The organism is Nonomuraea maheshkhaliensis (assembly GCF_039529435.1).
Lineage (GTDB): Bacteria > Actinomycetota > Actinomycetes > Streptosporangiales > Streptosporangiaceae > Nonomuraea > Nonomuraea maheshkhaliensis.
In genome coordinates this window covers 5,165-54,211 of sequence record NZ_BAAAMU010000032.1, presented here as the reverse complement: position 1 = coordinate 54,211, position 49,047 = coordinate 5,165, and the positions used below count along the sequence as shown (strand labels likewise).

The window sequence follows — 49,047 nt, the reverse complement described above, 5'->3', positions numbered from 1 at the left end:
CCCAGGCCGCGCCCGGCCCCCCCGCGGGGGGGGGCGCCGCCCGTCCGTGAGAAGCCTGGAGCGCCCGCAGCGCAAGTCAGGTCAGGCTGCGGCGGTCAGGCCGCGGCGCGGATCAGGATGCGGCGCGAAGTCACGCCGCGGTGGGTGTCAGAGGCCGGCGGCGGTGCGCAGGGCCTCGGCGCGGTCGGTGGACTCCCAGGAGAAGCCCTCGCGGCCGAAGTGACCGTAGGCGGCGGTCTCCGAGTAGATCGGCCGCAGCAGGTCGAGGTCGCGGATGATCGCGGCCGGACGCAGGTCGAACACCTGCAGCACCGCGGCCTGGATCTTCTCCACGTCGATCTTCTCGGTGCCGAAGCACTCGACGAACAGGCCCACCGGCTGAGCCTTGCCGATCGCGTACGCCACCTGCACCTCGCACCGGTCGGCGAGCCCGGCCGCGACGACGTTCTTGGCGACCCAGCGCATGGCGTAGGCGGCCGAGCGGTCGACCTTGGACGGGTCCTTGCCGGAGAAGGCGCCGCCACCGTGGCGGGCCATGCCGCCGTAGGTGTCGATGATGATCTTGCGGCCGGTGAGGCCGGCGTCGCCCATCGGCCCGCCGATCTCGAAGCGCCCGGTCGGGTTGACCAGCAGCCGGTAGCCCTCGGTGTCGATCTCGACGTCCTTGAGCACGGGGTCGACCACGTGCTCCTTGATGTCGGGCGTCAGCATCTCCTTGAGGTCGATCTCGGCGGCGTGCTGCGTGGAGACGACCACGGTGTCGAGCCGGACCGGCGTGTCGCCGTCGTACTCGATGGTGACCTGGGTCTTGCCGTCGGGACGCAGGTAGGGGACCGTGCCGGACTTGCGCACCGCGGACAGGCGCTGGGCCAGCCGGTGGGCGAGCGTGATCGGCAGCGGCATCAGCTCGGGGGTCTCGCGGCAGGCGTAGCCGAACATGAGGCCCTGGTCGCCGGCGCCCTGGCGGTCGAGCTCGTCGCCGTCGCCGCCCACGCGGTGCTCGTAGGCGTCGTCGACGCCCTGGGCGATGTCGGGCGACTGCGCGCCGATGGACACCGACACACCACAGGAGGCGCCGTCGAAGCCCTTGTGCGAGGCGTCGTAGCCGATCTCGAGGATCTTCTCCCTGATGACGCCGGGGATGTCGACGTAGGTCTCGGTCGTGACCTCGCCTGCGACGTGGACCTGGCCGGTAGTGATCAGAGTCTCGACGGCGACACGGCTCTTGGGGTCGTCCTTCAGCATGGTGTCGAGAATCGCGTCACTGATCTGGTCAGCGATCTTGTCCGGGTGGCCCTCGGTGACCGACTCGGAGGTGAACAGGCGACGTGACAACTCAGTGGCTCCTCATGCAGCGGCTGCTGACGTATGTAAGGCCCGGGGCGCATGAGCATGCCTGGGCCTCGCCGAAGTCTAGCCCTACCCGGCGCCAGGTCGCGAAACCGTCCACCATCTGACCGCCGTCACAGTTCGGGCAGCGGATCGGGCGGGAGGGTCTCCGGCGCGAACATCTCCGCGTCTGCGGCCGACACCACGGCGGCGTACTCCTCGTCGAACTCGAACACCATCGACCCCAGCTCGATCACGTGGCCGGGCAGGATGGGCCCGAGCCTGGTGTCGCGCGGGAACTCCGCGAACACCGACACGGGCCGATCGGAGCGCAGCGTCCTGGTGGCCAGGACACTGATGGTGGAACCGGTGACCACGATGAGGAAATTCCCCGTTCCCTCCGCGCCTGAACAGAAGGCAGGGAAGACGTAGTGAATCTCCCCTTGGTCTCCGAGCAGCGTCCTACAACGATCCCTGACAGCGGAACCAACCGGCATTCCATCCCCCTTCGACCTAAGTATCCGCAGGCGTCCGGGGGTGTTGCAACAGGTGATCGAGTAATTGGTTATGAACGCTTTGTACGACAGATGGGCGTCGTGTCCAGTATGCGGCATTTGGGGGCGTTTCAGGGGAGGCGGACGGCCACGAGGTCCCAGACCACGTCGGCCAGGTCCTCCTTGGGCCCGAACGGCACCTCGACCGCCTCGCCGCCCGCCACCAGCACGGTGGCCGCGTTGCCCGCGGTGCCGAAGGCCAGCCCCTCCCCCACCTGGTTGACGACCAGGAGGTCGCATCCCTTGCGGGCGAGCTTGGCCTGCCCGTTGGCGAGCACGTCGTGCGTCTCGGCCGCGAACCCGACGATGACCCGCGGCAGCACCGCGCCCGGGCGCTCGGACCCGTTGCCGGCCGCCGGCGCGGCGCGGCGGCGCTCGCCGAGCTCGGCGAGGATGTCGGGGTTCTTGACCAGCCGGATCGCCTCGGGCTCGCCATCGGTCTTCTTGATCTTGGCGTCGTGACGCGTCTCGGGACGGAAGTCGGCGACCGCGGCGGCCATGACCACCACGTCGGCGTCGGCGGAGGCGGCCAGCACGGCCTCGCGCAACTGCGCCGTGGACTCGACCCGCACGATCGCGGCCCCCGCGGGGTCGGGGAGCGCGACGTTGGCCGCGACCAGCGTCACCTCGGCACCTCTGGCGGCGGCCGTCTTGGCGAGGGCGTAACCCTGCAGCCCGGTGGAGCGGTTGCCGATGAAGCGGACGGGGTCGATGGCCTCGCGGGTGCCGCCCGCGGAGACGACGACCTTGCGCCCGGCCAGGTCACGGGGCCGGCCGCGGAGCACGCGCAGGCACGCCTGGAAGATCTCGGCCGGGTCGGGCAGCCGCCCTGGCCCGGTGTCGGCGCCGGTGAGCCGGCCGACCGCCGGGTCGATCACGACGGCCCCGCGCGAGCGGAGCGTCGCGACGTTGGCGCGGGTGGCGGCGTGCTGCCACATCTCGGTGTGCATCGCGGGCGCGAAGACGACCGGGCACGTGGCCGTGAGCAGCGTGTTGGTCAGCAGGTCGCCGGCCAGCCCGTGGGCGGCCCTGGCCAGCACGTCGGCCGTCGCGGGCGCCACCACGACGAGGTCGGCCCCCTTGCCGATCCGCACGTGGGGCACCTCGTGGACGTCGTCCCACACCTCCGCCGACACGGGGTTGCCCGACAGGGCGGCCCAGGTGGGCGCGCCCACGAACTTCAGGGCCTCGCGGGTCGGGACGACCCGCACCTCGTGGCCGGACTCGGTGAACAGGCGCAGCAGCTCACACGCCTTGTACGCGGCGATGCCGCCGCTGACGCCCAGGACGACCTTCATCGAAGGGGTCAGACCGCGCCTTCGATGGGCTCGGCGTTGAGCAGGCCCTCGGAGACCTCGCGCAGCGCGATGGACAGCGGCTTCTCCTGAGCGTGCGTCTCGACCAGCGGCCCGACGTATTCGAGCAGGCCCTCGCCGAGCTGGGAGTAGTAGGCGTTGATCTGGCGGGCGCGCTTGGCACCCATGATCACCAGGGAGTATTTGCTGTCGACGATGTCGAGCAGCGCGTCGATCGGCGGGTTGGTGATGCCCTCCGCGGCCGGGGTGGTGCCTGCCACGATGTCAGACCTCTCGGTTGGTGGTTGTCGTGACCCCCTGAGGGTCAGTCATCAAGGCTATCAGGCGATGACACACGTCTTGGACGCTCGTGTTGACCAAGGTGAGGTCGAACTCGTTCTCGGCCGCCATCTCGACCCGCCCGGCCTCCAGCCGGCGCGCGATGACGTCTTCGGGCTCGGTGCCGCGTCCGCGCAGCCGCTTCTCCAGCTCTTCCCAGCTGGGCGGGGCCAGGAAGACCAGCAGCGCCTCCGGCATGCTGGCCCGCACCTGGCGGGCGCCTTCGAGGTCGATCTCCAGCAGGGTCGGTACGCCGCCGGCGAGCTTCTTCAGCACCGGCTCGCGCGGCGTGCCGTAGCGGTTGCCGGCGAACTCCGCCCACTCCAGCAGTTCGCCGCTCTCGACCAGCCGGTCGAACTCCTCGCCGTCGACGAAGAAGTAGTGGACCCCGTTGACCTCGCCGGGCCGGGGTCTCCTGGTGGTCACCGAGACCGACAGCCACACCTCGGGGTGTGCCCGCCGGAGCTCGGCGACTACCGTGGACTTACCGACGCCCGACGGTCCGGACAGGACCGTCAGGCGCTTGTCTCTCAGGGGTGGGAAGCCGACCTCCGTTCCGGGTCCGACCGCCTCGTGGGCACTGACATCGCCGGACCAGGACCTGTCGGTCACTTCCTACCCCCCGTTGAACCCGCGCTTTCCTGTGGAACAGAGATTAGCTCTCGTTGCCACCGAACTCGCGCTCGAGGGAGGCCCTCTGGTTCGCACCGAGACCCCGCACGCGGCGGGACTCGGCGATGGCGAGCCGCTCCATGAGCTGCTTGGCGCGGACCTTGCCCACGCCGGGGAGCGATTCCAACAAAGCCGACACCTTCATCTTGCCGATGACGTCGTCGGTCTGCCCATCCTTGAGCACCTCAGCCAGAGAAACCGCGCCATGCTTGAGCCGGTTCTTGACCTCGGCACGCTCTTTACGGGCCTTGGCAGCCTTCTCCAGGGCTGCGGCGCGCTGCTCAGGGGTCAGGGGAGGAAGAGCCACGCCGGGTCACCTCGAATTTCTGTCGATGTACTCGGACGGGAAGGGAAACTAGCTGGTCATCGCCCCCTAAGCAACGTCAAGAGCGGTTTCTCTCCCCACAAAATCCACTTCATCACTCTCCGTAAGCGTAAAATCACCTTCTGCTGATCAAATCGCCCTCACATCCGCCTTCACGCGTCGGCTCGCGCCGATGTCGCGAAACGCAACGATGATCACCTTTCCGGCACCGGCCGATGTCCGAAACCCGGCCCGCACCAGGGCCGAAACCAGATCGTCCAAGGGTGCGCGGCGGCCCGCACGGATGCATTATGATCTTGTGAGCGGCGCGTCGCGAGCGTGTCGCACGCGGCGCCGCGTCACGGTCTCCGCGCGCGACCGGACGCCACCACCCCGTGTCGCGGCGTTCACCGTGCGTCCGGCCACCCGCCTCGTCGCACCGGGACGTTCACCGCACGGCCGGCCGCTCGCCACGCCCCCCTCGTGGCGACGCGCACCGGAGCCGGCGGGTCGCCAGGAGACGCCGCGTCGGAAGCCGCGGCGTCAGACAGGCGGCGTGTCAGGAGCGACGTGTCAGGAGGCGCGGCGCAGGGAGGCGGCGATGGGGGCGGCGGCCGCGCCCGGATCGGGCGAGCCCGTGATCGGCCGTCCGATGACGAGCAGGTCCGCCCCGTCGGCCAGGGCCTGCTCCGGCGTGGCCACGCGCATCTGGTCCTGCGTGGCGGCCCCGACGGGGCGCACGCCGGGCGTGATGAGCGTGATCCCGTCGCCGACCTCCGACCGTACGGCGGAGACCTCGTTGGGCGAGCACACCAGGGCCGTCGCGCCCGCCTCGACCGACAGCGCTGCCAATCGGCGTACGGCGTCCTCGGCGGGGCCGGCCAGCCCGATGCGCTCCAGGTCGCCCTCCGTCAGCGAGGTCAGGATGGTCACGGCGGCGATCTGGGTGTGCGGGGCGGACTCGACGGCGGCCCTGATCATGGCGGGCCCGCCGGCGGCGTGCACGGTGAGGATCGCGGGCCGCAGCCGGGCCACGGCACGCGCGGCGCCGGCGACGGTGTTGGGGATGTCGTGCAGCTTGAGGTCGAGGAACACGCGCACGCCGCTGGCCCCCCGCACGGAGGCGATCACGTCGGGGCCGTAGCGCAGGTAGAGCTCCAGGCCCACCTTGACCGTGCTGACGTGGGGGGTGACCAGGGAGGCCCAGCGGGCGGCGGTCTCCAGGTCGGGGGCGTCGAGAGCGACGGCGATGGGTGCGGTGGTCAAGACGTGCTCTCCTGGCGTTCGGTGGTCAATGCGTGCTCCCTGATGACAGGCCCCGGCGTGCGGGGGTCAAGGCGTGCTCTCCTCGGTGTCGACCAGCAGGTGCCGGGGCGCGCTGCCCGGCGGGCGGTGCGCCAGGCCGACGGCGTCGGCCAGCCGCTGGAAGCCGCGGGCCCGCAGCAGGTCCTCAAGCTCGCGCTCGATGCGCAGGCAGGCGTAGGGGTCGTGGAACAGCGCCGTGCCGACTCCGACCGCGCAGGCCCCGGCCAGGACCAGCTGGAAGGCGTCCCTGCCGCTCATCACGCCGCCGATGCCGATCAGCGGCACTCCGGGCAGGGCGGCGTGGACCTGCCACACGCACCGTACGGCCAGCGGCAGGATGGCCGGCCCGGACAGCCCGCCGGTGACGGCGGCGAGCGAGGGCCGCAGCGCCTCGGTGTCGATGGCCATGCCGAGCGGGTTGTTGATCATGGACAGGGCGTCGGCCCCCGCGTCCACGCAGGCGCGGGCCACGGAGACGATGTCGGCCACGTCGGGCGCGAGCTTGGCGACGACGGGCACGTCGTAGCGCATGATGGAGCGTACGGAGGCGATGACCTCGGCGGCGGCGCTGCCCTCGCGGGCGAAGACGCGCCCCCGGTCCTCCATGTTGGGGCAGGAGAGGTTGACCTCCAGCGCGGTCACCCCGGGCGCGTCGGCGAGCCTGCGGGCCAGCTCGGAGTATTCGGCGACGGTGCCGCCGCCGATGGAGACGATGGTCTTGATGCCGCGCTGGGCCAGCCAGGGCAGCTCGCGCTCCAGGAACGCGTCGATGCCCGGCCCCTGGAGGCCGACGGCGTTGAGCATGCCGGAGGGCGTCTCGGCCATGCGCGGCGTGGGCCGGCCCGCGCGCGGCGCCATGGTGATCGAGCGGGTGGTCAGGGCGCCGAGCCGGTGCAGGTCGAAGAACTGGGCCAGCTCGCGCCCCGACGAGGCGCAGCCGGCGGCGGTGGTGATGGGGTTCGCCAGCTCCACGTGCGCCAGAAAAGTCCGCATATCAACTGACATGTCGTGCACCGCCTCCGGGGGCGCCGAGCGCGTCGAACGGGATCGTTCCCACGTCCTCGAAGCGCACCCGCTCCCCCCGGAACACCGGCCCCTCCGCGCACGCCCTGACCATCCTGGTCGCCCCGTCGTCCCCGATGACGGGCAGCACGCACGTCATGCACACCCCGATACCGCAGGCCATCGACTCCTCGACGGCCACCTGCACCGGGATGTCGAACTCCATCGCCACCGCCGTCACCGCCCGCAGCGTCGCCATGGGCGCGCACGCGTAGACGGCGTCGGCCCGCGTGTCGGCGATCACCGCGGGCAGCGCGTCGGTGACCGTGCCGCGCAGCCCCAGTGAGCCGTCCTCGGTGGTCAGCGTGGTCGTCTCGGCCATCCTTCTCGCCCGCATCGCCCCGAACACCCGTTCGGCCCCGCTGCCGCCGAGCACGAAGTCGACCCGGCAGCCCCGCTCCAGCAGCGCGTCGGCCAGCGGGAAGAGCACGGCGGAGCCGTACTCGGCGCCGACCAGCACGCAGTGGACGGGGTCGCGCGGCAGCGGGAAGGGACGCCCGAGCGGCCCGACCAGGTCGAGCGTGTCACGGGCGCGCCGGTCGGCCAGCCAGGCCGTGCCGGGGCCGCGGGTGGTGAAGACGAGTTCGACCGTGCCGCCGTAGTCGGCCTTCACGTCGTGGATGGACAGCGCGCGGCGCGTCACCATCGACGTGTGGGCCCCTCCGACGGCCACGGAGACGAAGTGGCCGGGACGGTAACGCTCGGCGATGCCGGGCGCCACCACCGTCAGCGCATGGTAGGCGTCGACCCGGCGCGTCGTCAGCACCGTGCCCGTCACCTGCACCGGTGTGCCGGCCAGTCGTCTTCACCTCCCGTGCGGGGTCAGCCCCGGAGTGCCTGAGCGTGCTCTTGCAGGGACCGCACGCCGATGTCGCCGCGCACGATCGCCTGGATGCCGGCCGCGGCGGCGGCGAGCCCCGAGACCGTGGTGATGCACGGGATGCCCCGCAGCACCGCGGCCGTGCGGATGTCGTAGCCGTCGAGCCGCGGCCCCGACTGGCCAGGGCTGCCGAAGGGCGTGTTGACGATCAGGTCGACCTCGCCGTCCAGAATGGCCTGCACGCTCGTCGGCTCACCTCCTGGACCCGTCCCCTCGCTGTGCTTTCGCACGATCTTGGCATGGACGCCGTTGCGGCGCAGCACCTCGGCGGTGCCCTCGGTGGCGAGGATCTCGAACCCGAGGTCCGCCAGTGCCTTCACAGGGAAGATCATCGCACGCTTGTCCCTGTTGGCCACGGATACGAACGCGCGTCCCTTGATCGGAAGCCGGCCGTAGGCGGCCGCCTGGGACTTGGCGAACGCGATCCCGAAGAACTCGTCGATGCCCATGACCTCGCCGGTCGAGCGCATCTCGGGCCCGAGCACGGTGTCGACGCCGCGGAACCGGTTGAACGGCAGCACGGCCTCCTTGACCGCGATGGAGGCGTCGAGCGGCAGCGTGCCGCCGTCGCCGGAGGCGGGCAGCATGCCCTCCTCGCGCAGCGAGGCGATCGACGCGCCGAGCATCACCCTGGCCGCCGCCTTGGCCAGCGGCACCGCCGTGGCCTTGGACACGAACGGCACCGTACGGCTGGCGCGCGGGTTGGCCTCCAGGACGTACAGGACGCCGGCCGACATGGCGTACTGGACGTTGAGCAGCCCGCGCACGCCCACCCCTGAGGCGATGGCCTCGGTGGCGGCGCGGATGGCCTTGATGTCGGCGCTGCCGAGCGTGATGGGCGGCAGGGCGCAGGCGGAGTCGCCGGAGTGGATGCCGGCCTCCTCGATGTGCTCCATGACGCCGCCCAGGTAGAGCTCGGTGCCGTCGTAGAGGGCGTCCACGTCGATCTCGATGGCCTCGTCGAGGAACTTGTCGACCAGCACCGGGTGGCCGCCCTCCTGGGCCGCCATGTAGGTGGTGAGCGTCTCCTCGTCGTACACGATGGCCATGCCGGCCCCGCCGAGCACGTAGGAGGGGCGGACGAGCACGGGGTAGCCGATCTCGGCGGCGATCTCGTGGGCCTCGCCGACGGTCACGGCGGTGCCGTGCTTGGGCGCGGGCAGGCCCGCCTCGGCCAGCACCCGCCCGAACGCGCCGCGCTCCTCTGCCAGGTGGATCGACTCGGGCGAGGTGCCGACGACGGGCACGCCCGCGTCCTTCAGCGCCTGCGCCAGGCCCAGCGGCGTCTGCCCGCCGAGCTGAACGATCACGCCGGCGACCGGCCCGGTCTGCTGCTCGGCGTGCACGACCTCCAGGACGTCCTCCAGCGTGAGCGGCTCGAAGTAGAGCCGGTCGGAGGTGTCGTAGTCGGTGGAGACGGTCTCGGGGTTGCAGTTGACCATGACGGTCTCGAACCCGGCCCGCGACAGCTCGAACGAGGCGTGCACGCAGGCGTAGTCGAACTCGATGCCCTGCCCGATGCGGTTGGGCCCGGAGCCGAGGATGATGACCTTCTGCCGGTCGCCGCCGGGGACCTCGTTCTCCTCGTCGTAGGTGGAGTAGAGGTAGGGCGTCCTGGCGGCGAACTCGGCCGCGCACGTGTCGACGGTGTTGTAGACGGGACGCAGCCCGAGCGCGTGCCGCAGGTCGCGCACCCTGGCCTCGTCGATGCCGCGCAGCTCGCCGATCTGCACGTCGCTGAACCCGAGGTGCTTGGCCCGCTCCAGCACCTCGGCGGTCAGCTCGTCGGCCGCTGCCACGGCCCCGGCCTCCTCGTCGAGCAGGAAGAGCTGGTCGATGAACCACGGGTCGACGCTGGTGGCCGCGAACAGCTCGTCGGGCGTGGCGCCGGCCCTGATGGCCTGCTGCATCGTGCGCAGCCGCCCGTCGTGCGGGGTCCTGCACGCCTCCAGCAAGTCGTCCTTGGCCGCCACGTCGCCGGCCCAGGAGAAGGAGGAGTCCTTCTTCTCCAGCGAGCGCAGCGCCTTCTGCAGCGCCTCGGGGAAGGAGCGGCCGATGGCCATGGCCTCGCCGACGGACTTCATGTGCGTGGTGAGCGTCTGGTCGGCGCCCCTGAACTTCTCGAACGCGAAGCGCGGCACCTTCACCACGATGTAGTCGAGCGTCGGCTCGAAGGAGGCCGGCGTCTCCTTGGTGATGTCGTTGGGGATCTCGTCGAGGGTGTAGCCGATGGCCAGCTTGGCCGCGATCTTCGCGATCGGGAAGCCGGTGGCCTTGGAGGCCAGCGCGGAGGATCGCGACACGCGCGGGTTCATCTCGATGACGATCATGCGGCCGGTGCGCGGGTCCACCGCGAACTGGATGTTGCAGCCGCCGGTGTCGACGCCGACCTCGCGGATGACCGCGATGGCGACGTCGCGCATGTTCTGGTATTCGCGGTCGGTCAGGGTCAGCGCGGGCGCGACGGTGACGCTGTCGCCGGTGTGGACGCCCATCGGGTCGATGTTCTCGATGGAGCAGACGATGACGACGTTGTCGGCCTTGTCGCGCATGACCTCCAGCTCGTATTCCTTCCAGCCGAGGATCGACTCCTCCAGGAGCACCTCGGTGGTCGGGGAGGCGTCGAGCCCGGCGCCCGCGATGCGCCGCAGGCCCTCCTCGTCGTAGGCGAAGCCGGAGCCGGCCCCGCCCATGGTGAACGAGGGCCGCACGACCACGGGGTAGCCCAGCTCGGCCGCGCCGGCCAGGCACTCGTCCATGGTGTGGCAGATGACGGACTTGGCCGACTCGGCGTTGAGCCCGTGCTCGCGGGCGACCTTGGCGACGATCTCCTTGAACAGCTCGCGGTTCTCGCCCGCCTGGATGGCGTCGAAGTCGGCGCCGATGAGCTCGACCTCGTACTTGTCGAGCACGCCCGACTCGTGCAGGGCCACGGCGGTGTTGAGCGCGGTCTGGCCGCCCAGCGTGGGCAGCAGCGCGTCGGGGCGCTCCTTGGCGATGATCTTCTCGACGAACTCGGGGGTGATCGGCTCGACGTACGTGGCGTCGGCGAACTCGGGGTCCGTCATGATCGTCGCCGGGTTGCTGTTGACCAGGACGACGCGGAAGCCCTCGTCCCGCAGCACGCGGCACGCCTGGGTGCCGGAGTAGTCGAACTCGCACGCCTGTCCGATCACGATCGGCCCCGAGCCGATGACCAGGACGGACCTGATGTCCTCACGCTTGGGCACGGCTCAAGACCTCACAGAAGTGGTCGGGTTCGGATGCTGCGCGGCCTCGCCGCGCGCGGCCGCCATCACCGCGCAGAACTCGTCGAAGAGGTAGGCGGCGTCGTGGGGGCCCGCGGCGGCCTCAGGGTGGTACTGGACGCTGAAGGCCCGCCCGCTGAGCAGGCGCAGCCCCTCCACGCAGCGGTCGTTGAGGTTGACGTGGCTGACCTCGGCCGGCCCGTAGGGGGTCTCGAACGGCCCGTCGAGCGGCGCCTCCACGGCGAACCCGTGGTTGTGCGCCGAGATCTCCACCTTGCCGGTCCGCACGTCCTGGACAGGCTGGTTGACGCCCCGGTGGCCGTAACGCAGCTTGTACGTCGAGAGCCCGAGCGCCCGCCCGAACAGCTGGTTGCCGAAGCAGATGCCGAAGAACGGCACCCCGGCCTCCAGCACCTTCCGCAGCGCGGTGACGTCGGCCGTGGCCGGGTCGCCCGGCCCGTTGGACAGGAACACGCCGTCGGGCGAGACGGCCATGATCTGCTCGAAGGTGGCGCCGGCGGGCAGCACGTGCACCTCGCAGCCGCGCTCGGCCATCCGATGCGGCGTCATGCCCTTGATGCCCAGGTCCACGGCGGCGACGGTGAACCGCCTGTCGCCGATGGCGGGGACCACGTAGGTCTCCTCGGTGGCGACCTCGCCGGCCAGGTCGGCGCCCTCCATGCGGGGCGACTCGCGGACCAGCTCGACCAGCTCCTCGACCGGCGCCGAGGGCGCGCTGAAGATGCCGGCCCGCATGGCGCCGCGCTCGCGCAGGTGGCGGGTGAGCGCTCGGGTGCCGGGGATCGCGATGCCGACGACGCCCTGCTCCTTGAGGTAGTCGTCGAGCGAGCGGTTGGCGCGCCAGTTGGAGACGACGCGGGACGGCTCGCGCACGACGTAGCCGGCCACCCAGACGCGGCCCGACTCGGGGTCCTCGTCGTTGACGCCGGTGTTGCCGATGTGTGGCGCCGTCATGGCGACGATCTGCCGGTGGTAGGAGGGGTCGGTCAGGGTCTCCTGGTAGCCGGTCATGCCGGTGTTGAAGACCATCTCGCCGAACGTCTCGCCTTCGGCTCCGTACGGGGTTCCGTGGAAGACGCGGCCGTCTTCCAGGACGAGCAGCGCTGTGTTCAAACCAGCTTCCCTTCGAGAACGGTCGGCCTGCCGCGCAGGAACGTGGCCACCACCCGGCCGGGCAGCGTCATCCCCTCGTAGGGGGTGTTCCTGCTCTTGGAGGCGAAGGCGGCGGGGTCGACCTTCGTGCGTACGGACGGGTCGTAGAGGGTGAGGTTGGCGGGCGCGCCCACCTCGATCGGGCGGCCGTGGCCGCTGAGCCGGCCGATGCGGGCGGGGGCCGCGGACATGCGGTCGGCGACGCCCGCCCAGTCGAGCAGGCCCGTCTCGACCATGGCCTCCTGGACCACGCTGAGCGCGGTCTCCAGGCCGACCATGCCCATGGCCGCGGCCGACCACTCGGTCTCCTTGTCCTCGACCGGGTGGGGCGCGTGGTCGGTGGCCACGACGTCGATCGTGCCGTCGGCCAGCGCGGCGCGCAGCGCCTCGACGTCGGCGCGGGTGCGCAGCGGCGGGTTGACCTTGTAGATCGGGTTGTAGGCGCCCACCGGCGACTCCTCGACGAGGTCGTCGGTGAGCAGCAGGTGGTGCGGGGTGACCTCGGCCGTGACGTTCCAGCCCTTGGACTTGGCCCAGCGCAGGATCTCGACGGAGCCGGCCGTGGAGACGTGGCAGACGTGCAGCCGGGAGCCGACGTGGGCGGCCAGGAGGCAGTCTCGGGCGATGATCGCCTCTTCGGCGACGGCGGGCCAGCCGGTCAGGCCGAGCCGGCCGGACACGACGCCCTCGTTCATCTGGGCGCCGGAGGTGAGCCTGGGCTCCTGGGCGTGCTGGGCGATGACGCCGTCGAACGCCTTGACGTATTCGAGGGCGCGGCGCATGAGCACGGCGTCGTCCACGCACTTGCCGTCGTCGGAGAAGACGCGCACGCGGGCGGCGGAGTCGGCCATCGCACCCAGCTCGGCCAGCTGCCTGCCCTCCAGGCCGACGGTGACGGCGCCGACCGGGTGCACGTCGCAGTGGGCGAACTCGCGGCCGAGCCGCCACACCTGCTCGACCACGCCGGCGGTGTCGGCGACGGGCGAGGTGTTGGCCATGGCGTGCACGGCGGTGTAGCCGCCGCGGGCGGCGGACTGGGTGCCGGTCTGGACGGTCTCGGCGTCCTCGCGGCCGGGCTCGCGCAGGTGGGTGTGCAGGTCCACGAGCCCGGGCAGCACGATCGCGCCCTGGGCGTCCACGACGTCGCCGGCCGTTCCGGCCGTGCCCGGCCCGATCTCGGCGATGACGCCGCCGTCGATCCGGATGTCGACGGGCTCCCCGCCGAGGATCCTGACATTCGCTATGTTCACGCGTTCTCTCCCCCGAGCAGCAGGTACAGGACGGCCATGCGGATGGTCACGCCGTTGGCGACCTGCTCGACGATCGTGGACCGGGCCGAGTCGGCCACCTCGGCCGCGATCTCCATGCCCCGGTTCATCGGCCCGGGGTGCATGACGATCGCGTCGTCGGGCATCTTGGCGAACCGGTCGCGGTCGAGGCCGTAGCGGCGGGAGTATTCGCGGGCGCTGGGGAAGTACGCGGCGTTCATCCGCTCCTTCTGCACCCGCAGCATCATCACCACGTCGGACTTGGGCAGCACGGCGTCGAAGTCGTAGGAGACCTCGCACGGCCAGGTGCCGATCGAGACCGGCAGCAGCGTGGGCGGCGCGACGAGGGTGACCTGGGCTCCGAGTGTGTGCAGCAGCAGCACGTTGGAGCGGGCGACACGGCTGTGCAGCACGTCGCCGACGATGGTGACGCTGCGCCCTTCCAGGTTGCCCAGGCGCCGGCGCATGGAGAAGGCGTCGAGCAGCGCCTGGGTGGGGTGCTCGTGGGTGCCGTCGCCGGCGTTGACGACGCTGCCGTGCACCCAGTTGGCCAGGCGGTGCGGCGCGCCGGAGGCGCTGTGGCGGATGACGACCGCGTCGGCGCCCATGGCCTCCAGGGTGAGAGCGGTGTCCTTGAGCGACTCGCCCTTGGAGACGCTCGACCCCTTGGCGGAGAAGTTGATCACGTCGGCGGACATCCGCTTGGCCGCCGCCTCGAACGAGATCCTGGTGCGGGTGGAGTCCTCGAAGAACAGGTTGACCACCGTGCGCCCGCGCAGCGTCGGCAGTTTCTTGATGGAACGTTCCGAGACCCTGGCCAGCTCCTCGGCGGTGTCGAGGATGAGCAGGGCGTCGTCCTTGGCCAGGTCACCGGCCGAGATGAGGTGCCGCTTCACTTGGTGTCCCCCTTCATGAGCAGGACGGCGTCGCGGCCGTCGATCTCGTTCAGGTAGACCTTGACCTTCTCGCTCTTGGCGGTGGGGAGGTTCTTCCCGACGTAGTCGGCGCGGATGGGCAGCTCGCGGTGGCCGCGGTCGACCAGGGTGGCGAGCTGCACGGCGGTGGGGCGGCCGAGGTCGTTGAGCGCGTCGAGCGCGGCCCGCACGGTGCGGCCGGAGTAGAGGACGTCGTCGACGAGCACGACGACCCTGCCGTCGATGCCGTCGGGCGGCAGCTCGGTGGGGCCTAGCGGGCGGACGGGGCCGCGCCGCAGGTCGTCGCGGTACATGGTGATGTCGATCGAACCGATGGGGATCTTGCGGCCTTCGAACTGCTCGATGCGGTCGCCGAGCCGGCGGGCCAGCGTCGCGCCGCGCGTGGGGATGCCGAGCAGGACCACGTCGTCGGCGCCCTTGGTGCGTTCGAGGATCTCGTGCGCGATCCGGGTCAGCGCCCGATGGATGTCGGGTGCCTCCAGCACGGCCCTGGAGTCGTGCCCGGGCTGTGGTGCGGAGGACGGCCCCCGGGAATCGGGGCCTCTGGAATCGGACATGGCGAATCTCACCACCTTTCCCGCCTCACGGGACGGGTCTTAAAAGGGTGTCGGTCGGGACACACAGTACCAGGGGCTACCAGCCACGATGCGTGACCCCCGCCGCGACCGCACGGGGAGCGACCGTCCGGTCGCCGGTTCAGCCGATGGCCTCGATCAGGTAATTTCCCGGGCCGCCACGCTGCCGTCGTGGTGTCGGCGCGGCGCCGGCGGGGCAGGTCAGACGCGCGCGAGGCGGGGGCTGGCGCGTGATTTACGCCCTTTTGAGGGGGATAGAGCAGGGATGACCTTCCATGTCGAGTCCGAGGTCGGACGGCTGCGCCAGGTCCTGGTGCACAAGCCCGACCTCGCGCTGAAACGACTGACCCCCACCAGCAAGGACGCCTTCCTCTTCGACGACGTGCTCTGGGTGCAGCGGGCGGTCGAGGAGCACGAGGAGTTCCAGCAGGTGCTCACCGACCGGGGCGTGGTCGTCCACGAGCTGGCCGACCTGCTCAGGGAGACGGTGGAGATCCCCGAGGCCCGCAAGCACATCCTGGACGCGGTCATCGACGAGCGCTGGCTGGGCCCCGTCGCCATCGACGACATCCGCAACACCCTCGACGGGCTCGACTCCGCCACCCTCCAGCTCTACCTGACCGGCGGCATCACCAAGCGCGAGCTGGTCGCGATGGGCTGCGAGCCCAAGGCGGTGACCTTCCACGCCACGGGCGACGACGACTTCATCCTGCCGCCGCTGCCCAACCACCTGTTCACCCGCGACACGTCCTGCTGGATCTACGACGGCGTGTCGATCAACGCGATGAAGAAGAAGGCCCGCATGCGCGAGACGGTCAACATGGAGGCCGTCTACATGTATCACCCGACGTTCGCCGGCGGCTTCAACCGGCCCGGCCAGGGCGGCTACCACTGCTGGATGCCCGGCCAGTCGGTGGGCCCCGCCACCATGGAGGGCGGCGACGTGCTGGTCATCGGGCGCGGCGCGGTGCTGATCGGGATGAGCGAGCGCACCCAGCCGCAGGCGGTCGAGATGCTGGCGCAGCGGCTGTTCAGGGCCGGCTCCGCGCACACGATCGTGGCGCTCGACATGCCGAAGGCGCGCGCGTTCATGCATCTCGACACCGTGATGACGATGCTGGACGTGGGGGTGTTCACCAAGTACGCGGGCCTCGGCATGCTGCCCGCGTACACCATCGAGCCCGGCGACACCCCCAAGGAGCTGAAGGTCACCGACCACCCGCCGCAGGACATGCACAAGGCCATCGCGCACGCGCTCGACCTGCCGGACATCACGGTCCTGACACCCACCCAGGACGTGTACGCGGCCGAGCGGGAGCAGTGGGACGACGGCTGCAACGGCCTCGCGGTCGAACCCGGCGTGGTCGTGGCCTACGAGCGCAACACCACCACCAACAACCATCTGCGTGACAACGGCATCGAGGTGATCACGATCAGGGGCAGCGAGCTCGGCCGGGGCCGCGGGGGGCCGCGGTGCATGAGCTGCCCGCTCGAACGTGACGCCGTCTAGGGGGATCTGGTCCAGATGAGCACCGCCCAGATGAGCACAGCCCGGGTGAGCGCGGCACGATGACGGCCGTCGACCTGCGCGAGCGCAGTTTCCTGAAAGAGCTCGACTTCACGCCGGACGAGCTCGGCTTCCTGCTGCGCCTGTCGTCCGAGCTGAAGGCGGCCAGGCACGCCGGCGCCGAGCGGCCGCGGCTGCGCGGCAGGAACATCGCGCTGATCTTCGAGAAGACCTCCACGCGCACCCGCTGCGCCTTCGAGGTGGCCGCCCACGACCAGGGGGCGCACACGACCTACCTCGATCCGGCCGGCACCCAGCTCGGGCACAAGGAGTCGGTGGCCGACACCGCGCGGGTGCTGGGCCGCATGTACGACGGCATCGAGTACCGCGGCAGCAGGCAGGCCCACGCCGAGGAGCTGGCGGCGCTGTCGGGGGTGCCGGTGTGGAACGGGCTGACCGACGAGTGGCATCCCACACAGACGCTGGCCGACATGCTCACCATGCGCGAGCACGCCGGCCGGCCGCTGCGCGAGGTGTCCTTCGCCTACCTGGGCGACGCGCGCAACAACATGGGGCACTCGCTGCTGGTGACGGGCGCCATGTTCGGCATGGACACCCGCGTCGTGGCTCCCAGGGCGCTGTGGCCCGATCCGGAGTCCGTGCTCGGGCCGGCCGAGCGGGTGGCGGCCGGCACCGGCGCCACGATCACCGTGACCGACGACGTGAACAAGGGCGTCAAAGGGGTCGACTTCCTCTACACCGACGTGTGGGTGTCGATGGGCGAGCCCGCCGAGGTGTGGGACGAGCGGATCAAGCTGCTGCTGCCGTACCAGGTGAACGAGGCCGTGGTGAAGGCCACAGGCAACCCCTCGGTGAAGTTCATGCACTGCCTGCCCGCCTTCCACGACCGCGGCACCGAGGTCGGGCGGGAGATCTACGACAGGACCGGGCTCGACGCGCTGGAGGTGACGGACGAGGTGTTCGAGTCGCCGCGTTCGATCGTCTTCGACCAGGCCGCGAACCGGCTGCACACCATCAAGGCCATCATGGTCGCGACCTTGGGAGACTGAATGCGGGTCATCGTGGCTCTGGGCGGCAACGCCGTCCTGCGGCGCGGCCAGCGGCCGGACGCCGACACGCAGGTCGCCAACGTGCGCACGGCCGTCAGGACGCTCGCCCGGCTCGCGGCCGAGCACGAGCTGGTCATCACCCACGGCAACGGCCCCCAGGTCGGCATGCTGGCCGCGCAGTCGGCCGCCGACCCCGGCCTGACCAGGCCCTACCCGTTCGACGCGCTGGGCGCGCAGACGCAGGGCCTGCTCGGCTACTGGATCCAGCAGGCCCTGCAGAACGCGCTGCCGGGACGCCAGGTGCTGGCCATGGTCACGCAGACGCTCGTCTCGGCCGTCGACCCGGCGTTCGAGCGGCCGGCCAAGTTCGTCGGCCAGGTCTACGAGCGGGAGGAGGCCGAGAAGCTGGCCGCAGAGCGCGGCTGGACGGTCGCCCAGGACGGCCGCCACTGGCGCCGCGTCGTCCCCTCCCCCGCCCCGCAGCGCGTGGTCGAGACCCGGCTGATCCGCCGGATGACGGGCGATGGCGTGATCGTGGTCTGCGCGGGCGGCGGCGGCATCCCCGTCGTGCGCGACGAGCGCGGGCGGCTGACGGGCGTGGAGGCCGTGATCGACAAGGACCTCACCACCTCGATGCTGGCCGAGGCGCTCGACTGCGACGCGTTCCTGAGCCTGACCGACGTGCCGCGCGTCATGCGCGGCTTCGGCACGCCCGAGCAGAGCGAGATCGGCCACACCACCCCGCACGAGCTGCGGGCGCTCGACTTCCCCGCCGGGTCGATGGGGCCGAAGGTGGAGGCGGTCTGCCGGTTCGTCGAGACGACCGGCGACATGGCGGCCATCGGGCGGCTGGACGAGGCCGAGCGCATACTCGACGGCTCCGCGGGAACCATCGTCACACCCAACGGCAGGTGGCCGCTGACGAGCACGCTGTAGGGGGCGTCCATGACACTGGCCGGGCGTCTCTTGCGCACCAAGCCGACCGAGCGCATCGTGGCCGAGGGCGGTCACGGCGAGGGCGGCGAGCTGCGGCGCACGATGACGTTGTGGCAGCTGACGCTGTTCAGCGTCGGCGCCACGCTGGGCACGGGCATCTTCGTGATCCTCGGGCAGGCGGTGCCCAAGGCGGGTCCGGCGGTGGTGCTGGCGTTCGTGCTGGCGGCGATCACGGCGCTGTTCTCGGCGCTGTCGTACGCGGAGCTGGCCGGCACGATCCCGGTGTCCGGCTCGTCCTACTCGTACGCGTACGCGACGCTGGGCGAGCTCGTGGCCTGGATCTGCGGCTGGTGCCTGATGCTGGAGTACGCCGTCTCCGTGGCGGCCGTGGCCGTCGGCTGGGGCGAATACCTCAACTCCTTCCTGCACGCCCTGTTCGGCTTCGAGCTGCCGGACGCGATCACCCGCTCCCCCGGCCAGGACGGCGGCGTGGTCAACGTCACCGCGATCGTCATCGTGCTGCTGGCCACCTGGCTGCTGCTGTACGGGGCCTCCGAGAGCGCGAAGGCCAACGCGTTCTTCGTGCTCATCAAGATCGCGGTGCTGCTGTTCTTCTGCGCGGTGACGTTCACCGCCTTCCGGTCCGGCAACCTCACGCCCTTCGCGCCCATGGGCGTGGCCGGCGTCACCGCCGCCGCCTCCCAGGTGTTCTTCTCCTACATCGGCTTCGACGCCGCCTCCACCGCCGGTGAGGAGGCCAAGAACCCCAGGCGTGACCTGCCGCTGGCGATCATCCTGTCGCTGGTCATCGTGACCGTCGTCTACGTGCTGGTCGCCCTGGCCGCGGTCGGGGCGATGCCGTGGACCGAGTTCGACGAGGAGGGCACAGAGGCGAGCCTGTCGTACGTCGCCGACCTCGCCGTGGGCGCCACCTGGCCCGGCCTGATCGTCTCCTTCGGCGCGGTCATCGCCATCGCCAGCGTCGTGCTCACCGTCATCTACGGCCAGACCCGCATCCTGTTCGCGATGTCGCGCGACGGGCTCATCCCCCGGATCTTCCAGCGGGTCGACCCGCGCCGGCAGGTGCCGGTCGCCAACACGCTCATCGTGGCCGCGTTCATCTCCGTGCTGGCCGGGCTGGTGCCGCTCGGTCAGCTCGCCGAGGCGACCAGCATCGGCACGCTGTTCGCCTTCGCCATCGTCAACGTCGGCGTGCTCGTCCTGCGTTACCGCAGCCCCGAGCTGCCGCGCGGCTTCCGCACGCCGCTGTTCCCGGCCACGCCGGCGCTGGGCGCGATCCTGTGCGTCGTGGTCATGGCGGGGCTGGCCGGGGTCACCTGGCTGGCGTTCGCGCTGTGGATGCTCGCGGGCCTGATCTGCTACTTCCTGTACGGCTATCGCCATTCACGGCTGAACGCCGAGGTGGGCTCATGAAGCTGGACAACGTACTGGCCGGATACGTGGCGGGCCCGCGGGGGCGCGACGGGCTGGCCCTGGCCGTGCTGCTCAGGGACCAGGCGCGGGCGCGGCTGACGGTGGCGAACGTGCTGCCGCCCGCCACCTCCGCGCCGGGGCCCGCCAGGGCCGAGGAGAGCGCGTGGCGGGCCTACCTGCACGAGCAGGCCGCCGCCACCCTCGCCCAGGCCCGCGAGCTGGCCGGCGACGACGCCGAGTACATCACGCACACCCATCGGGGCAGCGGGCGCGGGCTGGTGGAGCTGGCGCGCAGGCGCGGCGCGGACGTCGTGGTGATCGGCTCGGCGCCGGGGCGCGGCAGGGGGCTCATCTCGGTGGGCAGCACCGCCGACCAGCTCCTGCACAGCTCCTCCGTTCCCGTCCTGCTCGCACCGCGCGGCTACGGCGACGAGCCGCCGGCCGCCTTCGACCGTCTCACCGTGGCCTACCGGCGCGGCCCCGGCTGCGACGTGGCGGTCAAGGACGCGGCCAGGGCGGCCGCGGCGCTCGACGTGCCGCTGCGGCTGATCACGCTGGTGGTCAGCAGCGGCAGGCGGGTGAGGATCGAGGAAGAGATGCTCGCCCGTCTGCGCGACCAGGCCGCGGCCGACCTGCGCGCCGCGGCCAGGGGGCAGCGGCGCTCGCCCGTGGAGGTCGAAGTGCTGGAGGGCCGCAACGTGGCCCAGGCACTCGCCGCGACCTCGTGGCTGCCCGGCGAGATGATCATATGCGCTTCCAGCGACACCGGGCCACTCAGGCGGGTGTTCCTCGGGGACACCTCGATCAAGATCGTCAGGGCCTCGACCTGCCCTGTCATGGTGCTCATCCGGCAGCCTTGACCGCCGCGAAAATGTCGTCAAACCCTGACGAAGCAGCGTTACCAGTGGGGCATGAGGGGCGTTTGCGGCGTTCCCTACCGGACCGGATTCGGCATCTTTTTTCCAATCAGCTTGACCTTCGGCGTCCACCCCTTTACCGTCACTGTGCGTAACCACACCGCGCGGCGTTCTGGGGTAAACCCAGGGCCATGGCTACCGATGGTGCCGAGCCTGGCATCAGACCCCCCGGTGGCCGGGGCATACGCCGCAAGGGAGCACAATCTACTGAGAGCGATACATACGAGAGCCGGGGGGCCACACGATGCCGTCTGAGTACGCAAAGTCGCTGGGTGCACGACTCCGCGCCATCCGCACCCAGCAGGGGCTGTCCCTGCATGGAGTCGAGGAGAAGTCGCGTGGCAGGTGGAAAGCCGTAGTCGTTGGCTCTTATGAGCGCGGCGACCGAGCGGTGACCGTGCAGAAGCTTGCCGAGCTTGCCGACTTCTACGGGGTGCCCGTCTCCGAGCTGCTGCCGGGCGGAGCCGCCCCCAGCCCGCTCGGGCCGACACCCAAGCTTGTGATCGACCTGGAGCGCCTGGCGACCCTGCCCAAGGAGAAGGCCGGCGCCCTTGCCCGTTACGCCGCGACGATCCAGAGCCAGCGCGGCGACTACAACGGCAAGGTGTTGTCGATCCGCCAGGAGGACCTGCGCTCCCTGGCCGTGATCTACGACAAGTCGCCGAGCGAGCTGACCGAGGAGCTGATCAGCTGGGGCGTCCTCGACGCCGAGGCCCGCCGGGCCGTGGAGTCCTTCTGAGACGTCCTTGAGGTCGTCCGGCCTCGGGCCCGCTGGTCCTCCAGCCCGAGGTCTGCCACTTTGAGACAGTCAGCTTGAGGCCCCCGGCGGTTCCGTTCCACGCCGGGGCCGCCAGTTCAGACCCTCGGTCCACGGACGCCCGTCCGAAAGCCACCCGCTTCACCCTGGGGCCCGCCGCACACCGGCGGGCCCTTCGGCATCCCCTGCCGAGCCGGGCACGGCGTCGCGCGCTCACGGGCGTGCGGGCCCGGGCGTTGTGCCGCTCCGCGCCTCAGGAAGCCATCCCGCAGGCAAGCAGCCCAGCCGGCGGGCCACGATGGCGGTTGCCGCTCGTGGTCCTGGTGGAGGCGCCGGACCGGCGCGCTCGGCAGCGCGCAGGCGCGTCGGCCAGGCGCGAGTGTGCCGGAGGCCGCCCCGCTCGGAACGGGCCGCGCCCGGAAGGCATCGCACCCGAAAGCAGCCCAGGCGTCGAGGGCCGCCGGTGATCGCCTTGGTGGCGGTGCCGGCCGGGCGCGCTCGGCGCAGCGGCACCGAAAAGCGCGCGAAGGGCGCGAGCCGGGCTGTGGATGCGGCAGGAGGCGACCCGGTCCAGACGGGTCGCGGCCGGGGGGACACCCCGCCGAAAGGAGTCCTGGCCGGAGGCGGGGTGCGTCCGGGGGACACACCTCCGCAGGGGCGGCCCGGCCGGGGCAGGGCACGCCCGGGGGACATCTCGCCGGAAGGGGGCCCGATCGGAGGGAACGCGTCCGCGCGAAGCCAGCCCGTCGGCCGCACAGCCGCCGGGGGATGCCGCCACCGGCCGGGACGGCCACCGGGCGTCAGGGCGAGCGCCGGGCCTCTTGCCGGGGCATAGGGGAAGACGCCGGTCAGCCGGCCAGTGGGACGTTCACCGGGAGCTGGGGCTGCCCTGGAACGCCCAGGAGGTCTTCGACCGCCGAGACGAAGGTCTCGGCCTCGGCCAGGATCTCGTCCGCGTCGGCGGCGCTGATGCGGCGCACCATGCCCGCCTCCGCCGCCGCGCGCTTGTCGGCGGTGGTGGCGAAGTAGGCGGCCCACTCGGCCAGGTGCGGCTCCGCCTCCGGCAGCAGCTCCCACGCGCTGCGCAGGCGGCGCCGGCGCCCCTCCATGGGGCGGGGCCGGGCGGCCAGGATCGCCGCCGCCGCTCGGAGAGCCGCCAGGTGGGCGGCCACATATCGGGATGCCGGGGTGCGAGCGCCGGTCGCATCCGCCAGGCAGGAACGTGAATCGGTCAGGTGTGCCCGAACCGCAGCCGACAACCGGGGCCCGGGCGTTTCTCTAGGCCGTGGTGCCATCTTGCGCGCCTCCTTGGAGTCGTGGGCGGCGTCCGGCGTCTCCGCCGGTGGTGCCAACAATCGCAGACGCCACCGACATTTCCGCCGGGCTGGCCGGACGAGGAGCTTCCCCTCACCCCGTCCGGCCAGGACACGCCCGCTCGTCTCCGCCGACGACGAGGACGCGCCCTTCGCCCGTGGAGCCTGGCCGCGGGGATCGCTTGGGGAAGCGAACGGCCCGCGACCAGGTCCTGGTGACGTTGAGCCGCGAGCCTCACCGTCACTAGGTCGAACATAATTTCGATCACGCTCGGTGTCAACCGATTCCACGAACACAGGTTCGATGACCATGAAGAAAAAGTGCCCACCAGTGACCGCTGACCGCCGCGTTCGCGCCGCCGTACGGGCATTCGCGCCGCCGTACGGGCATGAGAGAGCCGCCGTCGCGGGACAGGGCGCGGCGGCGGCGGATGGGCGTCAGGAGGGCGTCAAGGGGACGCCGGCCCTCACTCGACCGAGATGGCCCCGGACGGGCACAGGGTCACGGCACGGCGTACGGCGTCCTCCAGATCCCGCGGCGGCGCCTCCTGCAGGAGCACGACCGTGCCCTCCTCCTCACTCTGATCGAACACCGCCGGCACCGTCAGCGCGCACATGCCCGCCCCGATGCACACCGATTCGTCTGCCTTGATCTTCATCTTGACCTACCAAGTGACAGGGAGGCGGTGCACTCCGTAGATGGACATGTCCGAGCGCATCGGCACCTCCTCGGGTGTTACCGCCAAGCGTAGGCCAGGCAGGCGGCGCAGCAGCGCGGGGAAGGCGATGCGCATCTCGGCGCGGGCGAGCTGCTGGCCGAGGCACTGGTGGATGCCGTGGCCGAAGGTGAGGTGCCCACCGGCGGGGCGGGCGAGGTCGAGCTCGTCGCCGCCGGCGAAGCGGGAGGGGTCGCGGTTGGCGGTGGGCAGGTGGAGGGTGACCGTCTGCCCGGCCTCGATCGTGACGCCCTCGATCTCCACGTCCCGCAGCGCCGTACGGATCGGGCCGAGGTGGATGATCGTGAGGTAACGCATCAGCTCCTCCACGCCGTTGTCCACCGCCGCCGGGTCGTCGCGCATCGCGGCGAGCTGGTCGGGGTTCGTGAGCAGCGCGTACGTCCCCAGCCCGAGCATGTTGGCGGTCGTCTCGTGCCCGGCGATCAGCAGCAGGAGCGCGACGCCGGTGAGCTCCTCGTCGTTCAGCTCGCCGGTCTCGATGAGCCCGCTGATGAGGTCGTCGGCCGGCTGGGCGCGCTTGCGCTGGATCAGCCCGTACATGAACGCGGAGATCCGCCCCAGGGCCGCCAGGGCGTCGTCGGCCTCGGTCTCCAGGCTGGCCAGGAGCTTGGTGTCCTGCTGGAAGCTCGAGCGGTCCTCGTACGGCACCCCGAGCAGTTCGCAGATCACCAGCGACGGGATCGGCAGCGCGAACTCCTGCACGAGATCCACCGGGCCGCCCGCGGCGACCATCGCGTCGAGGCGCGCGTCGACGATCTCCGCGATGCGCGGTTCGAGGAGTTTCATCCGGCGCACCGTGAACTGCCCGGTCAGCAGCTTGCGGAAGCGCGTGTGCTCGGGCTCGTCCATGCGCAGGAAGAACCCGGGCGGCAGCTTGGCCTTGCCCTTGTCCGACAGGTTCATCCTGGCGGCCTTGATCGGCGGATGCTGCTTCTCGGTCAGGTTGCTGAAGTGGGGGCTCGCCAGCACCGCGCGGGCGGCCGCGTAGCCGGTCACCAGCCAGCCCTGGTGGCCGTCGGCGTACGTCATGCGGTGCAGGGCGCCGTGTTGTCGCAGCTCCGTGAGCTTTTCCGGCGGGTCGAGCGGGCGCCGGCGGGTGGTGGGCATGGTCAGTTCGGACATGATCGGGCTCCTTTCCTGTCTCCCTTCCTAGAAAACCTCAACGGATGCAAAATTTCAATGGATGCAACACCTCAATCCATGCAGTACAGTTCCGGCATGGCGGGTCTGAGGGAGCGCAAGAAGCAGCGCACGCGGCAGGCGCTGATCGAGGCGGCGTTCCGGCTGTTCGACGAGAAGGGCTTCGAGGAGACGACCCTCGCGGAGATCGCGGCCCAGGCCGAAGTCTCGACGCGCACGTTCTTCAGCTACTTCGCCAGCAAGGACGACCTGATCTTCCATGACAGCGACCAGCGCCTGGAGCTGGCCGTCGGCGTCATCGCCGGGCGGGCGCCGGGAGAGTCGCTGGTCGGCGTGCTGCACCGGCTCGTCGACACCAGCGTCGAGAACACGCTGAACCAGACGCTCGGCAAGAAGGAGGCGGCGGTGCGCACGCGCCTCATCCTGACCGAGCCGTCGCTGCAGGCCCGGGGGCTGCACCTGCTGTTCGACACCCAGCTGCGGCTGGCCAGGGCGCTGCACGAGTCCTTCGCCGGGGAGCTGACCATGGTGGAGGCCGCCGCGGCGATCGGGGCGCTGATCGGGGCGGTGAAACTGGCCGTCGTGGCCGATCTCCGGCCTGACCGCACGTTCGACGAGATCCTGGACACCGCCCGGCGGGCGGCGGAGATCGCGGTCTCCGGCCTGGGCTCCCTCTCCTGATCCCCGTTCCCGCTCGGCGCTCCTCTCCTCTCGGCAGGCGGCCGGGCCGGTGGTGGCGGGTCGCTCGGATCAAGGTCTTTTGAGAGGCTGTCCCCTGAGCCGAGCGGAGAGGAGCGCCGATGGCGGGCAGCGGCCGGGGGCGGGTGGTCGGTCTCGTTCTGCTGGCCATGGGGCCGGTCCTGGTCGCGGCGTACGCGGGCGCGGGACACGTGGCCGTCCGGGCGGGGGTGCGGGCACAGGTGACGGGCCCTGGGTGGCAGGGCGGCCGGATCGACGCCGCCGGCATGACCTCGCTCGGGGTGGACGCCTGGCGGCTGACCTGGTGGACCGCCGCGTTCGCCGGTCTGCTGGCGCTGGCGTACGTGGTCATCGGAGCGCTGCTGCGGCGCGGGCGCAGGGGCCGCACCCCCTTACTGGTGCTGTCGGGGCTGCTGATCCTCCCCTACGCCCTGAGCTTCGTCGTGGCGCTGGTCAACCCTGTCGCGCTGCTGGCCCGGCCGTACCAGTCGCCCGACTTCGCCGCCGGCCTGCCCCCGTGGCAGCCGGCCACCGCCTACCTCCTGCTCGCCGCGGGCCTCGCGCAGGGCGCGGGGCTGGCGCTGGCGGCCGTCGAGGGCAGGCGCACCGCCCTCAGCCGGCCGCGGCCTCAGCGCTGAGCCCCACAGCGGCCTGGTTCACGGCCGCCGCGATCAGGTCGCGAACGGGGCGCGGCGACTCCACGAACGCCGGCAGGTCGCTCCTCTTGGCCTCCAGCAGCCCGGCCACCGCGTTGGCGTACATGGAGATCGAGTGTCCCGCCTGGTACGGCTCCATCCCCGCCAGCGCCGGCCGCGCCGCCCCCGGCGGCACCGCCGCGTACGTCACCGGCCGTCCCAGCGCCTCGGCGATGATCGCGGCCAGGTCGTGCCCGCCGACCGCGCTCAGCCCCTCCAGCTCGTACGTACGCCCGGCGTGCCGCCGCTCCCCGCCCGCGACCACGTCGTGCCACGCCTCGGCCGCCACCCGCACCGCCACGACGGCCAGGTCCACCCTGGCCACCACCGACACCCGGCCCGCGCCGAGCGGCGCCGCGAACACCCCGCCGTCCACCGCGCCAGGCAGGCCCGCGAGCGCCAGGCTCGCCGCGATCTCGGCGTACAGGCCATTGCGCAGCACGGTGACGTCGAACGGCGCCCCGGCCAGCCGTGCCTCGGTCCACCGGTGCGCCAGGGCGATCGTGAGCCGCTCGCTCGACCCGGCCAGGCTGGTGTAGATCACGTGCTCGACGCCCGCGCCCGCGGCCGCCCCGACCACCGCGCCGTGCCGGGCGAGCACGACGTCGTCCTCGGCGTACCCGGCCGACACGAACACCAGCACCTTCGCCCCCGTGAACGCCTCCTCCAGCGTCCGCGGACGGTCGAAGTCGGCGTGGCGCACCGCCTCCCCGTCGCCGGAGCTGCTGGCCCCGATCACCGCCATGCCCTCCACGGCCCGCAGGCCGGTCAGGATCGAACCGCCCAGCGCGCCGGACACACCCGTAACGACGATCATGAAACTCCCCTAATGTGGTCATCGCAGGTCAACGACCTAAAGGATGGGGCGTTCCGGCGCTCGCCGTAAGGAGGCACTCTCATGTCGGTCGCGCACACCGGGGTAACCCTCCAGCCCACGGGCCCGTGCGGAGACGACGACTGCGGGATCAGGGACGTCCTCGACCGCATCGGCGACAAGTGGACGGTGCTGGTGCTCGTGGAGCTGGCCAAAGGGGTGCGCCGGTTCAGGGAGCTGGAGCGGGCGGTGCCGGGGATCTCGCAGCGCATGCTGACGCTGACGACACGGCGGCTGTGCCGTGACGGGCTGGTCGAGCGCACGGCGTACGCGACGATCCCGCCGCAGGTCGAATACCGGCTGACGCCGATGGGCGCCAGTCTGGCGGAGGCCGTGGCGCGGCTGGCCGACTGGTCGCGCGAGCACAAGGACGCCATGGAGGACGCCCGCGGGCGCTGGGACGCCGCGCACGCGGACGAGCCCTGACCACCGCCGGCGAGAAACCCAGGCGCGAGGGCCGCCGGCCGGGCTCAGGCGCGCCTGAAGCGGCCCTTGACGTGCACCGGCACGCCCTTGCCGAGCAGCCCCGGCAGGACCTGGGCCACGTTCATCGGCATGCGCACGCACCCGTGGGAGGCCGGGTAGAGCGGCACCGACAGCGCCCCGTGGAAGGCGATGCCGCCGTTGAAGAAGATCGGGTTGTAGAGCTGGCCGAGGTAGGACTTGTGCCAGCCGCTGGCGCGCCACGTCGTGCGGTAGTCGCCGGTCGGGGTGGTGGCCGAGCCGCAGAAGCGCTGCTTCCTGCCCTGCCAGGTGGCGGTCTCGCAGTAGGGGACGCCGCTGCCCGAGGAGACGTGGGTGATCAGCTTCGCCTCGCCGCCGACGTACAGGACCATGATCTGCTTGGTCAGGTTGACCTCGGCGCGGGTCGGCTTGCCGTCGGGGACCAGGACCTTCGGCGCCTTGGGCGCCTCAAGGGCCTCCCACGTGCGCCGGGCGACGGTGCTGCTCGGCCTGATGCCGTTGACCTTCTGGAACGCCCACACGGCCGCCAGCGTGGTGCCACCGTACCGGCCGTCGGCCTTGCCCGGCCGGTAGCCGAGCCCGGTCAGGCGCTTCTGCAGCCAGGTGACGGACTTGCCCTTGGCGCCCAGTTTGAGGGTCTTGCGCGGGGCGGTGACGGCCGGCGTCGCCGGGGCCGCGCCGGCGGCCTGGGCGTTCGGCACGGCGGCGGCCGCCAGGGCGGAGGCGCCGGGTGAGAGGACCGGCCGATCGCCTTCCGCTCCCGTCGCGCAACCCGTGAGGACGACCGCACCGGCGGTCAGGAGAGCAGCCACCCCGGGCAGCCGACGAGCCACCACCGTCACCACCTCATCATCGGTCAAGAACGGATCAGAGGACCCTACACCACCCACCATGAATGGGTAATCAGGGCGCCAACCTGTTTAGAGTGTCGTCATGTCTGAGAAGTTGCCCGCGAACGCCCTCATCGTCGAGTCCGCCCTGCGCGAAAGAGGAGCCGGCGGCGAGATCGTGGTCCTGCCCGAGAAGGCCCCCACGGCCGCGACCGCCGCCGCGCAGGTCGGCTGTGAGGTCGGCGCCATCGCCAACAGCCTGATCTTCGACGCCGACGGCGCGCCGCTGCTCGTCCTGACCAGCGGCGCGCACCGGGTGGACGTCGAGCTGATCGCGCGTACGGCGGGCGTGGCGAAGGTGCGCAGGGCGACGCCCGAGTTCGTCAGGGAGGCCACGGGCCAGCCGATCGGCGGCGTGGCCCCGGTCGGGCATCCGGCGCCCGTGCGCACGCTGGTGGACACCTGGCTGAGCAAGCACGAGGTGGTCTGGGCCGCGGGCGGGCATCCGCACACGGTGTTCCCGACGACGTTCGACGAGCTCGTGCGCATCACCGGGGGTACGCCGGTGGACGTCGAGTAGTGTGCGACGGGTGATCGAGTTTCGCGGAGCCGGTCCGGCCGAGTTCACCGAGCGGCTGGAGACAGTGATCGACATTTACGCGGCCGCGATGAAGCCGCCGGTGGACCAGATAGCCGGCCGCAAGACCATCATGCGAAACCACGGGACATATCCCCATTTTCAGTGTTATTTCGCTGAATTGCGTGATTCATCCCCCGATGGGGCGGCTGCTGAACCCAGAATCGTCGGTTTCGCGTACGGATTCCGCGGCGCCCCCGGCCAGTGGTGGCACGACGTCGTCTGGCGCGGCCTGGCCGACCGGCTGGGCCAGGAGGCGGCCGACGCCTGGATGGGGTACGCGTTCGAGCTGGCCGAGATCCACGTGCACCCCGAGTGGCACAACAAGGGCATCGGCCGTGCCATGATCACCACGCTGTGCGCGGGCCGCCGCGAGCGCTCGGCCATCCTGTCCACCCACGACCAGCCGACGGCCGCCCGCCACCTCTACGCCAGCATGGGCTTCACCGACCTGCTGACCCGCTTCGTCTTCCCCGGCGGGCACGAGGAGTACGCGATCGCCGGCCGCCCGCTCCCGCTCACCTGAGTTCGCTTACGTGACCCGTGGTTTACCAGGCATGACGTGGGGCAGAAACTAGTCACGGAAAGTGATCGACCCTTTACCGATTGTCCAGTGTCCCCTGCCCGTCACCCGCCCGGTCCCCCTGCGGGCGGGTGGCGGGCCCGCTCCGGCGGCCGCGGTGACACCCGGGCCGCACCTCCGCCGGCCGCGGTGACATCCGGGTCCGCGTGTCGGTGCTGATCCCTATCATGCTGCCCCAGAGATCGTCCGCATCGATGGGGGTCCCACCGTGGAGCGTCTGTCCGTGAAGATCGTCGAGGGCCCGTTCGCCGGCCTCGACGCGGAGCTCGTCGCCGTGGACGGCCCGAGGCTGACCGCCCGCCTCTCGATCCTGGATCGCGAGACGACGATCGAGCTCCACCGCGACCAGGTCGAACGTCCTGAGGACCTGCCCGGGCCGTGGCACGAGGAGGAGGACGACGAGCGGGTCCGCGCCGAGCTGCGCGAGCGGACGGTGGCGCAGTACGACGACCTCGCCCACATCGAGAAGTTCGGCTTCTTCCTCGAACGCGCCGATCTCCCCGGGCAGGACCCGGCCCAGGAGTGGGACGCCTACCTCGCGCTGTGCCCCGAGGTCGACGCCGGGGTGCGGCGGCGGAAGGCGGCGGCGCTGGCGGCGTTCGATCAGGAGATCGCTCCCCTGCCGGCCGCCGAGGCGCGCCGGCGGGTGGCGGCCGACCCTGTCCGCTGGCTTCCCGCCGAGGCCGCCATGAAAGAGCGCCGGTCCCGCTGTCCGGGCCTCGACGGACCCACGCCCGAAGAACGACTGCGGGCGGCGATCTTCGGCGGACCCGATCCGGCGCCGTCTGTGTGGGAACGGGCCCATCATCGGCGGGCCACCGCACGTTCCGCCGCCGAGCTGCGCGACTACGCGGCATGGAAGGCGGCGAACCGGTCGCCGGACGAGCACGAGCGGCTGAGGTCGGCCGCAGCGGCCCAGGCCGAGCGCGAACGCGCCGCGATCGAGGCCCGCGTCACCCGCGACTGGGGATTCCGGCTTCCTGACTCGATCTTCCGGTTCCGGACCTTCCTGCTGTCCCTGTGCCCGGCCGGCAAGCAGGCTCTTTACGACCTCGAACTGTCCCCGTTCGGGATCATGGACCTCTTCGGCGATCCGCACCGCCGCTGCCGCGACGGCATCGACGTGCGCGTGCACGGCCGCTACTACCGCGACCCGCCCGAGTTCCTCACGTTCATGCACGGCGGCACCGACGGGCTGCACTTCGGGCTCTGGTACGACGACGGCCGCACCTGCACCGGCGTCGCCTCGTACTACAACAACGACGGCGGTGGCGTGGGCCTGCCCTCGGGCACCCCTCTTGAGGCCGTCCGCGACAGGCTCGAATGGCGATGGCGCGACCTCTCGTCCGAGGACGGCGACCCGGCCGATCCCCTGGATCCCGACGTGGTCGTACCACGGCACCGGCTGCGGCTGCTGCGCGAGGTCCTGACGACCTTCGAGACCGGCGACCGCGACGAACACGGCGAGGACTACCACGACGCCCGCGGCCACTCCCCCGAGCTGCTGGAGCACGGAGACCCCGACCGGCTGCAGACCCTGGACGGCGGCGGCGCACTCGCCGGAGGCAGCACCCTGATCGAGGGCGACACAGCGATCACAGGCGACACGACGATCGAGCGCGGCCGGCAGCGACCGTGGGACGACTACGACTTCTGCACGACCCTGCGCAAGGAGCTGACCGGCGACCCGGCCGCCCGCGCGGCCCGGGTCGCCGAGGCGCTGCGCCGCTGCGCCGCCGGATCCCCCGCCGACGCGCTCGCCCTCGGCCGCGACCTGCACTGGATCAGCGCGGGCGACCCGGCACGCGAAGCCCAGGCGAACGAGCTGCTCACCACGGCCTCCCGCGCCCTGGGCCGCGACAACCTCGCGGCGATCGCCGAGGCCCATCACCGCCACCGCGATCTGCCCCAGGTGCACGTCCTGGAAGGGACCTGACACGCGCACACCAGCGCCCAGCGGCCCGGGCTCAAGCGGCCGGGCTCAAGCGGCCGGGCTCAAGCGGCCGGGCTCAAGCGGCCTGGCCCCCGCGGCCGGGCTCAAGCGGCCGGGCGCGCGCGACCGTGCGCAGGCGACCGCTCCGGAGCAGCCGCGCCCGGGCCGGCGGCCCTGCTCAGACGGCCCTGCTCAGACGGCCCGCGCAGACGGACGCGCGCAGACGGACGCGCTCAGGCCGCGACGCGCAGGCGGCTGCGCGCAGGCGGCCGGGATCAGGCGGACAGCGGGATGCGCTCCAGCCGCTGGAACACCTCGCGCGACGCACTCGACCGGTTGAACGTGATGAAGTGGATCCCCGGCGCGCCCTCGTCGAGCAGCCGCTGGCACAGCTCCGCCCCGTGGTCGATGCCGAGCCGCCGCACCGCCGCCGGGTCGTCCTTGACCGCCTCGAACCTGGCCGCCACGTCCGGCGGGAACGGCGCCCCCGACAGCTGCTCGGAGCGGGCGATCGTGCTCATCTGGGTGACCGGCATGATGCACGGGATGATCGGCGTGTCACAGCCCCTGGCCGCCACCCGGTCACGCAGCCGCAGGTAGTCGTCGGCCTGGAAGAACATCTGCGTGATCGCGTAGTCGGCCCCGGCCCGGCACTTGCGTACGAAGTACTCGGTGTCGGACTCGATGGAGGGCGAACGCGGATGCTTGTAGGGGAAGGCGGCCACGCCGACGCAGAAGTCGCCCGCCTGGCGGATCAGGCGGACGAGCTCCTCGGCGTAGAGCACGCCCTCGGGGTGCTGCACCCACTCGGCCGTCGGGTCGCCGGGGGGATCGCCGCGGACCGCCAGGATGTTGCGCACGCCGGCGTCGGCGAAGCGCCCCACGAGGTGGCGCAGCTCGCGGACGGAGTGGTCGACCGCGGTGAAGTGGGCGACAGGAGTGAGCGTGGTGTCATGGGCGATCCGCTCGACGATGTCGACCGTGCGGTCACGGGTGGAGCCGCCGGCGCCGTACGTCACGGAGACGAACGTGGGCCGCAGCGACTCCAGCTCCCTGATCGCCCGCCACAACTGTTTGGCGCCCTCGTCGGTCTTCGGCGGGAAGAACTCGAAGGAGAACGACCGGCCGCCGGCGGCGAGCATGTCGCGGACGGTGGGAACACGATCGGGCCTTACAGAGGGTCGACCAAGAGCCATGCCCACAAGATTAGCGCCACATCTCGCAGACCTGCCGGTCAGACAGACACCCTGGAGATCCGCACCCTCGCTCCCGGCCACTAGTCTCATGGGCATGACCACTGACGCGGCCGGCCTGGAGATCCTGCGCGCGCAGGTCGAGCGCGCCCTCGGAGAGTTCGTCGGACGGCAGCTGCCCGACGGCGGCGACCCCGAGTTCGCGCCGCTGCGCGAGGCGGCCGACAAACTGCTGTCCGGCGGCAAGCGACTGCGGCCGGCGTTCTGCTACTGGGGGTGGCGCGGCGCCGGCGGCACCGACGTGCCCGGCATCTTCACCGCCGCCGCCTCGCTGGAGCTGCTGCAGGCCAGCGCGCTGGTGCACGACGACGTGATGGACAAGAGCGATCTGCGCAGGGGCATGCCGTCCGCGCACCGCCGTTTCCAGGCGATGCACGAGAAGTCGGGCTGGCACGGCTCGGCGGAGCAGTTCGGCGAGGGCGCGGCGATCCTGCTGGGCAACCTGCTGCTGATCTGGTCGGGCGAGATGTGGCGGGCCAGCGGGCTGCCGCGCGAGTCGCTGGAGGCGGCCCAGCCCGTCCACGACCACATGCGCACCGAGCTGATGTGCGGCCAGTATCTCGACCTGCTGGAGCAGGCGCACGGGGAGAACTCGTTCGAGTCGGCGCTGCGGGTGGCGCTGTACAAGAGCGGCAAATACTCGGTGGAGCAGCCGCTCAGGCTGGGGCTGGCGCTGGCCGGGCGGGAGCTGGCGCCGTGGATGGACGAGCTGTGCGCCGGGTTCGGGCGGCAGGTCGGGATCGCGTTCCAGTTGCGCGACGACATCCTCGGGGTCTTCGGCGACCCGGCGCAGACGGGCAAGCCCGCCGGCGACGACCTGCGGGAGGGCAAGCGGACGATGCTGGTGGCCCGCACCCTGGCCGCGGCCTCGCCCGCCGAGGCCGGCACCGTGCGCCGGCTGCTCGGTGATCCCGCGCTGGACGAGGGCGGGATCGAGACGCTGCGGCAGATCATCGACGACACCGGAGCGCTGCGGGAGTGCGAGGACCTGATCGGCGACTACCTGGGCGAGGCGCTGGGGGCGCTCGGCGCGGTCGTGGTCACGCCGCAGTCGCGCGCCGCGCTGACCGACCTGGCCATCGCCGCCACCAGCCGCAAGACCTGACCCCCCGCCGGCTCGCCGACCGGCCCGCCGTCCGACCGCTCACCCGCCGCACGGCCGACGGCCGACCGGCGGTTCAGCCGGTCGGCGGTGTTCGGCGGTTCAGCCGGCCGGCAGGCGTTTGGCGAACTCGGCGGCGCCCGCGCCCGGGTCGTCGGCGTCGGTGATCGCGCGGACGACCACCACCCGGCTCACCCCGTACGACATCACCTCGTCCAGGTTGGCGAGGTCGATGCCGCCGATCCCGAACCACGGCCGCGAGGTGCCCAGCGACGCCGCGTGCCGCAGCAGCGACGGGCCGGGAGCCGGGCGGCCGGGCTTGGTCGGTGTGGGCCAGACGGGCCCGCAGCAGAAGTAGTCGACGCCCTCCTCCACGGCCGCGGCGGAAGCCTCGGCGGCGGAGTGGGTGGACCGTCCGATGACGATGTCGTCGCCGAGTATCTCTCGCGCGACCGTCACAGGAAGGTCGTCCTGCCCCAGATGGAGCACGTCGGGGCGGGCGGCGTACGCGATGTCCGCCCGGTCGTTGACAGCCAGAAGCTTGCCGTGCCGGTCGCAGGCGTCGCGGAAGACCTCGAGGAGCGCGAGTTCTTCGCGTGCCTCAAGACCCTTCTCCCGCAGCTGGATGATGTCCACGCCGCCGGCCAGCACCGCGTCGAGGAACTCCGCCAGATCGCCGCGGTCGCGGCGGCCGTCTGTGCAGAGATAGAGGCGCGCGTCAGAAAGCGAGGGCTTGGGCACGCCGCTTGACCTCGGTATGACGGCCGGCCCTGATCGCCTCGACGGGCGATCCTGGCAGCGACTCGTCGGGGGTGAAGAGCCAGCGCAGCGACTCCACGTCGTCGTAGCCGGCATCCTGCAACACCGTCAGGGTGCCGGGCAGGCCCTTCATCACGTCCTTCCCATCGAGGAACACCGCGGGCACCTGTGGCCCGCCGCCGCCCCGGCGCACGCCGAGGAGCTTGTGGTCCTTCAGGAGCTGCTTGGCCCGGCCGATCGAAAGGTCGAGGCGCCTGGCCACTTCGGGGAGCGTGAGCCACTCGTCGATGAGCTGCTCGGTCTCCCGGTCGATCTGTGCAACAGAAAGCGTCACGAAACCACAACTACCACATGCCGTGCTTGCTCAAACAACACAATCCCGTAGAGAGACTTGTGGATCTACCAGGCGTTCCGTGTCCAGACGGTGACCGGCGTCGATGATCCGCCGCCCCTGTACGAGGTCGCGCGGCCGGTCCACGGCCAGTACGGCGGCCAGAGTGTCGTCCTCGGTGAGCCAGACGGCCGACCATTTGCCCTCGGGCTCGCCCCGGTAGACGAGCCGCTCGCCGGCCGGATGGTGTCCGGCGTACTGGATCATGTGGCCGAACTGCTCGGACCAGAAGTAGGGCACCGGGTCGTAGACCGCCTCCTCCCCCAGCAGCGTCGCGGCGGCGACCTCGGGGGCGTTGAGCGCGGTGTCCCAGTGTTCGACCCTGAGCCTGGTGCCCCAGCGGCGCGACCACCAGGCGGCGCAGTCGCCCACGGCGACGGTGCCGGGCAGCGAGGCGCGCAGGTGCTCGTCGGTGACGACGCCGTTGTGCAGGTCGATGTCGGCCTCGGCCAGCCACCCGACGGCGGGCCGTACGCCGATGCCGGTGACGACCACGTGGGCCTCGATGAACTCGCCGCCCACCAGCCGCACGCCGCCCTCGTCCACGGAGTCGACCATGGCCCCGAGGCGCAGGTCGATGCCGTCGTACCAGGGCACGGTGCGCGCGCCGATCTCGGCGCCGACGGCGGTGCTCAGCGGGGCCCGCGCGCTCTCGACGACCGTCACCTCGCAGCCGGCGCGGCGGGCCGCGGTGGCCACCTCGGCGCCGATCCAGCCGGCGCCGATGATCGCCACGCGGGCGCCGGGGACGAGCACGGCGCGCAGCTCGTGGGCGTCGTCGAGGGTGCGCAGCACGTGCTGGAGGCCGTCGCCCGGCAGCCTGATCGGCTCGGCGCCGGTGGCGATGACCAGGCCGTCGTAGCCGATCTCGCCCTCGGTGGTCTCCACGACGCCGGCGCGCAGCGACTTGGCGCTGACGCCCGGCCAGAAGTCGACCTCCAGGGCGTCGAGGTCGGTGTCGACGAAGCTCGTGTCGGCCTCGCCCTTCAGCACGGCCTTCGACAGGGGCGGCCGGTCGTAGGGCCGATGGCGCTCCTCGCCCATCAGCGTGATCCGGCCGGTGAATCCGCGCCCTCGCAGGGCCTCGACCGTACGCAGTCCGGCCAGGCCCGCTCCCACCACCACGACATGGTTCACGTTCAAGACCATAACGGGGGCGGTGCACGGCCGCCGCACCGAGGCCGTAGGCTGTGGAGGTAAGACGCGCGGGAGTCCGGCCGTTTCACCGGGCTGAGAGGAAGGCTGTGACGGGCCTTCGACCGCAAGACACCTGATCCGGATCATGCCGGCGAAGGGAGCGCAGGTGGATGTGATCGTGGGCGGCGGGGTCGTCGGCCTCTCCGTGGCGTGGCGGCTGGCCCGTGAGGGGCGCGAGGTCACCGTGGTCGATCCGGCGCCGGGGCGGGGCGCCTCCTATGCCGCGGCGGGGATGCTGGCCCCGGTCAGCGAGGTGACCTACACCGAGGCGCCGCTGCTGCGGCTCGGGGTGGCGTCGCTGCGCCGCTGGCCCGCCTTCGCCGCCGAACTCACCGAGGACGCCGGGCTCGCGAGCCCGCGTACGGACGTCGGCGCGGGGCCGGGCGCGACTGCCGGGCTCACCGGCCCGAGGCTGCGCGCGGGTGCCGGGCTCGCCGGTGACGGCGCGGACGGAGGAGATGCGCTCGCGCTGGATCTGCGGTCCGACGGGACGCTGGACGTCGCGTTCGGGGCCGACGACCTGGCGGCGCTGGACGAGCTGGCGGCGTTCATGGACAAGCTCGGGCTGCCGGTCGAGCGGCTCACCGGGCGCGAATGCCGCCGCCTGGAGCCCATGCTGGCCCCGTCCGTGCGTGGCGGGCTGCTGGCGCCCGGCGACGCCTGGGTGGATCCGCGCCGGGTGACCGCGGCCCTGCTGGCCGTGCTGGAGCGGCTCGGGGCCGAGGTGGTCCGCGCCCGCGTCACCGAGCTGCTGCGCGAAGACGGCCGGGTCACGGGGGTACGCCTCGCGACGCCGGAGCCGTACGGGATCGGGCCTGGCGGCGGGCACGGTGAAGTCGGACCGGGCGCCAAAGCGGAGACCCGAGCGGGCACCAGGACAGGCACTGGGACGGCGACCAGCGCGGAGACCCGGGCCGAGATCAGGGCCGAGCGGGTCGTCCTGACCGCCGGCGCGTGGAGCGGCGAGCTGGCCGAGGTGCCGGTGCGGCCGGTCAAGGGGCAGATCATGCGGCTGCGCTCGCCACAGCCGCTGCTGACCCGGTGCGTACGCGGCACCGTGCACGGCTCGTCGGTCTACCTGGTCCCCCGGGGCGACGGCGAGCTGGTGGTCGGCGCCACCCAGGAGGAGCTGGGCTTCGACACCAGGGTGACCGCCGGCGGGCTCTACGAGCTGCTGCGCGACGCCAGGGAGCTGGTTCCCGGCGTCACCGAGCTGGAGGTCGCCGACGTGGTGGCGGGGCTGCGGCCGGGCACGCCGGACAACCTGCCGGTCATCGGCCCCAGCGGGACGCCTGGGCTGACGTTCGCGACCGGGCACCACCGGGGCGGCGTGCTGCTGGCCCCGCTCACGACGGCCATCCTGCTGGGCGAGGAGGGCGAGCTGGCGGCGCTGTGCTCGCCGGAGAGATTTCAGGGAATTTCATGATTGTTACCATCAACGGGTCCGCGCACGAGGTGGCCGACGGCATGACCGTGGCGCAGGCCGTACAGACATTGACCACGGCCACCACCGGAGTGGCCGTGGCCGTGAACGACGAGGTGGTCACCCGCAGCGCCTGGGAGACGACGGCGCTCGGCGACAGTGACCGCGTGGAGGTCCTGACGGCGGTGCAAGGTGGATGATCTGATCATCGCCGGGGAGAAGTTCTCCTCCCGGCTCATCATGGGAACCGGCGGCGCGCCCTCGCTGGAGGTGCTGGACCAGGCGCTCGCGGCGTCGGGCACCGAGCTGACCACGGTGGCGATGCGGCGGCTCGACCCGGGTTCGCGCGGCTCCGTGCTCGACGTGCTGCGCCGGCGCGACATCAAGGTGCTGCCCAACACGGCGGGCTGCTTCACCGCGGGCGAGGCCGTGCTGACGGCCCGGCTGGCCAGGGAGGCCCTGGGTACGAACTGGGTCAAGCTGGAGGTCATCGCCGACGAGCGGACCCTGCTGCCCGATCCGATCGAGACGTTCGACGCGGCCGAGCGGCTGGTGGGCGACGGGTTCGTGGTGCTGCCGTACATCGGGGACGATCCGGCGCTGGCGCGGCGGCTTGAGCAGGCCGGGTGCGCGGCGGTGATGCCGCTGGGCGCGCCGATCGGCTCGGGGCTGGGCATCCGCAACCCGCACAGCATCGAGCTGATCGTGGAGGCCGCGTCCGTGCCGGTGATCCTCGACGCGGGCATCGGCACGGCCAGTGACGCCGCGCTGGCGATGGAGCTGGGCTGCGACGCGGTGCTCCTGGCCACGGCCGTGACCAGGGCGCAGCGGCCCGACCTCATGGCGGCGGCCATGAAGGGCGCCTTCGCGGCCGAGCGGCTGGCCCGCCAGGCGGGCCGCATCCCGCGCCGCCGCTACGCCGAGGCATCCTCCCCGACATCCCCGTAACCCGACCGGCCCGCCCGGCCGTGACCCGACGGCCCGGCCGGCCCGCCCGATCCCCTCCCTCCCGTACGCCACGCGCCTGGCCGGATCCGCGTCCACGACCCGCCCGGCCAGGACCGCGACACGCCGGAGGCGCCGTCGCGGGATGTCACGGAGGGTGCCGGGACGGGCACCGGGAGAGCCGCGTTTCAGGGGTGTGAGGGGGCCGGGACGGGTTCGGCGGGGCGTCGTGACGAGAACGTCTCCGCATCGGTTTCGGGCGGTGGGGCCCTGCCAGTGGCAAAACGCCCGTAAACTCAGCGGGGTGGATACGACGACTGCGGACCCCCTGGTCGGGCGGCTCCTCGATGGGCGCTACCGCATCGAGAGCCGAATCGCCCGGGGCGGTATGGCGACCGTCTACCTCGCGCTGGACATCCGGCTCGACCGGACGGTGGCGCTGAAGGTCATGCACCGCTCGCTCGCCGAGGACCCGGCGTTCGTCAGAAGGTTCATCGGCGAGGCGAAGTCGGTCGCCAGCCTCTCCCATCCCAATGTGGTGCACGTCTTCGACCAGGGCACCGACAACGACGTCGTCTACCTGTCGATGGAATACGTCCCCGGCCGCACGCTGCGCGACATCCTGCGCGATCGCGGCAGGCTGCCCGCCCGCGAGGCGCTGGAGCTGATGATCCCGGTGCTGGCCGCGCTCGGCGCCGCCCACCGGGCCGGGCTCGTGCACCGCGACGTCAAGCCGGAAAACGTCCTCATGACCGACGACGGCCGGGTGAAGGTCGTCGACTTCGGCCTGGCCAGGGCGATCGAGGCGACCAACCAGACCCGTACCGGCGTGATGATCGGCACGATCGGCTACATGGCCCCCGAGCAGGTCACCACGGGCGCCGCCGACGTGCGCAGCGACGTCTACGCCGCGGGCATCATGCTGTTCGAGCTGGTCACAGGGCAGCAGCCGTACGACGGCGAGACGCCGATGTCGGTGGCCTACCGGCACGTGCACGACACGGTGCCCACGCCGTCCTCGGTGGCGCCCGAGGTGCCGCCGCTGGTCGACACGCTGGTGGCGCACGCGACCGCGCGCGAGCCGCAAGACCGCCCCGCCGACGCGACGGCCATGCTGGTCGCCGCGGTGGACGCGCACCGGATGTTGCCGCGCACGACGACCCCGCCGGGCACCGGCCCGATGCTGCCGGGCACCAACCCGACGACGGTGTACGCCCATCCGGCGGGCGGCCCGGTCTCGGGCGCGCGCTCGATGCCGCAGCCCGCGCCGGCGCACACGATGATCCAGCCGCGGACGCCGGCCGAGGAGCCGCGGCGGCGCGGGTTCCGGCCCAATGGGTTCCTGGTGGCGCTGGCCGCCGTGATGGTGGTGGCGGTCGGGCTGACGGGCTGGTATTTCGCCCAGCCCGAGCTCGTCACCGTGCCCGACCTGATCGGCAAGAACGTGGCGGAGGCCGAGAAGACCATCGCCGGCCGCGGGCTGCTGATGCGCCAGGCCGACGGCAAGCACGACGAGAAGGTCGCCGAGGGCCTGGTGCTCAGCAGCGACCCGGCGGCCGACGCCGAGCTGGAGAAGGGCTCGACGGTCACGCTGGTGCTCTCGCTCGGCCCCGAGCGGATCGTCGTGCCCGACGTGTCGGGCCGCTCGAGCAACGAGGCCAGGGCCGCCATCGCCAAGGCGGGGCTGACCGTCGGCGCCGTCAAGCGCCTGCCCAACCAGCAGGTCGAGCGCGACAAGGTGATCCGCACCTCGCCACAGGTGGGCGAGAAGGTCAGGAAGAGCGCCAAGATCAACATCTTCGTCAGCGCCGGGCTCGTCATGCCCGACGTCGGCGGCATGCCGAAGGACGAGGCGGCCGGCTTCCTCGGCGGGCAGGGCTTCCAGGTGCAGGTCAACGAGGTCGACGACGACGCCGAGCCGTGCACCGTCATCGCCCAGTCGCCCAAGGCCAAGTCCGAGGTCGACAAGGGCGTACCGGTGATGATCACGGTGGCGCGGTGCCAGACAGACTGGTGGCAGTGGTTCCGCGGCGACAACGAGGCCCGCGACGACCAGCAGTTCAGCGTCGTGCCCGGCGTGATCGGCAAGAACATCAACGACGCCAAGCCCGAGCTGGAGGCGCTGGGGTTCAAGGTGCGGGTCAACCGGTTGAGCAACGGCGGCGTGGTGCAGTTCCAGCGGCCGCTGCCCAACAGCGAGCGGCCGCCGGGCAGCGTGGTCTTCCTCTGGCAGTGACCTCCTGCCCCTGAAACAGGGACAGGAGCCGGGCTCAGGTGAGGCGGCCGTGCAGGCGGACCCGGGCCAGGCCGCCGTCCGGGTAGATGTCCACCCGTACGCCGGTCACCGGCTCCCGGTGGTCCAGCCGGAAGCGGTGCGATGTGTCGGGCCGCAGCGGGGTCCTGGCCAGCAGCGGCACCTCGCGCTCCCCGTCCAGCCCCGTCAGCGAGACCGCGGCGGGCGCGTTGAACAGCAGGTTGGTGGTGTCGATCTCGGCCAGCCTGACGAGCCCGCGCCCGGCCAGCCGGATGACGATCCAGTCGTTGCCGTCGTCGCGCCGCCTGGCGGTCTCCCAGCCCTCCGCCTGGTGCCGGGCCAGGCCGGGGGCGATGACGTTGTTCGGGGAGGAGTAGAAGTCGTCGGAGCAGGCGGTGACCAGGCCGCCGTTGACGAGCGCGGCCAGGTCGAGCCCGAGGCCCTCGTAGACGGACAGGTCGGGGCGGACCTCGCCGTGCACGCGCAGCCTGGACACGCCGCCGTCGGGGTGGATGTTGAGCCGCACGTGGGTGTAGCGGTGCTCGTCGGCGACCTCGAAGTGGTGCTCGGCGTCGCCCTTGAGCTCCGATCGGGGCACGATCTCCGTCCACGGGGCCCGCGCCAGGTCGTCCGGCGACGGGTAGCCCTCGACGGCCGCCGCCTCCACGGACGCGTACGGCGGATAGTTGCCCTTGAACCAGGCCGTGTCGATCACCACGCCCCTGATCACGCCGGGCACGCCGAGCCGCACCAGGGCCCAGTCGTGCCCGGGCGAGCGGCGCCGGCGGGTCTCCCAGCCGTCGTACACCTGCCCCTTGCCGCCGAACGTCTCCGGGCTGAACGCCGGACGCCCCGGCCTGATCAGGCTCTCCTTCTCGGCGAACGACTCGTCGCTGGCCGCCACGACCGAGCCGCCGAGCGTGCGCAGGGCGAGGTCGGGCAGGCGGGTGAACGGGGTCATCGGCGTGCTCCCATCAGCAGTCGTCCGTGCGGCTCGCCGTCCACCGGCCGGCCGCGCAGCCAGGTGGTCAGGACGGCGCCCTTGAGCGTGCGGCCGTGGTAGGGGGTGACGGGATTCTTGTGGTGCAGCCGGGCGGCGTCCACCAGCAGGTCGGCGGCGGGGTCGAAGGCGACCAGGTCGGCATCGTTGCCCACCTTTATCCCGCCTTTCCCAGGCATACCGGCCAGCGCGGCGGGGTTGGCGGACATCCAGCGGACCACGTCCCCGAGCCCGTGCCCTCGGCGCGCGGCCTCCGTCCAGATCGCCGGCAGCCCGATCTGCAGCGAGGCGATGCCGCCCCAGGCGGCGGCGAAGTCGGGCACCTTGAGGTCGGCCGTCGAGGGCGAGTGGTCCGACACCACGCAGCTCAGCACGCCGCGCGCCAGCCCGTCCCACAGCAGGTCGCGGTTGGCCTCTGAGCGGATCGGCGGGCAGCACTTGTACGTGGTCCCGCCCTCCGGCACCTGCTCGGCCGTCAGCGTCAGGTAGTGGGGGCAGGTCTCGGCCGACACCGCCACTCCCCTGGCCCGGGCCGCCTCCAGGACCTCCAGGCAGTCGGCGCTGGAGACGTGCAGGATGTGCACCCGGGCTCCGCATTCCTCCGCCACCCGGACGACCTGCTCGACGGCGCTGCGCTCGGAGGCCCCCGGCCGTGAGTCCAGGAACTCCCGGTAGCCCGGCCCGCCCGGCTCGGCCAGCAGCGCCGGGTCCTCGGCGTGCACCACGGTCAGCCCGCCGAACCCGGCCACCTCCTCCAGGACCAGCCGCAGCTCGGCGACCGTCAGGTGCGGGAACTCCTCGACCCCCGAGGGCGACAGGAAGCACTTGAACCCGTACACGCCGCGCCGGTGCAGCGGCGCGAGGTCCTTGACGTTGCCCGGCACGGCCCCGCCCCAGAAGCCGACGTCCACGTGGCACCGCCCGCCGGCGGCGCGCAGCTTGGCGTCGAGGGCAGGCTCGTCGATCGTGGGCGGCAGGGAGTTGAGCGGCATGTCCACGATCGTGGTGACGCCTCCGGCGGCGGCGGCCCTGGTCGCGGAGTCGAACCCCTCCCAGTGGGTCCGCCCGGGCTCGTTGACGTGCACGTGCGTGTCCACCAGGCCGGGCAGCAGGGCCACGTCGCGCAGGTCCACGTCCTCGGGGGCGTCGAGCGGCTTGGCGTAGTCGTACAGGGCGACGATCTTCTCGTCCCGTACGGCGACCGCCGCCGCCCGCTCACCCTCGGGCGTGACGGTCCTGCGGGATCTGACGACGAGGTCGAACGAGGTCATCCATCACCTTCCGAGGCGGTCTGCGGTGATCCGGGCGGCGAGGCGTTCGAGCAGCGGGCCCGCCTCGGCCATGCAGCGAGCCACGTCGGGCTCCAGGTCCGTCAGGGCGTAGGCCGCCTCGATGCCCGCGGCCTTCAGCTCCTCGTCACTGAGCGTACGGCGGCCGCAGACGGCCACCACGGGCACCCCGGCCTCCGCGGCGGCGCGTGCCACGCCGACCGGCGCCTTGCCGCGCAGCGACTGCTCGTCCAGCGAGCCCTCACCGGTGACGACCAGCCGGGCGCCGCGCACCACCTCGCCGAACCCGAGCAGGTCGATCAGGTAGCCGAGGTCGGGCCGCAGCTCGGCGGGCAGGAACGCCATCGCCGCGAACCCGACGCCGCAGGCCGCGCCCGCGCCCGGCGCGCCCGCCACGCCCATGGCGCGCGGGGGGCCGTCGTGCTCGACCGCGCCCATGAGCCCGTGGGTGGCGGTGGCGATGGCCGCCAGGCGCGACAGCGCCGACTCCAGCGTCCTGACGTCGTCCGGGGTGGCGCCCTTCTGGGGGCCGTAGACGGCGGCGGCGCCGTGCGGGCCGAGCAGCGGGTTGTCCACGTCGCTCGCCACCACGAACTCCACGCCCGCGAGGTCGAGGAAGCCGGACAGGTCGATGCGGGCCAGGTCCTTCAGCGCGGCCCCGCCGCGCGGCAGGTCGCGGCCCTCGCCGTCGAGCAGGCGGGCGCCCAGGGCCTGGGCCATGCCCGCGCCGCCGTCGGTGCAGGCGCTGCCGCCCAGGCCGAGTACCACCCGCTTGGCACCGCGGCGCACGGCGTCGGCGATCAGCTCGCCCGTGCCGTAGCTGGTGGCGGTCAGCGGCTGGTGCCCCCCGGGCAGGCGGCGCAGCCCGGACGCCTCCGCCAGCTCGACCACGGCGGTGCCGGTGGGCTGCCAGGCGTACGAGGCGGGGATCCGCTCCCCGGTCGGCCCCGTGACCTCGATCGTGATCCGGCCGAAGCCGCCCGCGACGGCGGCGTCCACCGTCCCGTCACCACCGTCGGCGACGGGCAGCTCCACCGTGGGCACGCCGAGACCCGCCGACACCCGGGAGGCCACTTCGGCCGCCGTCAGCGTCCCCTTGAACTTGTCGGGGGCGACCAGTACGTGCTGAACCACTACGAACTCCCACCTGATGATGAACAATGTCCTGACACGCCTTCCTGCCCGGTGCGAGCGGGCAGGAAGGCGTGACTCATCATCCTGACACTGGGGTCCCACCGGATTCCATGCCGGTCCCCCGTCGCGATCAGCTCTACCGCGCGATGCTCCAGGCGCCGTCCGCCTCGACGGTGGCGTAGCGCGTACCGGCGGGGAGGAGCACGCGGCCCCGGTAGTCGCCGACCCTGTTGGCGAGCAGTTTCGTGGTACGGCCCCGGTTGTCGAGAGCCCACACGATGAAGTTGGACTCGCCCTGGTGGCGCAGGGTGATCCGCCGGGCGGCCCTGAGCGGCGCGGTCAGGCGGATCACGTCGGGGCCGGCGCCCTTCGCCTTGATCGGCCAGTACCGGGCATTCGTGATGGGCAGCACCTGGAGGGTCCACGCGCCGTCGGCGGTGACCTCCAGAGCGCGCACCTTGCGCGGGAAGACCGTGTTGAACGCCCTGACGCCCTTGTACTCGCCCACCTCGTTGGCCACCAGATCCACCTGCTTGCCGCCGGCGACGGCCCAGACGATGAAGTTGGACTCCCCGCTGTGGGTGCCCTTCACGATGGCCGGCCCCGCCATGACGGGAACGCGGACGACATCGTCCCCTTCGCCCCGGTAGGTGGCCGCCGCACTGACGTCGTGCGCGACCTGAGCACCGGCTGGGGACCCGAGCGGCAAGGACGCGGTCAGGGCGACGAGGACGGCGAGAGCGCGTGAGCGGAGACGCATGTGGGACTCCTGAGCGTAGAGGGAGGGACGGGATGGAGACGCTCCGAAGTACACGTGGGTGTACATCCTGTCGCGGACTGTCACGATGTGTCAGGCGGAGCCGTCGCTTTTCGTCCGCGCCCTCGGATGAGGGCGTGGCCCTCCCGGTGGTCAGCGGGGTCGACTAGGCTCGGCGCGGGTCGAGGGGGTTTTGTGAGGGTTTCTACGCGGGAGCGGCGGGCGCGGCTGGCCTTGCGGCATCGGCTGGCTGTCAAAGTGGGTACGCCCGAGGAGGCGGCGGACGCGGTGGTGGCGTTGCACGGCACCGATCCGGCCACCGTGTTCCTGTCGGCCGGCGCCCGGCTGCTGGCGCCCGGGCCCGAGCCGGTCGAGCGGGCTCTGTACGCCGAGCACACGCTGGTGCGGATGACCGGGATGCGGCGCACGGTGTTCGTGGTGCCGGCGGAGCTGGTGCCGGTCGTCCACCACTCCTCGATGCCGGCGATCGCCCGCAGAGAGCGGGCCTCGTTCATGAAGGCGTTCGGGCCGGGCGGCTGGGACGAGGCCTGGTTCAAGGACGTCGAGGCGTCCGTGCTGCGGATCCTGGCCGAGGCGGGCGACCGGACGGCGGCCGAGCTGGGCGTGCTGGAGCCGCGGCTGCGGGAGCAGGTCAAGGTGGCGGCGGGCAAGCCGTACGAGGCCGTGATCAGCGTGGGCTCGCGGCTCCTGCCCCTGATGGCGATGGACGGCGTGCTGGTACGCCGGGCGCGGGTGTCCGGCACCTGGGTCAGCGGCACGCACTTCTGGGCCCTGGCCCCCGAGATGGCGGAGCAGGCCGCGGACGAGGCGCGGGCGGCGCTGGTGGCGCGCTGGCTGGCCGCGTTCGGCCCCGGCACCGAGGCTGACCTCAAGTGGTGGACCGGGTGGACGCTGAAGGACGTGCGCGGGGCGCTGGCCGCCGTCGGGGCGGTGACGGCCGAGTTGGAGGGTGGCGGCACCGGCTACCTGCTGCCCGATGACGATCTGACCGGCGCGGAGCCGGAGCCGTGGGCGGCGCTGCTGCCGGCGCTCGACCCGACGCCGATGGGCTGGCAGGAACGCGACTGGTACCTGCCGGGCGAGCACCGCGCCGAGCTGTTCGACCGCAGCGGGAACGTGGGCCCGACCGTGTGGTGGGACGGCCGGGTGGTGGGCGGCTGGGCGCAGCGCAAGGACGGCGAGATCGTGTGGCGGCTGCTGGAGGACGTGGGCGCGGACGCGAAGGCGGCGATCGCGGCGGAGGCCGAGGTGCTGGCGTCCTGGGTCGGCGAGGTCAGGGTGACGCCCCGGTTCAGGACCCCGCTGGAGCGCACCCTGTCCGCCTCCTGAGCCCCCGCATGCCCGGTACGGCCTCCTGGTCCCCCACGAGCCGTCCGGCCCCTGATCCGCCATGAGCGCGGACGGGGATCCCGCACGGCGTGATGCCGCGCGAGCGGGTCAGGACATGGTGCGGACGAACTCCTCGAAGGAGTAGCGGCCGTCCTGGTCGGAGTCGGCCTCCTGGCTCATCGCCCCGAGCGCCTCCGCCGGGAGGTCGGGGAAGTGCCGCTTCAGCTCGGTCTCGCTGATGTAGCCGTCGCCGTCGGTGTCGATCGCGGCGAAGGTGCTCTTGAGCTGCGCCAGCCGCTCGTCGGGGAGTTGCTCCGACACGGGACCGCCTTTCCTCCACGTTTAGGACATTTCCCACCCTACTGGGCACCCTCCGCCAGCTTGGCCAGCCGCCCGCGGGCCTCGGCGCCGGCCCGGCCGGCCGCGTCCTGGGCCACGGTCCTCAGCTCGCCGCCGGCCACCACCGTCCTGCCGCCGACCAGCAGCAGATCCAGCGGCGGCGGAGGCCCGAAGACCAGCGCGCACACCGGGTCGGCGACGGCGGCGGTGAACGGCCCGTCCACCCGCCACAGCGCGATGTCGGCCAGCTTGCCGGGCTCCAGCGTGCCCAGCTCGTCCTGGCGTCCCAGGTTGCGGGCGCCGCCCAGCGTGGCCAGTTCCAGGGCCTGCCTGGCGGTCAGGGCCCGCGGCCCGTACCTCGCCCGCTGGATGAGCAGCGCCTGCCGCATCTCGCCCACGAGCGGGGTCAGCTCGGAGGAGGCGGCGCCGTCGACGCCCAGGCCCACGTTCGCGCCGCGCCGCAGCAGCTCGGACACGCGGGCGATGCCCGCGCCGAGCCGGCCGTTGGAGGAGGGGCAGTGCGCGACGCCGGTGCCGGTCTGCGCCAGTTTGCCCAGGTCGTCGTCACTCAGGTGCACGGCGTGCGCGAACCACACGTCGGGCCCCAGCCAGCCCAGCCGCTCCATGTAGTCCACCGGGCGCACCCCGAACTGCTCCAGGCAGTGCTCCTCCTCGTCGAGGGTCTCGGCGAGGTGCGTGTGCAGCCGTACGCCCCTGGTCCTGGCCAGGGCGGCGGACTCGGTCATCAGCTCGGCGCTGGCCGAGAACGGCGAGCAGGGCGCGACCACCACGCGCAGCATCGAGGAGGGCGACGGGTCGTGGTAGGCGTCCACGGCCGCGGCGGTGGCGACCAGGATGTCGTCCAGCTCCTCCACCACGGCGTCCGGCGGCAGCCCGCCCTTCGACTCACCCCTGTCCATGGAGCCGCGCGCCGGATGGAAGCGCAGGCCCACCTCGCGGGCGGCCTCGATCTCGGCCGCGAGCAGGTCGCCCCGGCCCTTGGGGAAGACGTAGTGGTGATCGCTCGCGGTGGTGCAGCCCGACAGCGCCAGCCAGCTCAGCCCGGCCGTGGCCGCGCCCCTGACCACCTCGGCGTCGAGGGCGGCCCACACCGGGTAGAGCGCCGTCAGCCACTCGAACAGCGTGGCCTCCTGGACGAGACCCTGCGAGGCCCACTGGTAGAGGTGGTGGTGGGTGTTGACCAGGCCGGGGGTGGCCAGGCAGCCGCCACCGTCGATCCTGGTCGCGCCGGGGACCTCGGGCGCGGGCCCGGGGCCGAGGCTCGCGATGCGATCCCCCTCGATCCTGATGTGTCCGGACGGGATCTCGGGGCCCGCGACGGGGGCGATGTGCACGTTCTCGATGATCAGGGACTGAGCCGGTACGGCGTCGGGGGGAACGTTCACGAGGCGGCGCCCTTCCGCGCGGCGGCGAGCCGTACCGCGTCGAGGATCTTCTCATAGCCGGTGCACCGGCACAGGTTGCCCGCCAGCGCCTCCCTGATCTCGGCGTCCGACGGCGCGGGCACCCGTTCCAGCAGGTCGTGCGCCTGCACCAGCAGCCCCGGCGTGCAGAAGCCGCACTGCACGGCCCCGCACTCCACGAACGCCTCCTGCACCGGATCGAGCCGGTCGCCCTCGGCCAGGCCCTCGACCGTGCGCACCTGCCGCCCCTCGGCCTGCCCGGCGGCGACCAGGCAGGCGCAGACGGGCACGCCGTCGAGGTAGACGGTGCAGGAGCCGCACTCGCCCTGCTCGCAGGCGTTCTTGGAGCCGGGCAGGCCGAGGCGCTCGCGCAGCACGTACAGGAGGCTCTCGCCCTCCCAGACGTCCTGCGCGCTCTGCTCGCGGCCGTTGACGGTGAACGTGACGCGCATCAGGCGGCCCTCTTCCCCAGGTGGTCGTTCCAGGCCCAGGTGAGCGTGCGGCGGGCCATGACGCCGATCGCGTGCACCCGGTAGGCGGCGGTGCCCCGTACGTCGTCGATCGGCGCGGCGGCCCGCGCGCACAGGTCGCCGAAGCGGCGTAGCAGCGCGGGGTCGAGCGGAGCGTCCCAGTCGACGCCGTCGGCCAGCAGCTCCTCGGCCTCGACCGCCCGGCGCGGCGTGGGCGCGGCCGAGCCGATGCCCGTGCCGACGCGCCGTTCGCCGGGGTGCAGCGCGAGCGCGAACGAGCACACCGCGATCACCATGGCGTTGCGGGTGCCGACCTTGGAGAAGTATTGGGGCCCGGTGGCGGGCGGCACGTGCACGGCCCTGATCAGCTCGTCCGGCTCCAGCGCGCTGCGCTTGACGCCCAGGTAGAACTCGATGGCCGGGATCATCCGCACGCCGCGCTCGCGCGACTCCACCTCGACCACGGCCCCCGCGGCCAGCAGCGGCGGATGGCT

At 72.1% G+C, this 49,047-nt stretch carries 49 protein-coding genes and 1 riboswitch; of the genes, 18 read left to right on the top strand and 31 right to left on the bottom strand.

The genetic code is table 11. The features are described 5' to 3' along the window. Positions 1 to 147: 147 nt before the first annotated feature. The 14 genes from metK to pyrR all read right to left on the bottom strand — a co-directional run bounded on the left by metK (position 148) and on the right by pyrR (position 14,921). Positions 148 to 1,335, bottom strand: coding sequence for a methionine adenosyltransferase (gene metK / locus ABFX54_RS22520; protein WP_346107718.1), 1,188 nt, complete (start codon positions 1,333 to 1,335; stop codon positions 148 to 150). Positions 1,336 to 1,463: 128 nt separating this feature from the next. Continuing rightward, positions 1,464 to 1,706 carry a hypothetical protein gene (locus ABFX54_RS22515; protein ID WP_346107716.1) on the bottom strand — a complete coding sequence of 81 codons (243 nt, stop codon included), beginning with the start codon at positions 1,704 to 1,706 and terminating at the stop codon, positions 1,464 to 1,466. Between the two features lie 248 nt (positions 1,707 to 1,954). Continuing rightward, positions 1,955 to 3,181: a bifunctional phosphopantothenoylcysteine decarboxylase/phosphopantothenate--cysteine ligase CoaBC gene (coaBC, locus tag ABFX54_RS22510; protein WP_346107714.1), complete on the bottom strand. Its 1,227-nt coding sequence runs from the start codon at positions 3,179 to 3,181 to the stop codon at positions 1,955 to 1,957. An 8-nt stretch (positions 3,182 to 3,189) separates the two neighbouring features. Further along, the gene (gene rpoZ, locus ABFX54_RS22505) at positions 3,190 to 3,459 is read right to left on the bottom strand and encodes a DNA-directed RNA polymerase subunit omega (RefSeq protein WP_043638590.1); all 270 of its coding nucleotides are present in this window, start codon (positions 3,457 to 3,459) and stop codon (positions 3,190 to 3,192) included. A gap of 4 nt (positions 3,460 to 3,463) precedes the next feature. Further along, positions 3,464 to 4,051, bottom strand: coding sequence for a guanylate kinase (gmk, locus tag ABFX54_RS22500; RefSeq protein ID WP_346107778.1), 588 nt, complete (start codon positions 4,049 to 4,051; stop codon positions 3,464 to 3,466). A gap of 121 nt (positions 4,052 to 4,172) precedes the next feature. Beyond that, positions 4,173 to 4,496 (bottom strand): integration host factor, actinobacterial type, encoded by a 324-nt coding sequence (gene mihF / locus ABFX54_RS22495; protein ID WP_020541698.1) that lies wholly within the window; start codon positions 4,494 to 4,496, stop codon positions 4,173 to 4,175. Positions 4,497 to 5,066: 570 nt separating this feature from the next. Further along, positions 5,067 to 5,759 (bottom strand): orotidine-5'-phosphate decarboxylase, encoded by a 693-nt coding sequence (gene pyrF, locus ABFX54_RS22490; protein WP_346107711.1) that lies wholly within the window; start codon positions 5,757 to 5,759, stop codon positions 5,067 to 5,069. A gap of 66 nt (positions 5,760 to 5,825) precedes the next feature. Further along, positions 5,826 to 6,803: a dihydroorotate dehydrogenase gene (locus ABFX54_RS22485; protein WP_106244887.1), complete on the bottom strand. Its 978-nt coding sequence runs from the start codon at positions 6,801 to 6,803 to the stop codon at positions 5,826 to 5,828. Next, positions 6,793 to 7,644 carry a dihydroorotate dehydrogenase electron transfer subunit gene (locus tag ABFX54_RS22480; RefSeq protein ID WP_346107709.1) on the bottom strand — a complete coding sequence of 284 codons (852 nt, stop codon included), beginning with the start codon at positions 7,642 to 7,644 and terminating at the stop codon, positions 6,793 to 6,795. Before ABFX54_RS22480 ends, ABFX54_RS22485 begins: the two co-directional genes overlap by 11 nt. A 38-nt stretch (positions 7,645 to 7,682) precedes the next feature. Next, positions 7,683 to 10,970: a carbamoyl-phosphate synthase large subunit gene (gene carB, locus ABFX54_RS22475; protein WP_346107707.1), complete on the bottom strand. Its 3,288-nt coding sequence runs from the start codon at positions 10,968 to 10,970 to the stop codon at positions 7,683 to 7,685. A 3-nt stretch (positions 10,971 to 10,973) separates the two neighbouring features. Next, positions 10,974 to 12,122, bottom strand: coding sequence for a glutamine-hydrolyzing carbamoyl-phosphate synthase small subunit (carA, locus tag ABFX54_RS22470; protein WP_346107705.1), 1,149 nt, complete (start codon positions 12,120 to 12,122; stop codon positions 10,974 to 10,976). Beyond that, the gene (locus ABFX54_RS22465) at positions 12,119 to 13,411 is read right to left on the bottom strand and encodes a dihydroorotase (protein WP_346107703.1); all 1,293 of its coding nucleotides are present in this window, start codon (positions 13,409 to 13,411) and stop codon (positions 12,119 to 12,121) included. Before ABFX54_RS22465 ends, carA begins: the two co-directional genes overlap by 4 nt. Next, positions 13,408 to 14,325: an aspartate carbamoyltransferase catalytic subunit gene (locus ABFX54_RS22460; RefSeq protein ID WP_346107702.1), complete on the bottom strand. Its 918-nt coding sequence runs from the start codon at positions 14,323 to 14,325 to the stop codon at positions 13,408 to 13,410. The genes ABFX54_RS22465 and ABFX54_RS22460 overlap by 4 nt, the downstream gene beginning before the upstream one ends. Beyond that, positions 14,322 to 14,921: a bifunctional pyr operon transcriptional regulator/uracil phosphoribosyltransferase PyrR gene (gene pyrR / locus ABFX54_RS22455; RefSeq protein WP_346107700.1), complete on the bottom strand. Its 600-nt coding sequence runs from the start codon at positions 14,919 to 14,921 to the stop codon at positions 14,322 to 14,324. Before pyrR ends, ABFX54_RS22460 begins: the two co-directional genes overlap by 4 nt. 283 nt (positions 14,922 to 15,204) lie before the next feature. Between pyrR and ABFX54_RS22450 the strand changes: the two genes are divergently transcribed. From ABFX54_RS22450 to bldD, 6 genes are all read left to right on the top strand, one after another. Beyond that, positions 15,205 to 16,449 carry an arginine deiminase gene (locus tag ABFX54_RS22450; protein ID WP_346107698.1) on the top strand — a complete coding sequence of 415 codons (1,245 nt, stop codon included), beginning with the start codon at positions 15,205 to 15,207 and terminating at the stop codon, positions 16,447 to 16,449. A gap of 59 nt (positions 16,450 to 16,508) precedes the next feature. Then, positions 16,509 to 17,516, top strand: coding sequence for an ornithine carbamoyltransferase (gene argF, locus ABFX54_RS22445; protein ID WP_346107697.1), 1,008 nt, complete (start codon positions 16,509 to 16,511; stop codon positions 17,514 to 17,516). Continuing rightward, positions 17,517 to 18,452 carry a carbamate kinase gene (gene arcC / locus ABFX54_RS22440; protein ID WP_346107695.1) on the top strand — a complete coding sequence of 312 codons (936 nt, stop codon included), beginning with the start codon at positions 17,517 to 17,519 and terminating at the stop codon, positions 18,450 to 18,452. Positions 18,453 to 18,461: 9 nt separating this feature from the next. Next, positions 18,462 to 19,886, top strand: coding sequence for an amino acid permease (locus ABFX54_RS22435; RefSeq protein ID WP_346107693.1), 1,425 nt, complete (start codon positions 18,462 to 18,464; stop codon positions 19,884 to 19,886). Next, positions 19,883 to 20,746, top strand: a complete 864-nt coding sequence (locus ABFX54_RS22430; RefSeq protein WP_346107692.1) for a universal stress protein — start codon at positions 19,883 to 19,885, stop codon at positions 20,744 to 20,746. Before ABFX54_RS22435 ends, ABFX54_RS22430 begins: the two co-directional genes overlap by 4 nt. 301 nt (positions 20,747 to 21,047) lie before the next feature. After that, entirely contained in the window at positions 21,048 to 21,542 is a 495-nt protein-coding gene (gene bldD, locus ABFX54_RS22425; RefSeq protein ID WP_026214021.1) for a transcriptional regulator BldD, read from the top strand. An 866-nt stretch (positions 21,543 to 22,408) separates the two neighbouring features. On the opposite strand, the gene ABFX54_RS22420 is transcribed toward bldD, so the two are convergent. The 3 genes from ABFX54_RS22420 to ABFX54_RS22410 all read right to left on the bottom strand — a co-directional run bounded on the left by ABFX54_RS22420 (position 22,409) and on the right by ABFX54_RS22410 (position 24,732). Further along, a complete protein-coding gene (locus ABFX54_RS22420) occupies positions 22,409 to 22,855 on the bottom strand; it encodes an SAV_6107 family HEPN domain-containing protein (protein ID WP_346107690.1) in 447 nt (148 codons plus the stop codon). A 485-nt stretch (positions 22,856 to 23,340) separates the two neighbouring features. Further along, positions 23,341 to 23,532, bottom strand: coding sequence for a ferredoxin (locus ABFX54_RS22415; RefSeq protein WP_346107688.1), 192 nt, complete (start codon positions 23,530 to 23,532; stop codon positions 23,341 to 23,343). Positions 23,533 to 23,538: 6 nt separating this feature from the next. Beyond that, entirely contained in the window at positions 23,539 to 24,732 is a 1,194-nt protein-coding gene (locus ABFX54_RS22410) for a cytochrome P450 (RefSeq protein ID WP_346107686.1), read from the bottom strand. 96 nt (positions 24,733 to 24,828) lie between these two features. On the opposite strand from ABFX54_RS22410, the gene ABFX54_RS22405 reads away from it, so the two are divergent. Beyond that, positions 24,829 to 25,431: a TetR/AcrR family transcriptional regulator gene (locus tag ABFX54_RS22405; RefSeq protein ID WP_346107685.1), complete on the top strand. Its 603-nt coding sequence runs from the start codon at positions 24,829 to 24,831 to the stop codon at positions 25,429 to 25,431. Between the two features lie 119 nt (positions 25,432 to 25,550). Then, positions 25,551 to 26,087, top strand: a complete 537-nt coding sequence (locus ABFX54_RS22400) for a hypothetical protein (RefSeq protein ID WP_346107683.1) — start codon at positions 25,551 to 25,553, stop codon at positions 26,085 to 26,087. On the opposite strand, the gene ABFX54_RS22395 is transcribed toward ABFX54_RS22400, so the two are convergent. Further along, positions 26,062 to 26,961 carry a Rossmann-fold NAD(P)-binding domain-containing protein gene (locus tag ABFX54_RS22395; protein WP_346107682.1) on the bottom strand — a complete coding sequence of 300 codons (900 nt, stop codon included), beginning with the start codon at positions 26,959 to 26,961 and terminating at the stop codon, positions 26,062 to 26,064. The genes ABFX54_RS22400 and ABFX54_RS22395 overlap by 26 nt on opposite strands. Before the next feature lie 81 nt (positions 26,962 to 27,042). Here ABFX54_RS22395 and ABFX54_RS22390 point away from each other — a divergent pair, with 81 nt between their 5' ends. Beyond that, the gene (locus ABFX54_RS22390) at positions 27,043 to 27,444 is read left to right on the top strand and encodes a winged helix-turn-helix transcriptional regulator (protein WP_346107681.1); all 402 of its coding nucleotides are present in this window, start codon (positions 27,043 to 27,045) and stop codon (positions 27,442 to 27,444) included. Positions 27,445 to 27,488: 44 nt separating this feature from the next. On the opposite strand, the gene ABFX54_RS22385 is transcribed toward ABFX54_RS22390, so the two are convergent. Next, entirely contained in the window at positions 27,489 to 28,343 is an 855-nt protein-coding gene (locus ABFX54_RS22385) for a L,D-transpeptidase family protein (RefSeq protein WP_346107680.1), read from the bottom strand. A gap of 73 nt (positions 28,344 to 28,416) precedes the next feature. Here ABFX54_RS22385 and ABFX54_RS22380 point away from each other — a divergent pair, with 73 nt between their 5' ends. The 3 genes from ABFX54_RS22380 to nusG all read left to right on the top strand — a co-directional run bounded on the left by ABFX54_RS22380 (position 28,417) and on the right by nusG (position 31,469). Next, a complete protein-coding gene (locus tag ABFX54_RS22380) occupies positions 28,417 to 28,893 on the top strand; it encodes a YbaK/EbsC family protein (protein WP_346107679.1) in 477 nt (158 codons plus the stop codon). A 10-nt stretch (positions 28,894 to 28,903) separates the two neighbouring features. Then, positions 28,904 to 29,476: a GNAT family N-acetyltransferase gene (locus ABFX54_RS22375; RefSeq protein ID WP_346107677.1), complete on the top strand. Its 573-nt coding sequence runs from the start codon at positions 28,904 to 28,906 to the stop codon at positions 29,474 to 29,476. Positions 29,477 to 29,756: 280 nt separating this feature from the next. After that, positions 29,757 to 31,469: a hypothetical protein gene (nusG, locus tag ABFX54_RS22370; RefSeq protein ID WP_346107675.1), complete on the top strand. Its 1,713-nt coding sequence runs from the start codon at positions 29,757 to 29,759 to the stop codon at positions 31,467 to 31,469. A 272-nt stretch (positions 31,470 to 31,741) separates the two neighbouring features. Here nusG and metF read toward each other — a convergent pair whose 3' ends face one another. Next, on the bottom strand, positions 31,742 to 32,608 hold the full coding sequence (gene metF / locus ABFX54_RS22365; RefSeq protein ID WP_346107674.1) for a methylenetetrahydrofolate reductase [NAD(P)H]: 867 nt from the start codon (positions 32,606 to 32,608) through the stop codon (positions 31,742 to 31,744). A gap of 148 nt (positions 32,609 to 32,756) precedes the next feature. Here metF and ABFX54_RS22360 point away from each other — a divergent pair, with 148 nt between their 5' ends. Next, entirely contained in the window at positions 32,757 to 33,824 is a 1,068-nt protein-coding gene (locus ABFX54_RS22360; RefSeq protein WP_346107672.1) for a polyprenyl synthetase family protein, read from the top strand. Positions 33,825 to 33,923: 99 nt separating this feature from the next. Here the strand turns inward: ABFX54_RS22360 and thiE are convergent, their stop codons facing one another. The 3 genes from thiE to ABFX54_RS22345 are packed head-to-tail and all read right to left on the bottom strand — an operon-like array spanning position 33,924 to position 36,108. Continuing rightward, a complete protein-coding gene (thiE, locus tag ABFX54_RS22355; RefSeq protein ID WP_346107670.1) occupies positions 33,924 to 34,562 on the bottom strand; it encodes a thiamine phosphate synthase in 639 nt (212 codons plus the stop codon). Continuing rightward, positions 34,540 to 34,914, bottom strand: a complete 375-nt coding sequence (locus ABFX54_RS22350) for an Rv2175c family DNA-binding protein (protein WP_346107668.1) — start codon at positions 34,912 to 34,914, stop codon at positions 34,540 to 34,542. The genes thiE and ABFX54_RS22350 overlap by 23 nt, the downstream gene beginning before the upstream one ends. A 30-nt stretch (positions 34,915 to 34,944) precedes the next feature. Continuing rightward, positions 34,945 to 36,108, bottom strand: a complete 1,164-nt coding sequence (locus ABFX54_RS22345) for an NAD(P)/FAD-dependent oxidoreductase (RefSeq protein WP_346107667.1) — start codon at positions 36,106 to 36,108, stop codon at positions 34,945 to 34,947. Positions 36,109 to 36,166: 58 nt separating this feature from the next. Next, positions 36,167 to 36,285: riboswitch (TPP riboswitch) on the top strand. Between ABFX54_RS22345 and ABFX54_RS22340 the strand changes: the two genes are divergently transcribed. The 4 genes from ABFX54_RS22340 (at position 36,275) to pknB (ending at position 40,772) form a co-directional block, all read left to right on the top strand. Next, entirely contained in the window at positions 36,275 to 37,594 is a 1,320-nt protein-coding gene (locus ABFX54_RS22340) for an FAD-dependent oxidoreductase (protein WP_428834551.1), read from the top strand. Its footprint overlaps the riboswitch before it by 11 nt. Then, positions 37,591 to 37,791, top strand: coding sequence for a sulfur carrier protein ThiS (gene thiS / locus ABFX54_RS22335; protein WP_346107663.1), 201 nt, complete (start codon positions 37,591 to 37,593; stop codon positions 37,789 to 37,791). The genes ABFX54_RS22340 and thiS overlap by 4 nt, the downstream gene beginning before the upstream one ends. Further along, positions 37,784 to 38,539 (top strand): thiazole synthase, encoded by a 756-nt coding sequence (locus tag ABFX54_RS22330; protein ID WP_346107661.1) that lies wholly within the window; start codon positions 37,784 to 37,786, stop codon positions 38,537 to 38,539. Before thiS ends, ABFX54_RS22330 begins: the two co-directional genes overlap by 8 nt. Positions 38,540 to 38,840: 301 nt before the next feature. Further along, entirely contained in the window at positions 38,841 to 40,772 is a 1,932-nt protein-coding gene (gene pknB, locus ABFX54_RS22325; protein WP_346107659.1) for a Stk1 family PASTA domain-containing Ser/Thr kinase, read from the top strand. Between the two features lie 34 nt (positions 40,773 to 40,806). On the opposite strand, the gene alc is transcribed toward pknB, so the two are convergent. The 4 genes from alc to ABFX54_RS22305 all read right to left on the bottom strand — a co-directional run bounded on the left by alc (position 40,807) and on the right by ABFX54_RS22305 (position 44,973). Then, a complete protein-coding gene (alc, locus tag ABFX54_RS22320) occupies positions 40,807 to 41,751 on the bottom strand; it encodes an allantoicase (RefSeq protein WP_346107657.1) in 945 nt (314 codons plus the stop codon). Beyond that, a complete protein-coding gene (allB, locus tag ABFX54_RS22315) occupies positions 41,748 to 43,061 on the bottom strand; it encodes an allantoinase AllB (protein ID WP_346107655.1) in 1,314 nt (437 codons plus the stop codon). Before allB ends, alc begins: the two co-directional genes overlap by 4 nt. 3 nt (positions 43,062 to 43,064) lie before the next feature. After that, a complete protein-coding gene (locus ABFX54_RS22310; protein ID WP_346107653.1) occupies positions 43,065 to 44,213 on the bottom strand; it encodes a glycerate kinase in 1,149 nt (382 codons plus the stop codon). Between the two features lie 136 nt (positions 44,214 to 44,349). After that, positions 44,350 to 44,973 carry a hypothetical protein gene (locus tag ABFX54_RS22305; protein ID WP_346107651.1) on the bottom strand — a complete coding sequence of 208 codons (624 nt, stop codon included), beginning with the start codon at positions 44,971 to 44,973 and terminating at the stop codon, positions 44,350 to 44,352. 255 nt (positions 44,974 to 45,228) lie between these two features. On the opposite strand from ABFX54_RS22305, the gene ABFX54_RS22300 reads away from it, so the two are divergent. Continuing rightward, positions 45,229 to 46,320 (top strand): winged helix DNA-binding domain-containing protein, encoded by a 1,092-nt coding sequence (locus ABFX54_RS22300; RefSeq protein WP_346107649.1) that lies wholly within the window; start codon positions 45,229 to 45,231, stop codon positions 46,318 to 46,320. A gap of 108 nt (positions 46,321 to 46,428) precedes the next feature. Here the strand turns inward: ABFX54_RS22300 and ABFX54_RS22295 are convergent, their stop codons facing one another. The 4 genes from ABFX54_RS22295 to ABFX54_RS22280 all read right to left on the bottom strand — a co-directional run. Continuing rightward, positions 46,429 to 46,641 carry an EF-hand domain-containing protein gene (locus tag ABFX54_RS22295; RefSeq protein WP_346107647.1) on the bottom strand — a complete coding sequence of 71 codons (213 nt, stop codon included), beginning with the start codon at positions 46,639 to 46,641 and terminating at the stop codon, positions 46,429 to 46,431. 38 nt (positions 46,642 to 46,679) lie between these two features. Next, positions 46,680 to 48,065 (bottom strand): 8-oxoguanine deaminase, encoded by a 1,386-nt coding sequence (locus tag ABFX54_RS22290; RefSeq protein WP_428834550.1) that lies wholly within the window; start codon positions 48,063 to 48,065, stop codon positions 46,680 to 46,682. Further along, positions 48,062 to 48,535: a (2Fe-2S)-binding protein gene (locus tag ABFX54_RS22285; protein WP_346107645.1), complete on the bottom strand. Its 474-nt coding sequence runs from the start codon at positions 48,533 to 48,535 to the stop codon at positions 48,062 to 48,064. The genes ABFX54_RS22290 and ABFX54_RS22285 overlap by 4 nt, the downstream gene beginning before the upstream one ends. Further along, a partial coding sequence (locus ABFX54_RS22280; protein WP_346107643.1) for an FAD binding domain-containing protein occupies positions 48,535 to 49,047 on the bottom strand: 513 nt, incomplete at its 5' end. The genes ABFX54_RS22280 and ABFX54_RS22285, both read right to left, overlap by 1 nt.

Bases quoted from the DNA above. Each gene is read 5' to 3' on its own strand.
- coaBC (WP_346107714.1), bottom strand. From the start codon at position 3,181: ATGAAGGTCGTCCTGGGCGTCAGCGGCGGCATCGCCGCGTACAAGGCG.
- ABFX54_RS22485 (WP_106244887.1), bottom strand. From the start codon at position 6,803: ATGTCAGTTGATATGCGGACTTTTCTGGCGCACGTGGAGCTGGCGAAC.
- pyrR (WP_346107700.1), bottom strand. From the start codon at position 14,921: ATGTCCGATTCCAGAGGCCCCGATTCCCGGGGGCCGTCCTCCGCACCA.
- ABFX54_RS22450 (WP_346107698.1), top strand. From the start codon at position 15,205: ATGACCTTCCATGTCGAGTCCGAGGTCGGACGGCTGCGCCAGGTCCTG.
- argF (WP_346107697.1), top strand. From the start codon at position 16,509: ATGACGGCCGTCGACCTGCGCGAGCGCAGTTTCCTGAAAGAGCTCGAC.
- arcC (WP_346107695.1), top strand. From the start codon at position 17,517: ATGCGGGTCATCGTGGCTCTGGGCGGCAACGCCGTCCTGCGGCGCGGC.
- ABFX54_RS22435 (WP_346107693.1), top strand. From the start codon at position 18,462: ATGACACTGGCCGGGCGTCTCTTGCGCACCAAGCCGACCGAGCGCATC.
- ABFX54_RS22430 (WP_346107692.1), top strand. From the start codon at position 19,883: ATGAAGCTGGACAACGTACTGGCCGGATACGTGGCGGGCCCGCGGGGG.
- bldD (WP_026214021.1), top strand. From the start codon at position 21,048: ATGCCGTCTGAGTACGCAAAGTCGCTGGGTGCACGACTCCGCGCCATC.
- ABFX54_RS22420 (WP_346107690.1), bottom strand. From the start codon at position 22,855: ATGGCACCACGGCCTAGAGAAACGCCCGGGCCCCGGTTGTCGGCTGCG.
- ABFX54_RS22415 (WP_346107688.1), bottom strand. From the start codon at position 23,532: ATGAAGATCAAGGCAGACGAATCGGTGTGCATCGGGGCGGGCATGTGC.
- ABFX54_RS22410 (WP_346107686.1), bottom strand. From the start codon at position 24,732: ATGTCCGAACTGACCATGCCCACCACCCGCCGGCGCCCGCTCGACCCG.
- ABFX54_RS22405 (WP_346107685.1), top strand. From the start codon at position 24,829: ATGGCGGGTCTGAGGGAGCGCAAGAAGCAGCGCACGCGGCAGGCGCTG.
- ABFX54_RS22400 (WP_346107683.1), top strand. From the start codon at position 25,551: ATGGCGGGCAGCGGCCGGGGGCGGGTGGTCGGTCTCGTTCTGCTGGCC.
- ABFX54_RS22395 (WP_346107682.1), bottom strand. From the start codon at position 26,961: ATGATCGTCGTTACGGGTGTGTCCGGCGCGCTGGGCGGTTCGATCCTG.
- ABFX54_RS22390 (WP_346107681.1), top strand. From the start codon at position 27,043: ATGTCGGTCGCGCACACCGGGGTAACCCTCCAGCCCACGGGCCCGTGC.
- ABFX54_RS22380 (WP_346107679.1), top strand. From the start codon at position 28,417: ATGTCTGAGAAGTTGCCCGCGAACGCCCTCATCGTCGAGTCCGCCCTG.
- metF (WP_346107674.1), bottom strand. From the start codon at position 32,608: ATGCTCGCCGCCGGCGGCCGGTCGTTCTCCTTCGAGTTCTTCCCGCCG.
- ABFX54_RS22360 (WP_346107672.1), top strand. From the start codon at position 32,757: ATGACCACTGACGCGGCCGGCCTGGAGATCCTGCGCGCGCAGGTCGAG.
- thiS (WP_346107663.1), top strand. From the start codon at position 37,591: ATGATTGTTACCATCAACGGGTCCGCGCACGAGGTGGCCGACGGCATG.
- alc (WP_346107657.1), bottom strand. From the start codon at position 41,751: ATGACCCCGTTCACCCGCCTGCCCGACCTCGCCCTGCGCACGCTCGGC.
- allB (WP_346107655.1), bottom strand. From the start codon at position 43,061: ATGACCTCGTTCGACCTCGTCGTCAGATCCCGCAGGACCGTCACGCCC.
- ABFX54_RS22305 (WP_346107651.1), bottom strand. From the start codon at position 44,973: ATGCGTCTCCGCTCACGCGCTCTCGCCGTCCTCGTCGCCCTGACCGCG.
- ABFX54_RS22285 (WP_346107645.1), bottom strand. From the start codon at position 48,535: ATGCGCGTCACGTTCACCGTCAACGGCCGCGAGCAGAGCGCGCAGGAC.